General features: G+C 66.5%; 61 protein-coding genes, 2 tRNA genes and 2 pseudogenes (1 of these 65 only partly in view). 44 read left to right on the forward strand and 21 right to left on the reverse strand.

The annotated features are described in order from the left end of the window. Positions 1-420 precede the first annotated feature (420 nt). The 19 genes and pseudogenes from KBZ12_RS10675 to KBZ12_RS10760 all read left to right on the forward strand — a co-directional run bounded on the left by KBZ12_RS10675 (position 421) and on the right by KBZ12_RS10760 (position 13,921). The gene (locus tag KBZ12_RS10675; protein WP_254957945.1) at positions 421-552 is read left to right on the forward strand and encodes a hypothetical protein; all 132 of its coding nucleotides are present in this window, start codon (positions 421-423) and stop codon (positions 550-552) included. Next, positions 552-1,628 (forward strand): annotated as a pseudogene (locus tag KBZ12_RS10680) (transposase). Before KBZ12_RS10675 ends, KBZ12_RS10680 begins: the two are co-directional and overlap by 1 nt. A 481-nt stretch (positions 1,629-2,109) precedes the next feature. After that, positions 2,110-2,283, forward strand: coding sequence for a DUF4160 domain-containing protein (locus KBZ12_RS18680; RefSeq protein ID WP_396101037.1), 174 nt, complete (start codon positions 2,110-2,112; stop codon positions 2,281-2,283). Beyond that, entirely contained in the window at positions 2,255-2,551 is a 297-nt protein-coding gene (locus tag KBZ12_RS10685) for a DUF2442 domain-containing protein (RefSeq protein ID WP_254957946.1), read from the forward strand. The genes KBZ12_RS18680 and KBZ12_RS10685 overlap by 29 nt, the downstream gene beginning before the upstream one ends. A gap of 216 nt (positions 2,552-2,767) precedes the next feature. Further along, positions 2,768-4,570, forward strand: a complete 1,803-nt coding sequence (locus KBZ12_RS10690) for a type I restriction-modification system subunit M (protein WP_254957947.1) — start codon at positions 2,768-2,770, stop codon at positions 4,568-4,570. Then, the gene (locus KBZ12_RS10695; protein WP_254957948.1) at positions 4,567-5,697 is read left to right on the forward strand and encodes a restriction endonuclease subunit S; all 1,131 of its coding nucleotides are present in this window, start codon (positions 4,567-4,569) and stop codon (positions 5,695-5,697) included. The genes KBZ12_RS10690 and KBZ12_RS10695 overlap by 4 nt, the downstream gene beginning before the upstream one ends. Positions 5,698-5,760: 63 nt before the next feature. After that, positions 5,761-6,081, forward strand: a complete 321-nt coding sequence (locus tag KBZ12_RS10700) for a nucleotidyltransferase family protein (protein WP_254957949.1) — start codon at positions 5,761-5,763, stop codon at positions 6,079-6,081. Between the two features lie 109 nt (positions 6,082-6,190). Next, positions 6,191-6,412: a HepT-like ribonuclease domain-containing protein gene (locus KBZ12_RS10705; RefSeq protein WP_254957950.1), complete on the forward strand. Its 222-nt coding sequence runs from the start codon at positions 6,191-6,193 to the stop codon at positions 6,410-6,412. Positions 6,413-6,477: 65 nt separating this feature from the next. Next, positions 6,478-6,789: a DUF429 domain-containing protein gene (locus tag KBZ12_RS10710; RefSeq protein ID WP_254957951.1), complete on the forward strand. Its 312-nt coding sequence runs from the start codon at positions 6,478-6,480 to the stop codon at positions 6,787-6,789. Between the two features lie 79 nt (positions 6,790-6,868). Beyond that, entirely contained in the window at positions 6,869-9,208 is a 2,340-nt protein-coding gene (gene hsdR, locus KBZ12_RS10715; protein WP_254957953.1) for an EcoAI/FtnUII family type I restriction enzme subunit R, read from the forward strand. 190 nt (positions 9,209-9,398) lie between these two features. Continuing rightward, entirely contained in the window at positions 9,399-9,626 is a 228-nt protein-coding gene (locus tag KBZ12_RS10720) for an addiction module protein (RefSeq protein WP_254957954.1), read from the forward strand. A 137-nt stretch (positions 9,627-9,763) separates the two neighbouring features. Continuing rightward, positions 9,764-9,925: a hypothetical protein gene (locus tag KBZ12_RS18685; protein ID WP_396101041.1), complete on the forward strand. Its 162-nt coding sequence runs from the start codon at positions 9,764-9,766 to the stop codon at positions 9,923-9,925. Between the two features lie 767 nt (positions 9,926-10,692). Next, positions 10,693-11,678, forward strand: a pseudogene (locus KBZ12_RS10730) (DUF2817 domain-containing protein). A gap of 57 nt (positions 11,679-11,735) precedes the next feature. After that, entirely contained in the window at positions 11,736-11,978 is a 243-nt protein-coding gene (locus KBZ12_RS10735; protein WP_254957956.1) for a ribbon-helix-helix protein, CopG family, read from the forward strand. Then, positions 11,962-12,129, forward strand: coding sequence for a hypothetical protein (locus KBZ12_RS10740; protein ID WP_254957957.1), 168 nt, complete (start codon positions 11,962-11,964; stop codon positions 12,127-12,129). The genes KBZ12_RS10735 and KBZ12_RS10740 overlap by 17 nt, the downstream gene beginning before the upstream one ends. 78 nt (positions 12,130-12,207) lie before the next feature. Continuing rightward, entirely contained in the window at positions 12,208-12,564 is a 357-nt protein-coding gene (locus KBZ12_RS10745; protein WP_254957958.1) for a hypothetical protein, read from the forward strand. Positions 12,565-12,648: 84 nt separating this feature from the next. Beyond that, complete coding sequence (locus KBZ12_RS10750) at positions 12,649-12,882, forward strand: DUF4160 domain-containing protein (protein WP_254957959.1); 234 nt, start codon at positions 12,649-12,651, stop codon at positions 12,880-12,882. Then, a complete protein-coding gene (locus KBZ12_RS10755; protein ID WP_254957960.1) occupies positions 12,875-13,135 on the forward strand; it encodes a DUF2442 domain-containing protein in 261 nt (86 codons plus the stop codon). The genes KBZ12_RS10750 and KBZ12_RS10755 overlap by 8 nt, the downstream gene beginning before the upstream one ends. A gap of 126 nt (positions 13,136-13,261) precedes the next feature. Next, the gene (locus tag KBZ12_RS10760; protein WP_254957961.1) at positions 13,262-13,921 is read left to right on the forward strand and encodes a flavodoxin family protein; all 660 of its coding nucleotides are present in this window, start codon (positions 13,262-13,264) and stop codon (positions 13,919-13,921) included. A 42-nt stretch (positions 13,922-13,963) separates the two neighbouring features. Here KBZ12_RS10760 and KBZ12_RS10765 read toward each other — a convergent pair whose 3' ends face one another. Both KBZ12_RS10765 and KBZ12_RS10770 read right to left on the reverse strand, forming a co-directional pair. Beyond that, the gene (locus KBZ12_RS10765; protein ID WP_254957962.1) at positions 13,964-15,919 is read right to left on the reverse strand and encodes an ABC transporter ATP-binding protein/permease; all 1,956 of its coding nucleotides are present in this window, start codon (positions 15,917-15,919) and stop codon (positions 13,964-13,966) included. Then, complete coding sequence (locus KBZ12_RS10770; RefSeq protein WP_254957963.1) at positions 15,919-16,059, reverse strand: hypothetical protein; 141 nt, start codon at positions 16,057-16,059, stop codon at positions 15,919-15,921. The genes KBZ12_RS10765 and KBZ12_RS10770 overlap by 1 nt, the downstream gene beginning before the upstream one ends. Between KBZ12_RS10770 and KBZ12_RS10775 the strand changes: the two genes are divergently transcribed. Further along, positions 16,043-16,801: a hypothetical protein gene (locus KBZ12_RS10775; RefSeq protein WP_254957965.1), complete on the forward strand. Its 759-nt coding sequence runs from the start codon at positions 16,043-16,045 to the stop codon at positions 16,799-16,801. The genes KBZ12_RS10770 and KBZ12_RS10775 overlap by 17 nt on opposite strands. Here KBZ12_RS10775 and KBZ12_RS18690 read toward each other — a convergent pair. The 3 genes from KBZ12_RS18690 to KBZ12_RS10790 all read right to left on the reverse strand — a co-directional run bounded on the left by KBZ12_RS18690 (position 16,719) and on the right by KBZ12_RS10790 (position 21,272). Beyond that, positions 16,719-17,303 carry a hypothetical protein gene (locus tag KBZ12_RS18690; RefSeq protein WP_396101067.1) on the reverse strand — a complete coding sequence of 195 codons (585 nt, stop codon included), beginning with the start codon at positions 17,301-17,303 and terminating at the stop codon, positions 16,719-16,721. The two genes, KBZ12_RS10775 and KBZ12_RS18690, sit on opposite strands and share 83 nt — an antisense overlap. A 395-nt stretch (positions 17,304-17,698) precedes the next feature. Further along, positions 17,699-20,626 (reverse strand): isoleucine--tRNA ligase, encoded by a 2,928-nt coding sequence (gene ileS, locus KBZ12_RS10785; RefSeq protein WP_254957968.1) that lies wholly within the window; start codon positions 20,624-20,626, stop codon positions 17,699-17,701. A gap of 25 nt (positions 20,627-20,651) precedes the next feature. Further along, positions 20,652-21,272 carry a Ycf66 family protein gene (locus tag KBZ12_RS10790; RefSeq protein WP_254957969.1) on the reverse strand — a complete coding sequence of 207 codons (621 nt, stop codon included), beginning with the start codon at positions 21,270-21,272 and terminating at the stop codon, positions 20,652-20,654. Between the two features lie 91 nt (positions 21,273-21,363). Here KBZ12_RS10790 and KBZ12_RS10795 point away from each other — a divergent pair. The 3 genes from KBZ12_RS10795 to crtR all read left to right on the forward strand — a co-directional run bounded on the left by KBZ12_RS10795 (position 21,364) and on the right by crtR (position 24,198). Next, positions 21,364-21,445, forward strand: a tRNA-Leu gene (locus KBZ12_RS10795). Positions 21,446-21,524: 79 nt separating this feature from the next. Further along, positions 21,525-23,093, forward strand: coding sequence for an alpha/beta hydrolase (locus KBZ12_RS10800; protein ID WP_254957970.1), 1,569 nt, complete (start codon positions 21,525-21,527; stop codon positions 23,091-23,093). A gap of 85 nt (positions 23,094-23,178) precedes the next feature. Continuing rightward, on the forward strand, positions 23,179-24,198 hold the full coding sequence (crtR, locus tag KBZ12_RS10805; protein WP_254957971.1) for a beta-carotene hydroxylase: 1,020 nt from the start codon (positions 23,179-23,181) through the stop codon (positions 24,196-24,198). 9 nt (positions 24,199-24,207) lie between these two features. Here crtR and gatC read toward each other — a convergent pair whose 3' ends face one another. Beyond that, positions 24,208-24,501 (reverse strand): Asp-tRNA(Asn)/Glu-tRNA(Gln) amidotransferase subunit GatC, encoded by a 294-nt coding sequence (gene gatC, locus KBZ12_RS10810; RefSeq protein WP_254957972.1) that lies wholly within the window; start codon positions 24,499-24,501, stop codon positions 24,208-24,210. Positions 24,502-24,528: 27 nt separating this feature from the next. After that, on the reverse strand, positions 24,529-25,359 hold the full coding sequence (locus KBZ12_RS10815; RefSeq protein ID WP_254957973.1) for a creatininase family protein: 831 nt from the start codon (positions 25,357-25,359) through the stop codon (positions 24,529-24,531). A 58-nt stretch (positions 25,360-25,417) separates the two neighbouring features. On the opposite strand from KBZ12_RS10815, the gene KBZ12_RS10820 reads away from it, so the two are divergent. Beyond that, on the forward strand, positions 25,418-25,714 hold the full coding sequence (locus tag KBZ12_RS10820) for a DUF6679 family protein (RefSeq protein ID WP_254992719.1): 297 nt from the start codon (positions 25,418-25,420) through the stop codon (positions 25,712-25,714). Between the two features lie 43 nt (positions 25,715-25,757). On the opposite strand, the gene KBZ12_RS10825 is transcribed toward KBZ12_RS10820, so the two are convergent. Then, entirely contained in the window at positions 25,758-25,895 is a 138-nt protein-coding gene (locus tag KBZ12_RS10825; protein ID WP_015109478.1) for a hypothetical protein, read from the reverse strand. Positions 25,896-26,024: 129 nt separating this feature from the next. On the opposite strand from KBZ12_RS10825, the gene KBZ12_RS10830 reads away from it, so the two are divergent. Next, positions 26,025-26,693 carry a DNA-3-methyladenine glycosylase gene (locus tag KBZ12_RS10830; protein ID WP_254957974.1) on the forward strand — a complete coding sequence of 223 codons (669 nt, stop codon included), beginning with the start codon at positions 26,025-26,027 and terminating at the stop codon, positions 26,691-26,693. Further along, a complete protein-coding gene (locus KBZ12_RS10835) occupies positions 26,690-27,700 on the forward strand; it encodes an aspartate carbamoyltransferase catalytic subunit (protein ID WP_254957975.1) in 1,011 nt (336 codons plus the stop codon). The genes KBZ12_RS10830 and KBZ12_RS10835 overlap by 4 nt, the downstream gene beginning before the upstream one ends. Before the next feature lie 8 nt (positions 27,701-27,708). Here the strand turns inward: KBZ12_RS10835 and KBZ12_RS10840 are convergent, their stop codons facing one another. The 3 genes from KBZ12_RS10840 to KBZ12_RS10850 form a co-directional block, all read right to left on the reverse strand. After that, the gene (locus tag KBZ12_RS10840; RefSeq protein WP_254957976.1) at positions 27,709-28,047 is read right to left on the reverse strand and encodes a DUF565 domain-containing protein; all 339 of its coding nucleotides are present in this window, start codon (positions 28,045-28,047) and stop codon (positions 27,709-27,711) included. A 317-nt stretch (positions 28,048-28,364) separates the two neighbouring features. After that, on the reverse strand, positions 28,365-28,562 hold the full coding sequence (locus KBZ12_RS10845) for a hypothetical protein (protein ID WP_015109473.1): 198 nt from the start codon (positions 28,560-28,562) through the stop codon (positions 28,365-28,367). Between the two features lie 44 nt (positions 28,563-28,606). Then, positions 28,607-28,768 (reverse strand): PCP reductase family protein, encoded by a 162-nt coding sequence (locus KBZ12_RS10850; protein WP_254957977.1) that lies wholly within the window; start codon positions 28,766-28,768, stop codon positions 28,607-28,609. A 997-nt stretch (positions 28,769-29,765) separates the two neighbouring features. Here KBZ12_RS10850 and KBZ12_RS10855 point away from each other — a divergent pair. After that, a complete protein-coding gene (locus KBZ12_RS10855; RefSeq protein WP_254957978.1) occupies positions 29,766-30,212 on the forward strand; it encodes a hypothetical protein in 447 nt (148 codons plus the stop codon). 353 nt (positions 30,213-30,565) lie between these two features. Further along, positions 30,566-30,787: a hypothetical protein gene (locus tag KBZ12_RS10860; RefSeq protein ID WP_254957979.1), complete on the forward strand. Its 222-nt coding sequence runs from the start codon at positions 30,566-30,568 to the stop codon at positions 30,785-30,787. Positions 30,788-30,873: 86 nt separating this feature from the next. On the opposite strand, the gene KBZ12_RS10865 is transcribed toward KBZ12_RS10860, so the two are convergent. Beyond that, positions 30,874-31,044 (reverse strand): hypothetical protein, encoded by a 171-nt coding sequence (locus KBZ12_RS10865; RefSeq protein WP_254957980.1) that lies wholly within the window; start codon positions 31,042-31,044, stop codon positions 30,874-30,876. Here KBZ12_RS10865 and KBZ12_RS10870 point away from each other — a divergent pair. The 5 genes from KBZ12_RS10870 to KBZ12_RS10890 are packed head-to-tail and all read left to right on the forward strand — an operon-like array spanning position 31,034 to position 33,162. After that, the gene (locus KBZ12_RS10870) at positions 31,034-31,393 is read left to right on the forward strand and encodes a hypothetical protein (RefSeq protein WP_254957981.1); all 360 of its coding nucleotides are present in this window, start codon (positions 31,034-31,036) and stop codon (positions 31,391-31,393) included. The two genes, KBZ12_RS10865 and KBZ12_RS10870, sit on opposite strands and share 11 nt — an antisense overlap. Continuing rightward, positions 31,390-31,803 (forward strand): hypothetical protein, encoded by a 414-nt coding sequence (locus tag KBZ12_RS10875; protein WP_254957982.1) that lies wholly within the window; start codon positions 31,390-31,392, stop codon positions 31,801-31,803. Before KBZ12_RS10870 ends, KBZ12_RS10875 begins: the two co-directional genes overlap by 4 nt. After that, positions 31,800-32,039, forward strand: coding sequence for a hypothetical protein (locus KBZ12_RS10880; RefSeq protein ID WP_254957983.1), 240 nt, complete (start codon positions 31,800-31,802; stop codon positions 32,037-32,039). Before KBZ12_RS10875 ends, KBZ12_RS10880 begins: the two co-directional genes overlap by 4 nt. Continuing rightward, positions 32,036-32,752 carry a recombinase family protein gene (locus KBZ12_RS10885; protein ID WP_254957984.1) on the forward strand — a complete coding sequence of 239 codons (717 nt, stop codon included), beginning with the start codon at positions 32,036-32,038 and terminating at the stop codon, positions 32,750-32,752. The genes KBZ12_RS10880 and KBZ12_RS10885 overlap by 4 nt, the downstream gene beginning before the upstream one ends. Continuing rightward, the gene (locus KBZ12_RS10890; protein WP_254957985.1) at positions 32,752-33,162 is read left to right on the forward strand and encodes a hypothetical protein; all 411 of its coding nucleotides are present in this window, start codon (positions 32,752-32,754) and stop codon (positions 33,160-33,162) included. The genes KBZ12_RS10885 and KBZ12_RS10890 overlap by 1 nt, the downstream gene beginning before the upstream one ends. Positions 33,163-33,271: 109 nt before the next feature. Here the strand turns inward: KBZ12_RS10890 and KBZ12_RS10895 are convergent, their stop codons facing one another. The 3 genes from KBZ12_RS10895 to KBZ12_RS10905 all read right to left on the reverse strand — a co-directional run bounded on the left by KBZ12_RS10895 (position 33,272) and on the right by KBZ12_RS10905 (position 36,793). Continuing rightward, positions 33,272-33,847: a helix-turn-helix domain-containing protein gene (locus KBZ12_RS10895; protein WP_254957986.1), complete on the reverse strand. Its 576-nt coding sequence runs from the start codon at positions 33,845-33,847 to the stop codon at positions 33,272-33,274. 403 nt (positions 33,848-34,250) lie between these two features. Continuing rightward, a complete protein-coding gene (locus tag KBZ12_RS18520; protein WP_254957987.1) occupies positions 34,251-36,323 on the reverse strand; it encodes a virulence-associated E family protein in 2,073 nt (690 codons plus the stop codon). A gap of 167 nt (positions 36,324-36,490) precedes the next feature. Further along, positions 36,491-36,793, reverse strand: a complete 303-nt coding sequence (locus KBZ12_RS10905; protein WP_254957988.1) for a hypothetical protein — start codon at positions 36,791-36,793, stop codon at positions 36,491-36,493. 416 nt (positions 36,794-37,209) lie between these two features. On the opposite strand from KBZ12_RS10905, the gene KBZ12_RS10910 reads away from it, so the two are divergent. From KBZ12_RS10910 to KBZ12_RS10925, 4 genes are all read left to right on the forward strand, one after another. After that, positions 37,210-38,277 (forward strand): hypothetical protein, encoded by a 1,068-nt coding sequence (locus KBZ12_RS10910; RefSeq protein ID WP_254957989.1) that lies wholly within the window; start codon positions 37,210-37,212, stop codon positions 38,275-38,277. Between the two features lie 82 nt (positions 38,278-38,359). After that, positions 38,360-38,812 (forward strand): hypothetical protein, encoded by a 453-nt coding sequence (locus KBZ12_RS10915; protein ID WP_254957990.1) that lies wholly within the window; start codon positions 38,360-38,362, stop codon positions 38,810-38,812. A 341-nt stretch (positions 38,813-39,153) separates the two neighbouring features. Continuing rightward, entirely contained in the window at positions 39,154-39,432 is a 279-nt protein-coding gene (locus KBZ12_RS10920; RefSeq protein ID WP_254957991.1) for a type II toxin-antitoxin system RelE/ParE family toxin, read from the forward strand. Between the two features lie 28 nt (positions 39,433-39,460). After that, positions 39,461-39,760, forward strand: coding sequence for a HigA family addiction module antitoxin (locus tag KBZ12_RS10925; protein WP_254957992.1), 300 nt, complete (start codon positions 39,461-39,463; stop codon positions 39,758-39,760). A 9-nt stretch (positions 39,761-39,769) separates the two neighbouring features. Here KBZ12_RS10925 and KBZ12_RS10930 read toward each other — a convergent pair whose 3' ends face one another. Then, positions 39,770-41,473: a tyrosine-type recombinase/integrase gene (locus KBZ12_RS10930; RefSeq protein WP_254957993.1), complete on the reverse strand. Its 1,704-nt coding sequence runs from the start codon at positions 41,471-41,473 to the stop codon at positions 39,770-39,772. A 133-nt stretch (positions 41,474-41,606) separates the two neighbouring features. Then, a tRNA-Ala gene (locus KBZ12_RS10935) sits at positions 41,607-41,679 on the reverse strand. A 46-nt stretch (positions 41,680-41,725) separates the two neighbouring features. Here KBZ12_RS10935 and KBZ12_RS10940 point away from each other — a divergent pair. Further along, positions 41,726-41,944, forward strand: coding sequence for a DUF2555 domain-containing protein (locus tag KBZ12_RS10940; protein ID WP_254957994.1), 219 nt, complete (start codon positions 41,726-41,728; stop codon positions 41,942-41,944). Next, entirely contained in the window at positions 41,934-43,265 is a 1,332-nt protein-coding gene (gene coaBC, locus KBZ12_RS10945; protein WP_254957995.1) for a bifunctional phosphopantothenoylcysteine decarboxylase/phosphopantothenate--cysteine ligase CoaBC, read from the forward strand. Before KBZ12_RS10940 ends, coaBC begins: the two co-directional genes overlap by 11 nt. On the opposite strand, the gene KBZ12_RS10950 is transcribed toward coaBC, so the two are convergent. Then, positions 43,231-43,569, reverse strand: a complete 339-nt coding sequence (locus tag KBZ12_RS10950) for a hypothetical protein (protein ID WP_254957996.1) — start codon at positions 43,567-43,569, stop codon at positions 43,231-43,233. The genes coaBC and KBZ12_RS10950 overlap by 35 nt on opposite strands. Positions 43,570-43,681: 112 nt before the next feature. Here KBZ12_RS10950 and psbO point away from each other — a divergent pair, with 112 nt between their 5' ends. From psbO to KBZ12_RS10970, 4 genes are all read left to right on the forward strand, one after another. Beyond that, positions 43,682-44,494 (forward strand): photosystem II manganese-stabilizing polypeptide, encoded by an 813-nt coding sequence (psbO, locus tag KBZ12_RS10955; protein ID WP_254957997.1) that lies wholly within the window; start codon positions 43,682-43,684, stop codon positions 44,492-44,494. A gap of 127 nt (positions 44,495-44,621) precedes the next feature. Continuing rightward, positions 44,622-45,791, forward strand: a complete 1,170-nt coding sequence (gene sat, locus KBZ12_RS10960) for a sulfate adenylyltransferase (protein WP_254957998.1) — start codon at positions 44,622-44,624, stop codon at positions 45,789-45,791. A gap of 66 nt (positions 45,792-45,857) precedes the next feature. Continuing rightward, positions 45,858-47,702: an ATP-dependent zinc metalloprotease FtsH3 gene (gene ftsH3 / locus KBZ12_RS10965; RefSeq protein ID WP_254957999.1), complete on the forward strand. Its 1,845-nt coding sequence runs from the start codon at positions 45,858-45,860 to the stop codon at positions 47,700-47,702. Beyond that, on the forward strand, positions 47,641-48,321 hold the full coding sequence (locus tag KBZ12_RS10970; protein ID WP_254958000.1) for a bifunctional 4-hydroxy-2-oxoglutarate aldolase/2-dehydro-3-deoxy-phosphogluconate aldolase: 681 nt from the start codon (positions 47,641-47,643) through the stop codon (positions 48,319-48,321). Before ftsH3 ends, KBZ12_RS10970 begins: the two co-directional genes overlap by 62 nt. Before the next feature lie 8 nt (positions 48,322-48,329). Here the strand turns inward: KBZ12_RS10970 and aroC are convergent, their stop codons facing one another. The 3 genes from aroC to psbA form a co-directional block, all read right to left on the reverse strand. After that, positions 48,330-49,418: a chorismate synthase gene (gene aroC, locus KBZ12_RS10975; protein WP_254958001.1), complete on the reverse strand. Its 1,089-nt coding sequence runs from the start codon at positions 49,416-49,418 to the stop codon at positions 48,330-48,332. Positions 49,419-49,466: 48 nt separating this feature from the next. Further along, positions 49,467-50,372 carry a methyltransferase domain-containing protein gene (locus tag KBZ12_RS10980; RefSeq protein ID WP_254958002.1) on the reverse strand — a complete coding sequence of 302 codons (906 nt, stop codon included), beginning with the start codon at positions 50,370-50,372 and terminating at the stop codon, positions 49,467-49,469. A gap of 97 nt (positions 50,373-50,469) precedes the next feature. Continuing rightward, the gene (gene psbA, locus KBZ12_RS10985) at positions 50,470-51,549 is read right to left on the reverse strand and encodes a photosystem II q(b) protein (protein WP_254958003.1); all 1,080 of its coding nucleotides are present in this window, start codon (positions 51,547-51,549) and stop codon (positions 50,470-50,472) included. A gap of 223 nt (positions 51,550-51,772) precedes the next feature. On the opposite strand from psbA, the gene KBZ12_RS10990 reads away from it, so the two are divergent. After that, positions 51,773-53,310 carry the 5' portion of a photosystem II high light acclimation radical SAM protein gene (locus KBZ12_RS10990; RefSeq protein WP_254958004.1) on the forward strand. 34 nt of this gene lie beyond the right edge of the window, so 1,538 of the gene's 1,572 nt are visible here — the first part of the coding sequence; its start codon is at positions 51,773-51,775; its stop codon lies off the right edge, out of view.

Raw genomic sequence — 53,310 nt, forward strand, 5'->3', positions numbered from 1 at the left:
ACGGCTTGGCGACATGAGTGCCGAGAAGCTCATTGAGGGTCTTGCGGTGGCGTTTGGCAAAACGCTCCATGCCCATCAGTGAACCCTGGCCGCTCAAGATCGAAAGGATCGCCACCAGCAGCATCCAACACTGCGGAAAGCGGATCCCCCGGCGCATCCGGCAATGCCTTGAGGAAGCTGATCAGATCGCTTGCAGCAGCAGGGTTCTGGAGCGGCGAGGCCAACGGACGGGAGCGAGTCCTGCGCACCAAACCGGAGCTGGCAGCGGCGCGCCAGCGCTACTGGGACAGACTACTAATGGGCCCTGGTGGGCAACATGGAAGGGGTGGTGCGCCCCCGTCAGCCCAAGCGGTTGCCGGTGGTGTTCACGGTGGGGGAGACGAGGGAGGTGCTGCAACGGCTCTGCGCCTGATCCAGTCGTTGCTTGGCCACAGCAACAGCAACACCACCAGCCGCTACGCCCACATCACCCAGGTGGTGCGGGATCAGAGCGGTGATCGCATCGAGATGCTGCTCAACGGATTCCAGCTGCGCTGGGAGGAGGAAGGCTGATGATCCTCCTCTTTGATGTGGTGGAGCGCCACCAGGGTGAGATCGAGCGGCGCCACGGCGATCAGTTGCTGCCCAGTCATCGCCAGGCCCTGCAGGCGATGCGGCGTTATCGCCGCCAGGGCAGCGACCTGATGGTGCTGCAGTGCAGCAACTGCCTGCATCGTGTCAAGGTTCCCCATTCCTGTGGTCATCGGAGTTGCCCCCACTGCCAGCATCACGAAAGCCAGCGCTGGATTGAACGGCAACAGGCCAAGCTGTTGCCAGTAGAGTATTTCCTGATCACGTTTACGGTACCGGCTCAGTTGCGGGCACTGTTCTGGAGCCGGCAACGAACAACCCATGACCTGTTGCTGAAAACAGCTTGGCAAACGGTTGATTCATTTGCCCGCCGGGATCCAAAGCTGAAAGGGGTGAGCGGAGCCCATGCGATCCTGCATACACATCATCGCCGGCTTGACTACCATCCCCATGTGCACCTGATTGTGCCTGCTGGTGTCATCCATCAACAGAGACAAGGGCAAGCAAACGGAAAAGAGTGGCGCTAGAAGGCCAGGGGATATCTCTTTCCAGAGGCCAATCTTGCCAAGGTGTTCCGTGCTAAGTGGTTGGAGGGAATGCGGAGAGCGGGCTTGAGCGTAAACGCACCAATCCCAAGGGAATGGATTGTGCACTGCAAGTCTGTCGGCCATGGTGAGAAGGGACTGGTTTGTCTGGGGAGTTATCTCTACCGTGGCGTGCTGCCGGAGAAGAACATCCTTTCCGATCGCGATGGCATGGTGACGTTTCGGACGCAGGACAACACGGGGCAGGAGATGATCCAGAGCGCCACCGGGGCAGAGTTCCTGTGGATGCTGCTGCGGCATGTGCTGCCCAAGCGGTTTCGTCGTGCCCGTGACTACGGCCTTCTGCATGGCAACAGCAAGGGCCTGCTACAGGTGGTGCAACTGCTGTTGAGAGTGGTGCTGCCAGAACCATGGCGGCCAAAACCCAAGCCTCCGATCTGCTGTCCGCAGTGCGGAGGGGTGATGGAGGTTGTTGCCGTGAGGGTGAGTGAGGTCGGACCAGAGTTGAGTTGAATCAGGCACACAAGCTAAGGAGATACAGCGTACTGATCAGAAAGTGGAAATGATGATGGTTACTTCTAAGTGAGAACTGTCCTGCTGAGCTGTCTGCGCCGCTAAGCTGCTGTGGTCAAAAGACAGATGGGGCCATGACCTCAGCGGTAAGTCATTTCACCTAGGGCAGAAGCTAAAGCAACCATAAAATGCGGCCTGATGTTTCTGCAGGAAGACTGGAGCTCCAGATCTGCCGGCTTGTTCAACTTCGGATAGATCGTGCGCAGCCACGATCTATCCATAATCGTTGGAAAGATGCAAAATGCAGTCTTGCCAAGCTATCTTCCTTGGCATGTGAGGGTTGATTTTGAACCTGTTTGCTCTCCCAAGGTGGGAACCAAGGCTATGCTGAACATCAAATAGAAGGGGGTGCCGCTTGTCACTAACCGTCTTCCGGGAAGGCGAGTTTCGTTTTTTCTTCTTCTCACGATAGGAAAGCCGTATGCACATCCATGTGAGTCACCCAGATGGTGAGGCTAAATTCTGGCTGGAACCAACCATTGAGCTCGCCCGCAATATTGGGCTAAGCTCAACAAAGATGAAAGAGGCAGAACGCCTCGTGGAGTCCCGCAAAAAGGAGATCTCGGATGCCTGGAACAACCACTTTGGGGGCTGAAGTCACGAATGTTTCCGGCCATTGCGTCTGGATGCTTATCGACGATGAGGAGCTTGCACTTCCATATTCCGAATTTCCCTGGTTCAAGGCAGCCACAATTCAGCAAATCCTCAACGTCTTGCGACCTAGCCCCGACCACCTGTATTGGCCTGATCTAGATATTGACTTGTCTGTTGAGTCGATACGCCATCCTGAAAGGTTTCCACTGAGGGCGAAGAGCACTTTCCAACCATGCCATTCACCTGATCCGCCACCGTTCATTCACTGATGCCAATGAGCAGCTACCGGCCATGCTCTCTGCGGCCAGGTGATGGCAAGCGTTGGGAACATATCAAAGCCCACTGCACTATTACTACCTTTCTCTTCGAGAGGCTCAACCCTGCATGGATCACCCTGCCCTTCCATGGGAAGAGGCGATCGCCGACCGTCCTTGCTCCGATGGGATGTCTGCTGGCATCCTGAGGGCAATGAACTGCCCGCCCCGTTGACCTACGCCGCTGAGAACCCACTGAGCGACGCCGGCAGCAACGACGACCTTGCCGACGAGTTGCTCGGTGCGCTGACTGCCCTGGGTGGATCAGCGGGCAACGGCCGCCTGCGGGAAACCCTGGAGTGGGACGAAGCCAGTTACGAAGCGGTAAAGGCGGACCTGCTCAGCCGCCGGCTGATCGTGTCCGGCCGTGGCCGCGGTGGTTCGGTGGCCCTAGCGGATGGGTCGGAGCGGGAAGCCTCCGGCAACGGCCAGGCCCCAAGCCCTGCCCCCCGCAGCCGCGCCCCCAACGGCTCCCGCGCCGCCACCTCCAGCAGCACCACCCCCAGCTCCTTCGAGCAGGCGTTCCGCGCCATCGACGATTGCCTGCGCAAGGAGGCCGGCTGCGGCACCGAACTCGACTACACCGAGCAGACCTCCTGGCTGCTGTTCCTCAAGTACCTCGACGGGCTCGAAGACGACCGGGCCGCCGTGGCCGCCCTGGAGGGCCGCAGCTATAGCCCCATCCTGGAGGAGCCCTACCGCTGGAGCCGCTGGGCGGCACCAAAGAACGCCAGCGGCCAGCTGGATCACCACGCCGCTCTCACCGGCGACGACCTGCGCGACTTCGTGAATGCGAAGTTGTTCCCCTACCTGGAGCGCTTCAAACAGAGCGCCAGCGGGCCGAACACGATCGAGTACAAGATCGGCGAGATCTTCGGCGAACTGCGCAACAAGATCAGCAGCGGCTACAACCTGCGCGAAATCATCGATGGGCTCGATGGCCTGCGCCTGCGCTCCCAGGCGGAGAAGCACGAGCTCTCGATGCTCTATGAGGAAAAGATCAAGCGCATGGGCAATGCCGGCCGCAACGGCGGTGAGTACTACACGCCCCGGCCCCTGATCCGCGCCATCGTGCAGGTGGTGAACCCGCAGATCGGTGAGTCGGTCTACGACCCGGCCGTGGGTTCCGCTGGCTTCCTGTGCGAAGCCTTCGAATTCATGCGCAAAGGCGGATCCACCGGGGCAGAACTCAGCACCGCCGATCTCGACACCCTCCATACCCGCACCTTCACCGGCAAGGAGAAGAAGAGCCTCGCCTATGTGATCGCGATCATGAACATGATCCTCCATGGCATCGAGGCGCCCAAGGTGTTGCACACCAACACCCTCACTGAAAACCTCAGCGATGTGCAGGAGCGCGACCGCTTCGATGTGATCCTCGCCAACCCGCCGTTCGGTGGCAGCGAACGCAAAGAGGTGCAGCAGAACTTCGAGATCCGCACCGGTGAAACCGCCTTTTTGTTTCTGCAGCACTTCATCCGCCTGTTGCGGGCCGGCGGCCGCGCCGGCGTGGTGATCAAGAACACGTTTCTATCCAACACCGACAACGCCTCGGTGGCCCTGCGCCAGAAGTTGCTGACGGATTGCAACCTGCACACGGTGCTCGACTGCCCCGGCGGCACCTTCCAGGGGGCGGGGGTGAAAACGGTGGTCTTGTTTTTCGAAAAAGGAGCCCCGACCCGGAGGGTCTGGTTCTACCAGCTCGAGCCCGGCCGCAACCTGGGCAAGACCAACCCGCTCAACGACCGCGACCTGGCCGAGTTCGTGGCGCTGCAGAAAACCTTTTCGGATTCGCCCAAGAGTTGGAGTGTGGCGGTGGACTCGATTGATCCAGTGAGCTGGGATCTCTCGGTGAAGAACCCCCATGGGGGTGAGGCCGCTGTGCTGCGGAGCCCACAGGAGATCATGGCGGAGATTGCGGCGTTGGATGCGGAGAGTGCGGAGGTGCTGGGGAGGATAGGGGTGTTGGTATGAGAGAGGGCTGGCAAATAAAGAAGCTAGGCGATGTTGCTGATGTCTATGACGGGCCTCATGCAACGCCGACTACTGTTGACTCTGGACCTATTTTTCTAGGCATAGGTGCACTTCAAGATGGAGAAATCAATCTTGGCGAGACGCGCCATGTCACGCATCAGGATTTCATCCAATGGACACGACGAGTCCGCCCTCAGGCAAACGATGTCGTGTTTTCATATGAAACAAGGCTTGGCCAGGCTGCCATCATTCCAGATGGGCTAGTATGCTGTTTAGGTCGCCGAATGGGTCTTATCCGTTTTAACAACGGAACTGTTTTCCCACGCTACTTCCTCTACCAGTATCTTTCTCCGCAGTTTCGCGAGTTTCTCGAATCAAAGACGATAAGAGGCGCAACTGTTGACCGTCTATCGATTAAAGACATTCCATCATTTCCAATCTTACTTCCACCACTCTCTGAGCAGGAGCGAATCGTCGCCCTGCTCGATGAAGCGTTTGCGGGCCTCGCCACCGCCAAAGCCAACGCCGAACGGAACCTCCAGAACGCCCGTGCGCTCTTTGAGAGTCATCTTCAATCCGTCTTCAGTCAGCGGGGGGAGGGGTGGTTGATTAAGTCTTTGGTGGATCTTTGTATTGTCGATTGGGGCAACACAGACTTGACTAAGCGGGCCTACGTTGAGGATGGAAAGTTTCTCGCAGTATCTGCAGCTGGTTGCGATGGCAGAATCGGGCATAGGGAGCACGAGAGGAACACTCCTGTGCTTTCAGCCATTGGTGCGCAGTGCGGGCGTATGTTCCTGCCAGAAGAGGATTTTACCGCCATTAAGAACACAATTACTCTCACTTCCCGGCAAGGGCAGTGTACTGGCGGGTTCTTGTATCGCCTCCTTACCCATGTTGATCTGCCCAAGCGTGGTGCAGCTCAGCCGTTCATTTCGAAGGGGGACATTCAGGAGTTTCAAGTCGTCGTACCCGAATCTCTGTCCGTACAGCAGGAGATTGAAGAGTCGCTTGCTTGTCTTGAGGCAGAAACCCACCGCCTCACCCACCTCTACGAACGCAAACTCGCCGCCCTGGAGGAACTGAAGAAGTCCCTCCTGCACCAGGCGTTCAACGGCGAGCTCTGAGGGCGCAGGCCTTGGGGCTCACCGTCGGCCCGCCTACACTGAAACCCTCAGCCCAGCGAACCCATGTCCGCCCCTGCGGTCACCCCCTGCGCCAGCCGCTCTGAGGTGCTGGCGAGGCTGCGTCAACACTATCCGGATCTGGCCTCCCAGTTCAAGGTCAGCAACCTGGCCCTGTTTGGATCCTTCGCGCGCGAGGAGCAAACTCCTGCCAGTGATGTGGATCTGCTGGTGAGTTTCGCCGAGCCCATTGGCTTCGGTTTCATGCACTTGGGCGATCGCCTGGAAGATCTCCTCGGCCGCAGGGTCGACCTGGTGGCCTCCGATGGGATCAAGGAGAACCGTCGCCCCTCCATCATGAGCAGCCTTATTCATGTCGCGCCGTGACTGGGCCCTATTTGTCGCCGACATTCAGCAGGCATGCGACAAGATCAGTGGCTATGTCAGTGGGATGAGTTTTGAAGACTTCTGCGCAGATTCGTGAACTGTCGATGCCGTGGTTCGCAACCTTGAAATCATTGGTGAAGCCTCCAGGGGCATTCCTGATGACAAGAAGCTCCTGAAGCCTGAGATCGACTGGGCAGCCATCAGAGGGCTGCGCAACCGCATCGTTCACGAGTATTTCGGCCTCAGCCTCTCCGTGATCTGGACCATCGTGCAGACCGATTTGCCGGTTCTTGCTCAGCAGCTCAGCTCCTGGTCGAACGAATCTCGATAGGGAACCAGAGGCCTTGGCCATGCACGCCTGTCCCGGACCGCGCGCGTCCCTGCGAACGAGAGTTGATGCAGCAGGGAATCTGCTGCTTCGAAACCTTCCCCCATGCCATCACCCGCCATCTGCGGAATGGGGAGGCGAAGGCTCGCCAGAAGCGGCCGCAGCGCACGGCCCTGCTTGCCCAGGCCAGCATCACCACCGCACCGCTCACCAGCATCGACCTGATCGATGCTGCGCTCTGCGCTCTCACCGCCCACCAATTTGCCAGTGGCGCTGCCTGCCGTGCCTACGGCGAGCCGGAGTCCGGGCTGATCGTGGTGCCCGAGCATGCAAGCCCCTCGGGCGAGTGGGGCCTGGATCGGCCAAACTTATCCGTATGACTGCCTCGGTCCGCCCATCCAGCTATCACTACGTGGTGGGTAAGCAGCTGTTGCACACCATCCCGGCCGAGCTGATCCCATGAACGAGGCCGAAACCCGCGCTGAGTTGATCGATCCGCTGCTGGTGGCGGCCGGTTGGGGCGTGGTGGAGGGCAGCCGCATCCGCCGCGAGTTTCCGATTGCCCCCGGGCGCATTGAAGGGGGCGGTCGCCGCGGCAAGTCCCTCAGCGCCGACTACGTGCTCAGCTACCGCAACACCGCCCTGGCGGTGGTGGAGGCCAAGGCCGATTCCCTGCCGCTCACCGAGGGGGTGGGCCAAGCCAAGGACTACGCCGCCAAGCTCCAGCTGCGCTTCATCTACGCCAGCAACGGCAAGGGCATCTACGCCATTGACAGGGAAACGGGCGAGGAGGGGGAGGCCGAAGCCTTCCCTAGCCCCCAGGAGCTGTGGCAGCGCACCTTCGCCGAAGAGAACGCCTGGCGCGATCGCTTCGCCGCCATCCCCTACCCCGACAAGGGCGGCAGCTGGCAGATCCGCTTTTACCAGGAGATCGCCGTGACCCGCGTTCTCGAGGCCATCGCCTCCGGCCAGAACCGCATCCTGTTGACGCTGGCCACCGGCACCGGCAAAACCTCGATCGCCTTCCAGATCCTCTGGAAGCTGTTTGCCGCCCGCTGGAACCTCAGTGGCGAGCCCACGCGCCGGCCTCGCATCCTGTTTCTGGCCGACCGCAACAACCTCGCCGATCAGGCCTTCAACGACTTCACCGCCTTTGCCGCCTTCGAGGAGAACGCCCTGGCGCGGATCGAACCCGTTGACCTGCGCAAAAAGGGTCGGGTGCCCACCAACGCCAGCGTCTTCCTCACCATCTTCCAGACCTTCATGAGCGGCCCGCCGGTGGACGGCAAGCCCTCCCCCTGGTTTGGCCAGTACCCGGCCGATTTCTTCGACTTCATCGTGATCGATGAATGCCATCGGGGCGGAGCCAACAACGAATCCACTTGGCGCGGCATCCTCGAGTACTTCGCCCCTGCCGTGCAGCTGGGCCTCACCGCCACCCCCCGCCGCGCCGGCAACACCGACACCTACGCCTACTTCGGCGATCCGGTGTTCACTTACTCCCTCAAAGAGGGCATCAACGACGGCTTCCTCACCCCCTTCCGCGTCAAGCAGATCACCACCACTCTCGATGAATACGTCTACACGCCCGACGACACGGTGGTGGAAGGGGAGATCGAAGCCGGCAAGCTCTACAAGGAAGCCGACTTCAACAAAATCATCGAGATCAAACAGCGCGAACAGCAGCGGGTGGAGATCTTTCTGGGCCAGATCGATCAACGCCAGAAAACCCTGGTGTTCTGTGCCACCCAGGACCATGCCCTGGCGATCCGTGACCTAATCAACCAGCTCAAGACCAGCACCGATCCCAACTACTGCCAGCGGGTCACCGCTAACGACGGTGAACTGGGCAACACCTGGCTGCGGGCCTTCCAGGACAATGAAAAGACGATCCCCACCATCCTCACCACGTCGCAAAAACTCTCCACGGGGGTGGATGCCCGCAACGTGCGCAACATCGTGCTGCTGCGGCCGGTGAACTCGATGATCGAGTTCAAGCAGATCATCGGCCGTGGCACCCGCCTGTTCGACGGCAAGGAGTACTTCACCATCTACGACTTCGTGAAGGCCCACCATCACTTCAGTGATCCTGAGTGGGATGGCGAACCCCAGGAACCCGAACCCGTTGGCCCCGGGCAAGCTCTGCCCCCACCTGAACCCCCGGAACCCAAGGGCCCCGACGATGACGACACCAGCGGCCAGCCCCAACGCCAAAAGGCTCGCATCAAGCTGGGCGACGGCAAGGAACGCTCCATCCAGCACATGATGGTGACCAGCTTCTGGCACCCAGACGGCACACCGATGAGTTCCCAGCAGTTCCTGGAACTGCTCTATGGAAAACTGCCGGAGTTCGTGACAGACGAAGCCGAGCTGCGGGAACTCTGGAGTTCCCCAGACACCCGCCGCAAGCTGCTGCAGGGCCTTGAGGAGAGGGGGCTTGGTGCAGCCCAGCTGGCCGAGATGCAAATGATCATCAATGCCGCGAACAGTGATCTTTTCGACGTGCTGGCCCATGTGGCCTATGCCCTGCAGCCCATCCCCCGTGAGGAGCGCGCTGCGCATGCACGCCTTTACATCCATTCAAAATGCACGAGCAAGCAGCAGCTCTTCCTGAATTTTGTTCTCCAGCACTACGTGACGCTGGGTGTGCAGGAGCTGGCTCTGGAAAAGCTCACGCCATTGCTACAACTCCGCTACCAGAACTCCATCGCTGATGCCGTCGCCGATCTGGGCAGACCAGAAGACATCGGCCAGCTCTTTTCAGGCTTCCAGCGGTATCTCTATGAGTCATCTGCCTGACTCCTGCTTCGTTCATTAAGGCCTGTAACCGCGAAAAGACAGTGACTCACAATCCAGTACACCTGACCCGACCGCCTAAGACTTGCTGGCACACCCACCAGCTCATGGCGGGCAGGTGATTGGAAGCGTTCCGCACTCCCCAAGGCTGAATTGCAGTAGAGTCGCATTGAAGACATCTGATCTCAGGTTCATGTCATCATCACTTCACCAAATCGAAGAGCAGGCTCGGTCACTCTCAGCAGAAGATCGGGCAAAGCTTGCGCAATTCATGCTTGAATCAATCCATAGTTCGATCGAAGAAATAGAAGCTGAATGGTCTGAGGAGATTGCCCTGCGGATTGACGCATTTGAAAATGGAGATATTTCTTCGTATTCGGCGGCGCAAGTATTTGCAGAAGCCCGTCAGATCTTGCAGTGAATCGTGCTCGGTTTGTTGAGCCTGCAAGGCTTGAGGTTCTTGCTGAAGTCAGCTACTACCATCGAGTTGAAGCAGGGCTTTGAACTAAATTTCTTGAAGCTGTTGAGGATGCTACCGCTCGTGCTCTCGCATATCCATTGGCAGGCTCACCAGCTGAACATAGAACGCGGCGTGTTTTCCTCAGGGATTTTCCATTCGCACTGGTCTATCGCTCGGACGAACAGGGAATCACAATCTATGCACTGGCTCATCATGCACGCAGACCAGGTTATTGGCGGATTCGCACAGATGACCGCTAACATCAAGATACAGAAGACGGGTGCGGAGGTTGCCTCCTATGCCGAAGCCGTGGCCCGCTTCTGATCTGGTGCGTCAGGTGATCGGAGGTCTTTGAAAGTGGAGCGCGATTTCGACCCACTTCTGCGGCGTTCTCAGTGGGTCCTGCTGATGGTCCACGAGCTGCACAAGCTCGGCTATCAAAGGCTGTGGTTCGTCCCAGGCATGTCACCGTCTGGGATGCACTGGCGGTGCTCAGTCACCCACGTCGGAAACATCAAGCGTACGCACGGGGCAATGATGTGCGACTTCGACGATGCGGCCCACTACGCAACGGGGTAGGACAACAACTATTTCGGGTGGGAAGATGCGCAGAAGGACACGGCAAGACAGCTCGCTTCAAAGTTCTTCGACAGCTTCCCCGCCATCACCAAACTGGGCCAAGGTGCGGACTGGCCGTATGCCGGCTGGTACATCCAGATGCTCGGCTTGGCCGAGCGTGGGGTACTACCTGTCGCCTATTCCGACTGGTGCGGCGAGCCAGACCCAGGATGGCTGCCGACTACAGCCGGCTTGAATAGCGGGCTTCCTATGCCGCCCCGCGTGGTGGGCACTCAAGACGCCGGACCTGGCACATCGGATGACGGCTGAGGTGGATCAACCGGTCAAAGGATGTGATGGCGAGCATCGAAGCGCTTGCTCAGATCTTCAACCGCGAAACCGACATCCCACGTTGATCCGCCACGACGACCACCCCTTCTGATCGCCCCCGGCCCCACCCCCTCCCCCCATGGCCACCAGCGACTTCTTCCGCCCCGATGACCGCTCGGCCCGTGAGGCGTTCCTGGCCGCCGCCCGTGTTGCCGGCGCCCGGCTCAGCAGCCAAGTCTTGCCCGACCACCGCGGCCCCGCCGGCGAGTCGCTCGCCATCGATGCGGCGGCCCTGGGCCCCGCCGAGCCCGAGTCCCTGCTGCTGCTGATCTCCGGCACCCACGGCGTGGAGGGCCTGGCCGGATCCGGTTGCGAGGTGGGCGTTCTGCTGGACGAACTCCACGGCGCCCTGCCGGCCGGCGGCGGGGCGCTGCTGATCCAGGCCCTCAACCCCCATGGCTTCGCCTGGCTGCGCCGCGGCAATGAACACAACATTGATCTCAACCGCAACGGCCTCGACTTCTGCGGCCCCCTGCCCGAGAACCCGGCCTACGACGCCCTCCACGACGCCCTGCTGCCGCCCATTACACCCATCCCACCGGCCTCTTCTACGGCGGCAGCCGCCCCAGCTGGTCGCTGTCTACCCTGGAGAAGATCCTCTCCGAGCACCTAGGCCCGGCCTGCCGCCGCCTGGCGGTGATCGACCTGCACACCGGCCTGGGCCCCTGGGGCTACGGGGAGCTGATCGGCAGCGGCAGCACCGACGACGACTGGGAGCGGCTGCAACGCTGGTATGGCCCGGAGGTCACCCGGCCCGGCCAGGGCCCCTCCAGCTCGTCGGTGGTGTCGGGCTCGGTGCCGGTGTTTCTGCGCCGGATGTTTTCTGCGGTGGAGCTCACCTATCTGGCCCTGGAGTTCGGCACCCGGCCGATCGATCAGGTGCTGGCGGCCCTGCGCGCCGATGCCTGGCTGCACGCCGTGCCCGATCGCCCCACCCCCCACCGGGAGGCGATCCGCCGCCAGGTGCGCGACGCCTTCCTGGTCGACAGCCCCGCCTGGCGGACCGCTGTGTACGGGCGCTGCGCCGATGTGGTGTTGCGGGCATTCCGGGGGCTGGCGGGGTGAGCCGCAAGTCCGCTTGGCAGCTGGTAAGACAGGGATGCCGATGACGGGGTGCTTGCCATGGCGGTGATCTCTCTCAAGTTGAGCGAGGCCCTTGATGCGCAACTCACCGAGCAGGCTCAACGGCGCCGTCTCAGCAAGTCTGAATTGGTTCGACGTGCGTTGACGGCGTTTCTCCAATCCCCAGAGCAAGGCGTGGAAGACGCAGCACAACCCTCCGCGGCTGATCTGTTGGCCGATCTTGTGGGCTGCTGCGAAGGCGGGCCTGCCGATCTGTCATCCAACCATGGGTTCCTTTCTTAAGCGCTATGAGAATGAGCCTGCTTCTCTGGCGGATGCCGCATTGATTCGCCTGGCGGAGATCAACGACTCGCCGTTGCTTCTCACGACGGATAGTGATTTCCAGATCTACCGCCGTCATGGAAGGCAAATGATTCCTCTGGTGCAGCCGTAGGCGTTGTCTGTTCGCCATCGCAGGGGCAGCCCTGGGCACCGCGGGGGCCAGAGTGTCCCTCCCCGGCGCCCACCCCCGATGCGTTTCCCCCTGGTGGCCCTGTGCGCCGTTGCTGCTCTGGTGATCCCGTCCCCCCCCCCGGCGGCCCACGCCCAGACCACCTGGCAGACCTGCAGCTTCAACGGACGCGCTGAAGCCTGCCTGGTCGCAGGCGGCTCCACCTCGTTCACGCTCACCTTTCGCTCCGACGGTAAGCAGATTGAGATGGAGAAGGTGGGCGAGCCCTGGACCTGCGGCCAGCGCGATCAGGAGGAATGCGGCAAGTTGCTGATCAACGAGCCCGGCACCCGCCGCACCACCCTGGCCGCCTACCGGCAGACCTCCGCCGCCTTCCTGGTGCGCAGCGAGCGGGGGAACACCTACACGATTCCCTAATGAAGGCGGTGGCCATAGGGCATTGGTTGAGTTGGCTTGCGCAGGCCTGAGGCGGCTACCTTTGCGTTGATGATGTGATGACGGATGCCGACAATCCTCAGAAGCGGCCCGTACAGGTTCTACTTCTACAGTCACGAGCCAAACGAACCGCCTCGTGTTCATGTGGATAGAGATCAGGCATCATGCAAAGTCTGTCTCTCTCCTGTCGAACTTTCCTCCAGCCTTGGTTTTAAGGCCAACGAGCTTCGTGAGATTGAGCGGCTGGTCAGCATGAACAGAGCTATCCTGCTGAAAGCATGGGAGGAGCTTCATGGCTAACCCTGGCGAGCGGGTCATCGAGGTTGCCTGCACAGAGGACAAGCTGATCGTCGACCTCGCAGATGGACGCTCTATCTCAGTGCCTATGGCTTGGTACCCGCGCCTGCTGCATGCCACCCCCTTGGAGCGTGGCAATTGGCAGATTGCCAGCGCTGGCTTTGGAATCCACTGGCCGGATATTGACGAGGATGTGAGCGTGGAGGGTTTGCTGCGTGGAGCGCCAGCGCCTCGGACGACGGTGCTGCACAGCTAATTCAGTCATGCTCCAGAGCTGCAGCCGAATGGACGTTGGCTCCATTCTTGTCTCTTTGCTGTCTGGTAATGGCAAGCGTCATCTGCATCCTCCCGATATCTCATTCGCGAAGCCTATCTTTTCGCCATGAACAACCCCCATTCCCTCCTGGTCCTCGTCGGCAGTCCCCGCCGCTCCGGTAACTCAGCCGCGCTTGCCGCTGCTGTTCAGCGCGGCGCCGAGGAGGCCGGGACGCGAGTGACCTTGCGATTCCTCGACGACCACATCGCCAGTTTCCTGCGGGACTGCCGCACCTGCCGGCGCGCCGACGGGGAGTGCGCCATCGACGATGGTTATCGCGCCCTGTTCTTTGACGACTTCCTACCCGCCGATGGGGTCGTCTTCTGTTCGCCGGTGTACTGGTATGGCCTGTCGGCGCAGACGAAGGCCTTTTTTGATCGCACCTTCTGCTACTACGCGGCGTCTTATCCGCAGTCCGCCGCTGTCATCGAGCGGATGTCGCGTAAGCGGATCGCCCTTGTGCTGGCCTCGGAGGAAACCTATCCGGGAGCCTCGCTGGGCATCGTGCATCAGATCCAGGAGTATTCCCGCTACACCCACTCGGAGTTCGTCGGCGTCGTCCGCGGTGTGGGCAACAGCCGCAGCGAGGTGGTTCGCGATCCAGCCGAACCGCTCCTGGCGGCCGAACAGCTCGGCCGGGAGATCTTCACCCGCCGCTATTCCGATTTCCGGCTCGATACGCAGCGGAGCGGGAGCGTCTGGCCCCGTGAGGATGGCCGGCCATGAAGCGGCGTGGCCGTGATGGCCGTGGGACGGATCAGGACGCCCTCAGCAGGCCTCCAGGCTCCAGCCGCCCCGGCCGTCGAGCCGCAGCACCCGCTCGTGGAAGGCCGTCAGGCTGGGCCGGTGCCCCACGCTGATCACCGCCATCCGGGCCTGGCGCAGCAGCCCGTAGAGATGGGCTTCGGTGGCCAGATCCAGGGCGCTGGTGGCCTCATCCAGCATCACGAAGGCCGGCCGCCGCAGCAGCAACCTGGCGAAGCCCAGCCGTTGCTGCTCGCCGCCGGAGAGCACCTGCTCCCAGTCGGTTTCGGCCTCCAGATCGGGGTAGCGGCGCAGCAGCGGCTCCAGGCGGGCCTGGATCAGGGCCCGCCGCAGCTCCTCGTCCCCGACGGCTCCCGCCCCCGGCGGCAGGGTGTACAGCAACTGGTCGCGCAGGCTGCCCAGGGCCAGGTAGGGCTTCTGGGGCAGCACCAGCCACTCCGCTGCCCCCGGGGCCACCATCCGCCCGCCGGCGGCGGGCACCAGGCCGCAGAGCACCCGCAGCAGGGAGGTCTTGCCGCAGCCGCTGGGCCCGCTGATCAGCAGCCGCTCCCCGGCGCCCAGCTGCAGATCCAGGTCGCGCACCAGCAGGCCGTCGCCCCCCGGGTTGGCCACGGTGAGCCCCTGCAGTTGCAGCGCCGGGCCCACGGGGGTGGCCGGGGTGCCGGCGGGGCGGGCGCCGGTGGCGGTGCGCAGTTCGCCGATGCGGTGCAGGCTGGCGAACAGGCCGGAGAAGTCGTCGGCCCGATCGACAAGGAACGACAGCGCCGCCTGCACCTGGCTGAAGGCGATGCTGGCCACCGTCAGCTGTCCCAGCGATACCCGGCCGCTGAAGTAGGCCCCGGACAGCACCAGATAGGGCACGAACTGCATCAGGAAGCCGTAGAGGCCGCTGCCCTGGCCCACGAACGCCCGCCACCGGATCACCCGCTCCAGGTTCACCAGCACCTTCCCGAAGCGGCGCCCCAGGCCGTTGCGCTCCCAGGGTTCCCCCCGCAGGAAGGCGATGCTCTCGGCGTGGCGGCGCAGGTGCATCAGGGCGAAGCGGAAATCGGCCTCCAGGGCCTGCTGGCGGAAGGTGAGCGAGGCCAGCCGACGCACCAGCCGCAGGATCACCGCGTTGCCCGCAACAGTGGCGATCACCAGCGTGAGCACCAGCGTGCCGCTGATGCCGAACAACACCAGCACGTAGGCCGCCAGCGCCAGCAGCGAGGCGCAGAACCCGAAGAACAGGCTGGTGGAGCTCACCACCGCCCGCTGCACGTCGTCGGCGATGCGCTGGTCGGGGTTGTCGATCGCACCGCTGGCCTCCAGCCGCAGGTAGGCGTGGCCCGTCAGGTAGGCCTCCGACAGGACGTTGGTGGTGCGATCCCGCCAGGCCAGCGAGAAGCGCTCCTGGCCGTAGGTGTTGAGGAACTGCACCGGCAGGGTGACCAGGTAGATGGCGATCAGGCCGACGGCCGTGCCCCAGAAGCGGGGGGCGCTGCGCACGTTGAGCGCCTCCATCACCGCCCCGTTGCCCTCGGTGAAGGCCACGTCCACCGCCGTGGCCAGCACCAGCAGGGCCAGCAGCAGCGTCAGGGCCAGCCAGCGGCGGCGCAGGCCGGCGGCCATTCCTTGCGCCAGCGCCAGCCAGGCCGCCAGGGCAACCCCGGCCACCGCCAGGGCGATCGTCCCCTGGTGCTGGATTTCGTAGTTGTGCAGGGCGTCGCGCAGGTAGGGGAAGGCCTGATCCAGCCGGGTCGGGCCCAGCAGAGCGGTGAGCAACTGGCAGGCGCTGCCGGTCAGCAGCACCGCCCCCCCCAGGGCCAGGGCCGCCGAGGCCGCCAGCAGGGTGGCGCCCCGCAGCAGCGGCCGGCGACCATGGGCACCCTCCGAAGCGGGGGGCAGCAGCACGTCGGCGGCGAGGGAGCGGAAGGCGCCCGGCAGATGGGCGAAGCCCGCGTTCAGGGTGGGGGCCATCAGCGCCCCAGCTGGCGGTCAAACACCGAGCTCACCATGTCGAAGATGTCCATGTTGCCGACGTTGGCGAAGCTGCGCCGGAGGGGGCATCGTTGGGCTCTGATCAGAGCGTTGTGGCGTGCGATGGAGGAGAAACTCATCTTCGTGAGTGTGGGTGCCACCGCCACAGCGGAGCAGGAATCCTTCGTGCGATCGATCGAGGATCGCTTGCGCAGTGAGTCCCTGATTCCTAAAACCGTCGGCCGCAACACCTTCAGCGCCGATGCACCGCTGAAGGCCATCACCGAGCTGATGGACAAGTGTTCCGGGATCGTTGTGATTGCCCTGGAGCGCAGCTTTTTCCCTGCCGGCGTCGAAAAGCGCGGCGGTCCGCGTCAGGGGAATCTGGCGGACACACGGCTGCCGACACCGTGGAACCACATCGAAGCGGCGATGGCCTACACCAAGCACTTGCCGCTGCTTGTTATCGTCGAAGACGGACTGAAAGCAGAGGGATTGCTGGAGCCGGGTTACGACTGGTACGTGCAGATCCTTCCCCTGGCCGAGGCGGCATTGGGCTCCAACGAATTCAACGGCGTGCTCGCCGACTGGAAGGAGAAGGTGCTGGCCCGAGTGCCGCGTGGGCCCCAGGCCCTCAATCCGGCCGAGCTGTCCATCGCCGACCTGCTCGGGGCCCTGCGGCCGGTCCAGCTGTGGAGCGTGGCGATCGCCCTGGCCGGTCTGCTGGCGGGGGCCTTCAGCCTCGGAGCCCGCCTGGTTCCCCCCTTCGGCGAACGGCCCAAGCCTGTCCAGGGCGCCCTCAGGCCGGCGCTGGCTCCGGGCGCGGTTGAATGTCCGTGCCGAAGCTTTCCTCCTGGTAAACCAGGCCGCAGTTCCGCTTGATCCAGTGGGGATTGCTGCCGCGTTCCTCCATAAGGGCGGGGAGGCGATGGCCGTTCCAGGCATACCAGCGCAGCGGGAACGCCGAGACATGGGATCGCCCGGCCATGGCGTCGTGAATCATGCAATCCGGGATATAGAGGCCCCCACTCTGGGTGGTCAGAAACTTCAGCAACTCCTGGCAGCCCTTGCGCGTGATGATGAAGGCATGGGTGCAATAAAGCGGCCCCTGCACCACATCGCCCAGCCGATGGGACGGCCAGGGCCAGATGGTCTGGCTCAGGCGTGTGAGGGTTCGGGAGCGATTCAGCCGTCTGGCCGGATGCAGGCGGGGCAGGACGTCGTACTGAATCTGGGAGCCCAGGAAGAGCAGGTCGCAGCTGCGGGGCGTTCGGCTCAGGAACGCCGGAGCCCGCTGGTGCCACCAGCGGGAGAAGCGGATGTCATCCTCGAAGATGCAGGTCTGGGAATAGCCCTGGTCGATGATGTGCTGGAGCAGATTCAGTCGCGAAACGGCGCTGCCCTAGGCGCCGTGCTGGTTCAGAAAGTGTTCGCGATCCGTCAGTTGATCGATGCCGAAACGTTGCAGACTCTCCCTGACGTTTCCCGTCGCACCGTCAAAGGCCGACCAGCGACGCACGTCCGTGAATCCGGCCGATTCCAGTTGCCTGCGGCTGCTCTCCAATCGCTCCGGCCGGCGATCGAGATTGATCAAAAAGGCAGGTGCGTTCAGTAAGTCTTGCCAGGAAAGTTTGGCCATGCATCAAGGCGGCGCGGAACCGGACGCGGGATTCGTCAGGCGCGGATGGATGATTGGTCAAGAGTATCTGTTTTTCCATGCTCCAGCCTCTCGAATCGTTGGCTCCCTCCAGAGCCTGATCTCCTGGCTCAAGGGCCAGATCAGCGGCCTGGAGGAACTGCACCCACCCCCTGGCGCTCCAGCACCCCCACGCAGCGCCCGCACAGGCTGGGATGGCTGGCGTGCTCACCGATGTCGTCCTCGTGGTGCCAGCAGCGCTCGCACTTGCGGCCCGCCGCCCGGGCGATCCGCACCCCAACGCCCTCCTCCTCGAGTTCCGCCAACGGGGCTTCCAGCGGCGGGCCGCCGAGGCGCAGGGCTGACACCAGCAGCCAGTCGGCCAGGTTGTCGACCTCGGGGTGGGGGCTGGTGGCCACCAGGGCCAGGGCCTCCTGCAGGGGGCCCGCCTCCGACGCCAGCTCCAGCTGCACCTGGGCCTCGAGGGAGGCGCCCAGTTCCCCCCGTGCCCGGCAGCCCTCCAGTACCCGGTTCACCTGGGCGCGCAGCTCCAGGATCCGCTGCATCGGCGCCACCAGCTCCGGCGCCGCCCAGGCCGCCGCCACCGTGGGCCAGCCCCGCTCGAACACCGAGGCCTCGGCCACCGGATAGGGCAGGTTCTGCCAGATGTCCTCGGCCATGTGGCACAGCACCGGCGCGATCAGCCCCGCCAGCCGCTCCACCACCAGGTGCAGCACGGTCTGGTTGCTGCGGCGCCGGAAGTCGCTGGCCGCATTCACATAGAGGCGATCCTTGGCGATGTCGAGGTAGACGTTGGAGAGATCCACCACGCAGAAGTTCTGCAGGGCCTGGAAGAAGCGGTAGAACTCGAAGCGCTCGAAATCGGCGCTCACCTCCTCGATCAGGCTGGCGGTGCGCTGCAGCATCCAGCGATCCAGCAGGGGGAGATCCGCGATCGGCACGGCATGCTCGGCGGGCACGAAATCGTGCAGGTTGCCCAGCAGGTAGCGGGCCGTGTTGCGCACCTTGCGGTACACGTCCGCCAGCTGTTTCACGATCCCAGGCCCCAGGGGAACGTCGGCGGAGTAATCCACCGAGCTCACCCACAGCCGCAGCACGTCAGCGCCGTAGGGCGGCTCCTGCTTCTCGTTCTTGCCGCCCTCCACCAAAACAACGGGATCCACCACGTTGCCCAGCGACTTGCTCATCTTGCGGCCCTTCTCATCGAGGGTGAAGCCGTGGGTGAGCACCCGGCGGTAGGGGGCCTTTCCGTTCACCGCCACCGAGGTGAGCAGGCTGCTCTGGAACCAGCCGCGGTGCTGGTCGGAGCCCTCTAGATACAGATCGGCGGGATAGCCCAGCCCCCGGCCCTCCAGCACGGCGGCCCAGGAGGAGCCCGAGTCGAACCAGACATCCATGGTGTCGGTGCCCTTGCGCCACTGGTCGGCCTGGTCGGCCCAGGCCGGCGGCAGCAGGCCCGCCTCGTCCCGCTCCCACCAGACATCGGCGCCGTGCTCGGCGATCAACGCTTCGGCGTGGGCCAGGGTGTCGGCGTTGAGCAGCACCTCGCCGGTTTCGCGGTGATAGAAGACCGGGATCGGCACCCCCCAGGAACGCTGGCGGGAGATGCACCAGTCGCCCCGGTCCCGCACCATGGCCTCGATGCGGTTGCGGCCGCTGGCCGGCAGCCACTCCACCGCCGCGATCGCCTCCAGGGCCTGGGCGCGGAAGCCGTCGACGGAGGCGAACCACTGTTCGGTGGCCCGGAAGATGGTCGGTTTCTTGGTGCGCCAGTCGTAGGGGTAGCGGTGCTCGTAGCGCTGCTCCGCCAGCAGCAGGCCGGCGTCCCGCAGGGCGGTGATGATCGCCGGATTGGCGTCCTTGAGCACGTTGAGCCCCGCGAAGGGGCCCGCCTCGGCGGTGAGGGTGCCGGCCTCGTCCACCGGACAGAGCACCGGCAGGCCGTACTTGTTGCCGGTGTGGAAGTCGTCGACGCCGTGGCCCGGGGCCGTGTGCACCAGGCCGGTGCCGGTTTCGGTGGTGATGTAGTCGCCGCCGATCACCACGGGGCTGGTGCGATCCAGCAGCGGATGGCGGTACAGGATCCCCTCCAGCTGGGCCCCCTTGAGGGTGAGCAGGGGTTCGAGCGGGCGCATCAGGCTGGTGCGCAGCTGCTCCACCAGCTGGGCGGCCACCACCAGGTAGCGGGGGGTGCCGCCGTTGGTGGTGCCGTCGCGGCAGATGGCGTAATCGAGCTGGCCATTCACCGACACCGCCAGGTTGGCCGGCAGGGTCCAGGGGGTGGTGGTCCAGATGGCGACGAACAGCTGCTCCCGGTGGGCCGCATCGGTGGGGCCGGCGATGCCCGCGGCCGCCAGCAGCCCGGCCACCGGTTCCGGCAGTTCCACCACCGGGAAGGCCACGTAGACGCTGGGGGAGGTGTGGCCGTCGGGGTACTCCAGTTCGGCCTCGGCCAGGGCGGTGCGGGAGCTGGGGCTCCAGTGCACCGGCTTGAGGCCCCGGTAGATGTGGCCGGCCAGCACCATGCGGCCAAAAACCCCGATCTGCGCGGCCTCGTAAGGCTTCTGAAGCGTGAGGTAGGGCGCGTCCCAGTCGGCCCAGATGCCCCAGCGCCGGAAGCCGCCCATCTGGCCCTCCACCTGCTCGAGGGCGTAGGCGTGGGCCCGGCGCCGCAGGTCGATGGGGGTGAGCTGCCGCCGCTCCTCGCTGCCCAGGCCCTGCAGCACCTTCAGTTCGATCGGCAGGCCGTGGCAATCCCACCCCGGCACGAACCGGGCCCGCCGCCCCTGCAGCAGGGCGTGCTTGTTGATGATGTCCTTGAGGATCTTGTTGAGGGCGTGGCCCACGTGCAGGGCGCCGTTGGCGTAGGGCGGTCCGTCGTGGAGGGTGAAGGGTTCGCCCGGGTTGCCGCGGCTCAGCCGCCCATAGAGATCGTGCGCCTTCCAGAACGCCTGCAGTTCCGGCTCCCGCACCCTGGCGTTCGCCCGCATGGCGAAGGGCGTCTGCAGCAGGTTGAGCGTGTCCTTGTAGGACGCCGGGCTTGCCGTCACGTCGCCGGGGCGCGAGAAGGCTGGATTATCCCGCCTCGCCGAGACCCTCCCCCGGCTCCGGCGCCGCCGGCTCGGGCGCGGCTTCCGGCACCGCCTGCTCCAGCAGGGCGTCGATCTCCCCGAAGCTGCTGACCACGGGGGGATCCGCTTCCGGCACGACCACATCGGCCACGGCTGCGGTTGCCTCGGCTGCCTCGGCTGTGGTCGCCTCGGCCTCGGGCCGCACCCACTTCTTCGTGCTGGCGGGCCGCGCCGCGCGCCGTTCCACCAGCCACGACCCCAGCCCGCCCACCACGCCGCTGGCCAGTTGCAGCAGGCGGCCGAGGGAGGCGCCGATCTGGCTCAGGCTGGTCTGCCAGCGCTCCTTCGACCACAGCCGCTGGCGTTCCTCCTCCGTCAGCAGGCGCCAGCGGCCCTGGCCCACTTCCACCCCCAGCCGGCCGATCAGCAGACCGCCGCAGAGCACCGCCAGCATCGGCGCGCCCGTGAGCCGGTCGGCGCTGGTGACCAGCACCAGGCCCAGCAGCAGCACCACCGCCCCCCAGACCGAGTCCCGGGCCCGACTCAGTTCAGAGGCCAGCAGCGGCAGCAGCAACAGCAGCAGCCCCAACAGCAGGGCCAGGGAGCCTCCGAGGGTGGCAAGCATGGCCGGGGCGACGTCTGGCCCCATTCTGGGCGGTGACGACGGGGCGGCTTCGTCCGGATGGCGCCGGCGAACCCACTTAGAGTCGCTCAGCGCCCACCTGGCGGAATTGGTAGACGCGCTGGATTTAGGTTCCAGTGGCTCAGGTCGTGGGGGTTCAAGTCCCCCGGTGGGCATTCCTCCCCGTGATCCAGGCCAGCCCAGGGGTGTCGCCTGGGCGGCACACCTACGCTGCCCACCATCTGGAACCGAAGCATGAAGAGCCCTCTCCGCCAGCTCACGGCGCTGCTCCTGGGAGCTGGGTCGCTGCTGGCGGGGGCTCCCGGCCAGGCGCTGGAGCAGATCCAGCTCAGCCTTCCGTTGCTCGAGATGCCGTTTACGATTCAGCTCAGTGAGCTGCGCGACCAGCGCAGTCTCCTGTCTGGTGACAGCGATCTCGCCGAACTCGACCGGGCCATGGATGGGGCGATCGGCCGCAAGCTGGTGCAGGCCTTCCAGTCCCCTCTCCCCCTGCCGGTGAAGGCCATTGCCGAGCAGTCGGTGGGCTCCCCCCTGGTCAGCCAGGTGCTGCTGCTGCTCTCGTCGGTGGTGCTGGTGGAGGGGGTTCGCCAGCCGATGGACACCAAGCAGCTGGCTGCCACCCTGGCCACCACTCAGGCCAAGGGCAGCCTGAACCTGCTGGAGGTGCTCGAAGCCATGCCCGGCAAGAGCGCGTCGGTCGATCTGCAGCGGGTGATCCTCGCCATCGATCGGATCACCAACCAGCAACGCCTGGGCCAGTCCCTGGTGACGTCCCAGTCTCCGGCCGCCATCAACCCGGCCCTCAGCCAGACGGGGTCACGGGCCGTGAAGCGCCAGGAGTTGGCGATCCCCGTCACGCACCGCCCCAACCCCCTGCAGGTGGTCACGATCCAGCCGGAAACGGGCGCCAACGGCCGTCTGGTGCTGATCTCCCATGGCCTCTGGGACGACCCGGAGAGCTTCGAGGGCTGGGGCCGGCACCTGGCCAGCCATGGCTACACCGTGCTGCTGCCCCGCCACCCCGGCAGCGACAAATCGCAGCAGCAGGCCATGCTCTCCGGCGAGACGCCGCCCCCCAAGCCGGAGGACCTGAAGCTGCGGCCCATGGACATGGGCGCGGTCATCAATGCGGCCGCGGCGGGCAGCCTGGCGTTGCCGGCGGGCCTGCGCACCGACAACGTCGTGGCGATGGGCCAGTCCTATGGCGCCACCACGGTGTTGCAGCTGGCAGGAGCCCGACCCAGTGCGGGCCTGCTCAACCGCTTCTGCAAGGACGTCACCAACCCCGCCCGCAACATCAGCTGGGTGCTGCAGTGCAGCTTCCTCACCTCCGCCGACCAGGCCGGCCTGGCCGACCCCCGCGTCAAGGCGGTGGTGGCGGTCAGCCCGCCGATGTCGCTGCTGTTCGACCAGGGCTCGGCCCGAGCCATGGGCGCCCGGGTGCTGCTGGTGAGCGGCAGTCGCGACTGGGTGGTGCCCTCGGGGCCCGAGGCTCTGACGCCCATGGCCCTGGAAGCCCGCAACGCAGGCGGCGGCCACCGGCTGGTGCTGGCCAAAGACGGCGACCACTTCAACCTGCGCTCCTCCTATGAGCAGGGGGGCGGTGCCCTGCGGGGACTGCTGCTGGCCTGGACCGACGGCGCCTTTGCCGCCGCCGCCGCCGCGGCCCCCGGACCGAGCGCCCCGTCGTTTCTGCCCCCCGATGGCTGGGGCGACACGGAGTTCCCCCTGGTGGATGTCACCGCCAACCTGCCCACCCTGCCGATCGGTTTCCCCCTGCCGACCGGCCCCAACCAACCGTGACGGCCCCGGCCCGGCCCCTGTCGCACCGACGGGCCGTCTTCCGTAATCTGGGTCCTCCCTCGGGGATCCGGACCTGGCCCAGGCCATGACAGACACGCTGGCACCCGCGTCTTCCCCCGTGGCCACCACCACGGCCGTGCCGAGGCTGAGCGTTCCAAGGGAGTTCCTGGATCCTCCTGCCGCCTGGAACCCCACGGTGGGCCTGTTTCTGGCCGGCTATGGCCTGGCGGCCCTGACGATCTGGGGCTGGTTCGTGGGTGGCTGGCCCCTGCCGCCCCTGCTGGCCCTGGGCTTCCTGGCCCTGCACCTGGAGGGCACCGTGATCCACGACGCCTGCCACAACGCCGCCCATCCCCACCGCTTCTGGAACGCGGTGATGGGCCATGGCGCCGCCCTGCTGCTGGGCTTCAGCTTCCCGGTGTTCACGCGGGTGCACCTGCAACACCACGCCCACGTCAACGATCCCAAGCTCGATCCCGACCACATCGTCAGCACCTTCGGGCCCCTGTGGTTGATCGCGCCGCGATTTTTCTATCACGAAGTCTTCTTCTTCCGGCATCGCCTCTGGCGCCACAACGAGCTGTTCGAGTGGGTGCTGGCCCGCACCGTCTTCGTGCTGATTGTGGTGGCGGCGGCCCAGCACAACTTCCTGCCGTTCGTGTTCAACTGCTGGTTCGCCCCGGCCCTGATGGTGGGGGTCACCCTGGGCCTGTTCTTCGACTATCTGCCCCACCGGCCGTTCCAGTCCCGCAACCGCTGGCACAACGCCCGGGTGTACCCCAGCAGGCTGATGAACTGGCTGATCATGGGCCAGAACTATCACCTGATTCACCACCTCTGGCCGTCGATCCCATGGTTTGAATACCAGCCGGCGTATCACGCCACCAAGCCGATTCTGGATGCCAAGGGTTCACCCCAGCGGCTGGGATTGTTCGAGAGCCGCACCGACAGCCTCAACTTCCTTTACGACATCTTCCTTGGCGTGCGCTCCCACAAGAAGCGTCGCAGCCGCCTGCGGCCCATCGTCCGGCTGATGCCCACCCGCCATGCCCGTCGGCGGGTGCTGGAGCTGTTGCACCGCACCGCCGTCTCACCGGTGCGCTGAGGCCAGGCCTCAGTCGCCAAGGATCCGGGGCACGCGGAAGAAATCCCCCTCGCGCTGGGGGGCCAGGGAGAGCAGTTCCTCCCGCACAGGCGTGGGGTCCACCGCGTCGGGGCGGGTCACGTTGACCACCTCCACCGCCCGGGTGGTGGGGGGCACCCCTTCGGTGTCCACCTGCTCCAGATGGGCGACGTAGTCGAGGATCCGCTCGAGCTGGCCGGTGTAGGTGGCGATGCGCTCTTCCGGCAGGGCCAGGCGGGCCAGCTGGGCCACCTTGCGCACGTCCTCTTCCGAGATCCGGCTCATCGTCCGTCCATCCAACCGACCCCGAACCTAACCGGCCTCCCCTTCCGGCCCCAGGAAGGCGGCCAGATCCTCGGCCAGGGCCGCGGCCGCCAGCTCCAGGAAGCGGGCGCCGTCGTCGGCCCTGGCCAGGTAGGGGTCGGAGCCCATGCGGCCATCGGGATGGCGGCGGCGGAAGTCCTCGGGGCCATGGATCGGCCCGGCCGGCGCCGCCTCGGGCAGGGGCCGCTGCTTGGCGCTGAGGCTCGGCTCCAGGTGCAGGGTGAGGGCGATCTCGCTGGGGGTCGCATGGTGCCCCTCCCGGTCGCCGTAGCGGTCGCGGGCTTCCCGCATCACCGGGCCGGCGGTGAACCAGTTGGCCAGACGGCAGCGCAGCCGCTCGGCCCCCGGCAGGCCCCGGGCCGCGGCGGTGCCGTAGGCCTGGGCGAAGGCGGCCCGGGCCGTGGCGATGTTGCCGCCGTGGCCGTTGATGACGTAGATGCGCTCGAAGCCGTGGCGCGCCAAGGAGAGCACCACGTCGTGGAGCACGGCCAGCAGGGTGGAGGGCTGCAGGCTGATGGTGCCGGCGAAGCCCAGATGGTGCTCGGCCATGCCGAAGGCCTGGGCGGGCGTCACCAGCACGCCCGTGCGCCGTCCCACCTCCAGGGCCACCGCTTCGGCGGTGAGGGCGTCGGTGCCGATGGCGCCGGTGGGTCCGTGCTGCTCGGTGGAGCCCAGCGGCACGATCACCCCGCGGCAGCGGCTCAGGTACTCCTCCACCTCGGGCCAGCTGCGCAGCTGCAGCCGGATCTCCTCGGTGCCGGCCACCGGGCCCGGCACCGTGCTGGGGCCAGGGACGGTGCTGGGGATCGATCGGGTCATGGTGAACATGGCGGCCAGCGCCATGCTGCCTAGGATCGACCCCATCCGCGGCGTCACGATGCTGCATCGCAAGCTCGACCGATTTCGCCTGGAGCAGCGGCCGGTCTGGGTCTACTTGCTCGACCAGCAGCGCTGGATTGAGAGGGCCCTGGTGACGGAGATCGAGGGCGATCTGGTCACCCTCCGCTTCGACGAGGAAGACGGCGACGAGCGCCACAGCTGGGAGGAGAGCGTGCGCCTCGCCTCAATCGGGGCCGTCAGCACCCGGCTGGCCTCGGTGAGCCTCTCCGCCGCTGCCGACGACCTGCCCACCACCGGCGACTGCCCCGAGGCGGAGCGGCTCGGGAGTTCCTGAGGCGCGGCCGCCAGCCTGCGGGCGCAGACTCCATCAACCCGGCTCAGTGGGCGGTGCCGTTGCCGTCGTAGTCGTCGGTGTCGTAGTAGCCGCCCTTGGTGCCGAAAAAGAGGGTGGTGAGCACGAACAGGCCGCTGACGGCCAGCAGGACGGTGCCGAGGTTGAAGCTGGCGGTTTCCATGCAGGAGGCGGTGATCGGCGGAAGCCTGACGGTTCAGGACTACCGCCAGTGTGGCCCCGCCACAGCGCAGTGGTCCCCCCAGGGTCCCCCCGGTTCGCTTCCCCGCACCATGTCCCAGCGCCGCCGCCCGTGAACGCCCGAGAGGACACCCCCCTCCCCCTGCGATTTTTCGCCCGTCCCGCCGAGGTGGTGGCCCCGGAGCTGCTCGGCTGCCTGCTGCTGAAGCGCCAGGCCGATGGGGCGCTGCTGGCGGGTGTGATCGTCGAGACCGAGGCCTACTGCCAATCGGAGCCGGCCTGCCATGGCCACCGCCGCCGCAGCCCGAGCAACGAGACGCTCTTCGGCGAGCCCGGCCGCTTCTACGTGTCTCTCACCTACGGCGTGTATCACTGCGTCAACATCGTCACCGGCCGGCCCGACTGGGCCAATGGCGTGCTGCTGCGGGCGGCCGCCCTGCCGGGGGAGCCGGAGCGGACGGCCGCCGGGCCGGGCCTGCTGGCCCGCCGCTTCGGCCTCGACCGCAGCCACGACGGCACGCTGGCCTCTCCGGCCTCTGGCCTCTGGCTGGCGCCCCGGCCGGCCGCGGTGGCGGCGCTGCTGGAGCGACCACCGGCGGGGCTGCTGCAGACCCGGCGCATCGGCATCTCCCAGGGGCAGGAGCTGCCCTGGCGCTGGTACCTGCGCGCCAGCCGCAGCGTCAGCCGGCGGGCCCGCGGCGATCGGACGCCCCGCCAGGATGGTCTCGCCGCCCTTCTGGCCTCTACGGTTGGGGCGTTCGACGGGAGCAGGACGCCTTGAGCGGCTGGAGTCACCGCCACGTGCTCGACCTGGCGTCCTTCACGGTCGCAGACTTCGCCACCGTTCTCGAACTGGCCCAGCGCTTCCGGGCCCTGCCCGTGGCCGGTGCGCGCCGGTTGCCCGCCCTGCAGGGCCGGCTGATGACCAGCCTGTTCTTCGAGCCCAGCACCCGCACCCGCACGAGCTTCGAGCTGGCGGCCAAGCGGCTGTCGGCCGAGGTGCAGAGCTTTTCCCCCTCCTCGAGTTCCCTCAGCAAGGGGGAAAGCCTGCTGGACACCGCCCGCACCTACGTGGCGATGGGGGCCGACATCCTGGTGGTGCGCCACAGCTGCACCGGTGTGCCCCACAGCCTGGCCCGCGACCTGGATCGCTGTGGCGAGCGGGTGTCCGTGCTCAACGCCGGTGATGGCCTGCACAGCCACCCCAGCCAGGGCCTGCTCGACCTGTTCACCCTGGCGCGCCACTTCGCCCCCGAGGCCCCCACCCCCGAGAGCCTGCGGGGCCGGCGCATCGTCATCGTCGGCGACGTGCTCCATTCCCGGGTGGCCCGCTCCAACCTCTGGGCCCTCACCGCCTGCGGCGCCGATGTGGTGCTCTGCGGTCCGCCAACGTTGCTGCCCGACTGCTTCGCCGATTTCGTCCTGGCGCCGCCGCCGGGGCAGGCCGCCGATCCGGTGGCCGCCCGGGGCCGGGTGCAGGTGGAGCGCCGGCTGGAGGAGGCCCTGCCCGGGGCCGATGCGGTGATGACCCTGCGCCTGCAGAAGGAGCGGATGCAGCAGCACCTGCTCACCAGCCTGGACACCTATCACCGCCACTACGGCCTCAGCCACAGGCGCCTGGCCCTCTGCGGTGATGGGGTGCCGGTGCTGCACCCAGGCCCGGTGAACCGGGGGGTGGAGATCGCCGGCGAGCTGCTCGATGATGCCGGACGCTGCCTGGTGGAGGAGCAGGTCCGCAACGGCATCCCGATCCGCATGGCCCTGCTCTATCTGCTCGCCGCCACCTGAGGCACACCTCAGAGCAGCTTGAAGCCATCCAGCAGCAGGCCGTAGAGCAGCCCCATGCGGGCCATGTCGAGCACCTGCAGCCGCAGCTTCAGCGGCTGGGCCAGCAGCCTGCCCCGCACACGGGCCGCCAGCTCGATGCCCAGCACACAGACCAGGGCCCCGAGCGGATCAAACAGGGACAGGGCGCCGGTGATCGAGCCGATGCTGCCGCCGACCACGAAGGTGCTCAGCAGAACAAGGAGCAGCAGGGAGAGCCGGCGCCATGGATTCTGCGCCCACGCTTCGAGCAGGTTGCCCGACTGGGTGATGCGCTGCTGGAATCGGGTCTGTTGGAAGCGGGGAGGCAACGGTGGAAACCTGCCGTTGTTAGGAAAGGGAGCAGGGGGCTCAACACCCGAGGGTGGAAAGCCACTGGCGGTGATCCCCATCACCCGGCCCAAACCCTGCGACCTCTTGTCTACACCATCTCTGGCGTCTTGACAGCACTTTCCCCCCACCGATAGGGGATACCAATAAAAAAGCCCGAAGCCAAAGCCCGGGCCAGGTGATGGGGACGACACCAGCAAACCAAGCTATTCAGGCTTGGGCAAGGGGGGGCGGCCGCTGACCGGAGCGTCCCTGCAGGGGCTTGACGCCTGCGGTGGTCGGTCTCAGACGTCGTGACTCAGCCGTCCCCGTCCTTCTTGCGGGAGCCCTTGCCCTCCAGCAGTTCCAGCAGCGCCTCCATCTGGGCCATCACACCCCGGACCTCGCCGGCCTCGGGCAGCAGGCCATCTTCCATCACGCCCTGGTGCATCTCACGCAGCTCCTGGCGGATGTAGCGCAGATGACTGACAACCTGTTCTCGTTTGGACTGCGACATCGAACGGGCCCCTGATCAACCCCCTCTTTTACCCCATCGCCGTTTCACTTCCGTCCGAAGCGCTCCTTGGCCTGCTCGTAGAAGGCCAGATCCACACCATCCAGGCCGGCTTCGCGGGCCATGGATTCGATCCTCCGGCGAATGATCGGCCGCACCACAAAGGGAATCTCCCTGAGGCTGGTTTCCGCGTCGCTGCTCCAGTTCATCGCTGCGGAAATGGGGGTGTGGTGCTGGCTCTGGCGGCTGGCTGTCCAATCGCCGCCACCGGCCAGAATGGTGGATGGAGAATAGGGGAAACGAGGGATAGGGGCGAGAATCGCTGAGACTCGTTGCTATCACTAGGCTGGGTTTTGGGTGTTCCTGGGGTTCTGCACCCACTGCTGCACCCAAGCCTGCACCCATCGGCCGGTCATGTTCTCCACATTCCGTCACGGTGTGGGTCCCCACCGACACCGTCGCTGGAAGCGGGTGATGCTGGCGGCGCCATGAGCCCCTAGGGGTCTCCCAGGAGCCCCACGACAGCCCTCCAGCCATGCAGCGATCCCTGGCCCACGCCGCCGTGGCCCTCGCCCTCCTGGCCCCGGCTGTTGGCTGGGCCGCCCCCTTCAGGTTCACCCCGGCCAGCTTCCAGCAGTGGCTCAACGCCAACCCGGAGGGCTGGCCGTTTGACAGCCGAATCACCTTCACCAGTCTCGGGAGCTGCCGGGAGTACAAGAATGCTTGGCCAGATTCCTACAGCTGTAGAGAGGGGTTCGCGAGGGTTTCAGATGCGATGGGAATCCGAATCTGCCAGGTTGAATTTCTGTGGGGCAACGGCTCTGTGGGGCACTTCCAAGATAAATACCCTCGGAAAATAAGCAGGATTCGCATTGTCAAACCGACCACTCCAGGGAATTTCTCTCAAGTCGGCGAATACGCACAGCTGGGGGAGTGCCGTTGGCAGTAGCCCTACCTGGAACCAGTGGCGCCGTTCGTGCCGCTGCCCTCCCTCCTGATGCCGCCCCCGCCCACCATGGCCGCGCAGGGCCCAGCGGCGCAGCAGGTGGCCTCAGGATCGGGACCAGCCTCCTTGAGGGGGCCAGCCACTCCATGGCGCCCATCGGCAAAGTTCAGTCCCTGGCGAGCAGCGGAAAGGGGAACCCGCTGGCAGGGTGATCGTGAGGCCTGTCGCACCACTGCAGCAGACGGGCCACCACCAGCACCATGAAGCTCGCCGCACTGCTGGCCGTCTCGTCCGCCATTCTCATCGCTGCGCCCACCCATGGCCAGGTGCGGACCGGCAACAAGCCTGAGGCGCCTGTGCGGGTCGACTTCGTTCGGTGTTCGGTGACCTTGGCAGAAGAGCGGACTCCCAAGATCATCGCAACGCTCCCTTGCACGAATCTGGAGGTCTCGAATACTGACAGGACAATCAACGTCCATTACACATCCGAAGAAGGCACTACCACTTTCTTCGTCGACAACAACGAAGCTCCTGATCAAGATGGCGACTATGCCATTTCTGGCACGATCTTCGTCCCTCGTGGCAAGAAAACCTACCGAAGGCTTCCAACTGACGAAGGGGGTTACTGCTCCTTCACCAAGGTCCAGATGTTGTGCTACCTCATAATTGAGGGAAAGATTCTGTTTGCCGACGCTGCTCTTGAGTGAGTGACCTCGGAACTGCTGCAGGACACATCAGGTGATTTAGGGGTCCCGGTTTCGTGCAGGGATCCCCAGCAGCGCGAGGCGCGACTTCCCCCCATGTCGGGGGTGGCCGTTGCCCATGGTGTCCGCCCTGCTGCATCGGCACAGGGGCAACATCGGGGCGGCTGAATCAGCAGCAGAGGAGACGATTGTTTCAGTTTGTTACAACTCTCCCCTCCGTAACGGAGCCCGGCGTTATGGTGCGGTCAGGCAACAGCACCCCGGCCGCATCGGACGCCGGGCGCATCGCCCACCAGCACTGCAACCTGCACCGCCGCCCGCCTGGGGCTGCTGCCTGTTCCATCGCATCTCCGTTCATGACCTGCACCATCACCTCCACCGGCTTCTCCCTGCCGGTGCTGTTCGGCCACCAGCTGGCCCTGCACCTCGACCACGCCACCGCCTCCCTGGGCCGTGGCCGCTGGTCTGACCACGACGGCCCCACCACCACCTGGGGAATCGACCAGGGCCACCACCGGGTGCGCCTGGTGATCGACCGGGTTGAGGGGCGCCACAGCACCGGCTGGGGGCTGATCTGACCCGCTGAGGGATGCCGGCTGGCCCAGCTGGCCGGTGCCCCTCCCATCGATCACCACCACCACCACCAGCCAGCCGGCGACAGGCTCTAAACCGCGCCGAACCGCCCCCAGCCGTCCGGGGGCACCACCACCACCACCACCACCGCACCACCACCACCAGCCAGCCCGTAGAGGCGGCGCCCAGGTTCGAGCCCTGGAGCTGGTCTTGCCCCCCGGACGCCGAATTCCCGGTGGGGCGCCAAAACGATGAACACCACCGACACCACCGACCGGGCCCTGCTGCGGGCCCTGGTCGCCGCGGCCGCCGCCGTCGAGGCCCTGGCCCTGCTGCTCCGGCCCCTGGTGGCCCACAGCCTGGCCCTGATGCTCACCTGTGCCGGGTGGAGGCCGAAACCATCCAGGCCCGCCCCTGTGGGCCTGCAGCTGGCTCCAGCGCTGCCGGCTGCCCCATCCATCCCCGCGGTCCCCGTTGCTGCCACAGCGGCGCCCATGCCCCAGCTGGAGGCCCTGCCGGTGCGCGAGCTGAGGGTGCTGGCCCGTGCTGCTGGCCACCGTGCCCTGGCCCGCTGTGGCCGTAGGGCCCAGCTGCTGGAGGTGCTCGCGTGAAGCTGCGCTACTGGGTCGGCGGGGGCCTGGGTCTGAGCCTTGCCCTGTTCGGTCCTGGCCACACCTACCGACTCGCCCTGCTGGCCGTGTCGCTGGCGCTGCCCGTGCGCCTGATCTACGTCGCCGCCACAAAGGGCCCGACGCTGCCAGACAACCAGGAGCGATACCTGCTGCAGATGCAGGGGATCGACCCGGACCAACTGCCCGACAACTGGCGCGAGCTGGTCCAGTGCCAGTGGGAGCTGGTGCAGGCCGCCTTTGAGCAGGCCGCCCGGCTGCGGTTCCCCGGCCAGCAGGGGCGCCAGGCGCGGTTCGTTGGCAGCTGCTGGATGCGGTGGGACCTGCGCCGGCTCGACATCAACCGGGCACAGGCCGCCGAGAACAACATCCGCCAGCTGGAGATCCGATGAGCACGAAACACGGCCGCCAGATCCGGCGGCGAGTCGATCAGCCAGCACCAGACCGCCCCACTCGCTACCGGCTGGAGGCCCTGCCGATCGAGGGGGCCACCGCCAGGGAGTGGGATCCCCCGGCGCTGCGGCTGGCCGACACGGCACGGCAGGGGGTCCTCCCCTTCTCCGATGGCAGCCACCTGGGCCCCCTGTTCGACATCGCCACCACCACCACCACTGAGGCCACGCCGTGACCGCCACCACCACACGCCCAGACGCTGTCCCGCAAACGACCGATTCCGGCACACCGGATCGGGGGCGAGACCGACCACGCAAGGGCAGGGGATCTGCTGTCCCGCAACCCTGTTCCGTTTCGGTTGGGCATGCTCCGCCGTTTGCGGAACGGCAGGGGGCCCGCATCGGCTACGGGCGGGTCAGCACCACCGACCAGGACGCCCAGGCCCAGGTGCTCCGGCTGGAGGCGGCCGGCTGCACCCGCACCTTCGCCGAGACGATCAGCAGCAGGATCAAGGACCGTCCCCAGCTGGCCGCCTGCCTCGACTACCTGCGCCCCGGCGACGCCCTGGTGGCCGTGCGGTTGGATCGGCTGGCACGGAGTACCCGGGAGCTGCTGGAGCTGGCCCAGGGCCTGGAGCAGCGCGGCATCGACCTGGTGGTGCTTGACCAACAGATCGACACCCGCACCCCTGCCGGCCGGCTGCTGTTCACGATGCTGGCCGCCATCGGTGAGTTTGAACGCGACCTAATCAGGGAACGCACCATGGACGGCCTGGCCCGCGCCAGGGCTGAGGGGAAGGTGGGCGGCCGGCGGGCATCCATCACCGGCGCCAGGGCACAGCTGGTGCGTCGGCTTGCTGCCGATGGTCAGAGCATCCGATCGATCGCCGCGGCCATCGAGGCGTCCCCGTCAGCGGTCCACCGGCTCATCAAGGACGGCGAGGGCTGATGGCCACCACCACCGAGCAGCAGGGCCCCGGCCCCGTGGCGACCGTCACGAAACCCGGCGACAATCAGGCGATGCCGTTGACCGCAGCCGAACGCCAGGCCCGCCTCAGGGCCCGCCGCAGGGCCGGCGAGATCCTGCCCACCTGCTCCAGCTGCGGGGCCAAGCTGCAGCCCGCCTTGCGCGAGCGCCCCGACCGGGTTGCCAGCGGGCTCTGTTGGTCTTGCTGGATCGCGAGCCCGCAGGGTTTGTCTGCTGAGAGAGCACGGGGCCAGCGCAACAGGGAAGCCGATCTGGAGCGGGCGCGAGAACTGGGGCGGGAGAGGGCCAGGCGGTTCCGGCAGCGGGCTTCCCAGGCCTCCCAGGGCGAGCGGGGCACCAAGGCCACCCAGGACGGCCCTGAAGCCGGCTGAGGGTTGGCCAGGCTGCTGGTGGGCCCATGGCTGCGGCCGGCGTCTTCACGGAGGTGCTGGTGCTGGCCCAGCGGCTGGCCCCCAGCCCTCCAGCTGGCCGGGGCGGTGCTCAGACCGCGGCCGGGGTTCCCATGCCTGCGGGGGTGGCCTGGCCCCCGGTCTCCTGCCGGATGTACTGGGCCAGCTCCTGGGCCTCGTCCTCGGCCTTGATGGCGGCGATCACCTCCTCAAACCGCAGCACCCTGTCCCCGATCGCCTGGCGAAACTCACCCAGGGCCCTGTCCCGCTTCGAGCGACCGCCCACCGACACCAGCAGCGGGTGGAGCTGCATGAACAGGCGGCCGCTGTGGGGGCCCCTGGTGGCGGGGTCGGGAAGAAAACGGCGCTCCCAGGGGTCCAACTTCCCCGGCTTCTGCTCCTTGCGACGGACCAGTAGCCCCAGCCTCTTGAGCGGGCCCAGATGCCTGCTCATGTGGTCTGGCTCCATGCCGTGGCTGGCCGCCAGCTCAACGGTGGTGACCCACGCCCTGCCCGTGAGGGGGTGCATCCGGGCCGCAATCGACATCAGGACGAACAGGGCCCTGGGGCTGAGCTCCTTGGCCAGCACCAGCCGGTCCACCGCCCGCAGGCCGAGGTGGTGAAACATCACGAATCCTGAGACCCGCTCATGTCTTGGGATCTTCATCGGGCGAAATCGCGGTGGGAATGGTTATTGATGAAGGGTTGCAAGTACACCTCGCCACCCCATCGACCCGCCGCACCGATGCAGTGGGTAGCGGAGGAGCGGGTACACATCCCTCGCCTCAGGAGTCGGTGCACGGATGCACCAACAGGCGCTGAGCACACCGCTGAGCACACCGAAAAACAGGGCAGATCCATTGGAACCACTGGTTGAGGACACCGAGCACACCAAAAGGGCCAGATAGCTCCCCGCAGTTGCTCCTCCGGCTCCTCCTGCTCCCTCCAGTTCCTTTCGTGGGGAGGTTCGGGAACATAGGTGTGCTCGGTGTGCTCAGTGGCTGAGATCCGTTGCCCCCACTGGTCCGGACGGGCTGAGCACCCCTGCTCAGCCGGTGTGCTCGGTGTTCTCACTTGCGGTCCCTCGGCCACAGGCCCAGACGCTGGGGGAGGCCAGGCGCAGGGCGGAGCTTTCCCTTGAACCAGCCCAGCGATCCCGCCAGCTCGGTCAGCCGGGCGGCGGTGTTGTTGTTGCGCTGGCCGCTGTCGAGGTTCATCTGATCCATCAAGTCGGGGATGGTGACCGGGAGGTCCTGGCCCTGCTGGCGGGAGGCGAGGTACTCGGCCACCTGGTCAGCCCAGGGGTCGGTGACGGTGTGGTCCACGTTGCGCTCGCGGAGCGCAGCCTTGAACTCATCGGTGACCGTGTGCCAGCAGGTCCGACCGCGGTATTCGGCCACGGCGCGGGCCCAGATGGCATCCCTAGCCGCCTCCACGGCAGCGAAGGGCAGCATCCGATCCGGCAGTGGGATGCACACGAACCGGGGGTCGGCTTCATTCATAGGCGGGCCGTTGCTGGTGCCCCAGAAAACGAATCGACGCGGATGGGAGGCGGGGGCGCGGGAGTAGGGAGCGCGGAAGGTGTCGGTGCGCTCGGAGAGGAAGGCCTTCAGGTGCTCCTTGTCTGCCCGTCGGGAGATGCCGTTCAGCTCCGCCAGCTCCACGCACCAGCTGCGGTGGGCCTTCATCAGGCCATCGCGTTGCAGGTCGCCGGGGTTGTCGACGAACCCCTCCGGCAGGCCGGGGACGTTGAAGAGCAGCTTGGGGAGATCGGACTTCCCGATGCTTTTCTCCCCGATCAGCACAGGCCACTGGCGGCCGATGCAGCCGGGTTGGAAGGTGCGGGCGACGGCCGTGATGAAGAAGCGGGGCAGGAAGGCCGCTGCTACCGGGTCGTCGATGTTGAACAGCAGCAGGTCAAGGCGGTGCCACTCCTCCATCGGCAGCGGTTCGGTGGTGGCATCCAGCCCGTTGAGGTACTCGATCACCGGGTCGAAGCTGGCCGCGGTGGCGAGGTGCTGCACCGCGTCGAACGTGGCCTCCTTGGGCCACTTCTCCACCTCGTTGCAGAGCCGCAGGTAGAGGCGGGCTGCTGCATCGCCGGTGAGGATCCCGTCCGGCAGGTGCACGTCCCGTGTTCGGATGTTGAGGCGGGGCTGGCCGCCGAGACGATCGGGAAGCCTCCGCACAATCTCGTGGGGGTGGAGTCGTGCCGGACTTATGCCACCCCTTTGAGCAGCAGCTGACGCTTGTACCCCCTGGTGCTGCACCGCTCCGTCCTTGGCACCGTCGGGCTGCTGCTGCTGAAGATGTCGCTGCAGGGCCACCTCGATCGCGGCAACCTGGTCTGCGGGGGTGCCAGGCGCATCGTCAATGGACCCCTTTATCAAGATGCCCGGCCACACATCCGCGGCTCGTAGATGGATGAAGGGCAGACCAGTAGCTGCCGCCGCTGCAGCGCACCTCTGGGCCTTCTTGAGGCCCTCTGCATCGTGGTCACTGATGTAGACGATGCCGCCCTGCCCGTCGGCCGCCAGCGCCCGGTAACGGGCCTCAATGCCGGCGAGAGTGTGGTCGTGACCCGGCTGGCTGATCGCCACCAATCCGGCCGCCATGGCGATGGCCACACAGCGTTCCCCCTCAAACTCCAGCACGAACTCGCCGGTCCTGACCGCAGCTATGGCGAGAGGCTGCTGGAACAGCGGCCAGGGTTCATCCCCGCCATCACTGATCCAGGTACTGCAGTCCGGCTCTTTCCATTCCCTCTCCTTGGCTTTCTTCCTGACCCGCTCACAGCCTTCTGGGTGGGCTGGCCCCCAGACAGCTGGGCGAATCCTCTTCCCCCCTTTGCCATCCGGGGCGCGTCGCGTCTGCTGCGTCGACCCGTAGGTGTAGGTGGCCCTCTCCCGGTTCAGGTCGGGCAGAGCGGCCCCCTCTGGCAGCCGTGCCAGGCGGATCGGGCCACCAGGTAGTGGTGCCGGTGGAGCCTGTGCCACGGCGTCCCCGAATACCTCCGCCCGTGCGGGGCGGCGGCCGCGGCCATTGCCATTGGAGGCGGGCAGGGGGGAATCCAGGCGGAACATGGCCTTGCCCAGGTCGCTGTCGCCCAGGTAGGCCCACTGCTGGCCATCGGCCCCTGTCACAACGTCGCCAGGCCGCTGGGCCTCTGGTGGCGGTGAGCAAGTCGAGCCGAGATGACAGAACACCATTCCGTCTATCCGCATCTCACAGTCCTCGTCCTTGGTCCTCCCGCAGACCGGGCACGGGTTCCGCAGGCTGGAACGCTGGCTCCTGCTGCTGATCGCAGAAGTCATGGCCGGCCCTCGCACTTCGCCAGATCCATGGCGACGATGAGCCGGTCAACCAGACGCGAGGCCCGAATGGGGCAGTCCGGGTGGGCATCGATGATGCGGCCGGCGGCGGCCTGCAGCCCGGCAACGCCCAGGGACCGGGGGGTGCGGAGCTGGCCGATGCGACGGGCAAGCAGCTGGGACTCTCTCCTGGTTGGGAATGGCAGAATGGGGCCGTAGGCGTCCAATCCAACCCTGTTCTTCGGAGCTGGGGCATTGCCCTGAGGGTCGCCATCCCTCGGGGCTTTGTTGTAGGCGGCCATCGCTCAGCCCTCCCCTGCGGGGGTGGACTTGGTGGGGATCACACTCGCCGGACTTGGGTGGCCCCAAGCGACCGTATCCGCCACGTCTGCCTGGATCTCAATAACCAGCTCAGGCGGCAGTTCGATACGGCCGACGTAATCCGCCAATGCGCGGCGAACGAAGCCGCTAACGCTGATGTTGCTGTGGGCCGCGGCCCGGTGAATGAGCGAGAAGAGCCTGGGTGAGGCGGCTGCCTGGATCGGTTTCCGATGGCCACCAACTCCCGGCCCTCCCTTTGCGTTCGATCGCATGGGAGTAGGGGGTTAGTGCGGCGATCCATTGCACCGGCCCCCGCGATTCGGGCCTGGAGGTGCTGACAGTGGTCTCAGCGTAGGACTTGCCCTAGCCTTTGTCCACTACGAGCCACCCCCCACCGATGGCGTCACGCACCGCCGCCAGCGCCACGACCACCAGGGGTGGTGGACACCGCTTACCGCTCCCGACCGTCTCACTGCCGTCCAGCCTGCACCTTCACCCGAAGGGCTTACTGGAGGTGCTGCTGGAGACCGGCGTAGAGCCTGTGCAGGCTTGGCCCGCCGCGAGCGCGGGCCTCCAGGCCCTCCTCTACGAGCCCGAACTACTTCGGGATGCAGAAGATGACGCCGAGGCGGCACGGGCTGCACATGCGGGCACGCGCCGGAAGATCCCCAGCCGGTTTGATACCCAACTCCCGAGCCTCAACCGGGCGGCCAAGCTCACGCAGGAGGCCCTGCGCCTGCACCGCGAGGACTTGCTCAAAGCTCCGCTGTCGGCCATCCGGGTGCATCCCCGCCTCGCTGATCTGATCGCCGCGGCCCAGCGCCTGCTCTGCGACCCCGGCTGGTTCCTCGATCCCTCCCGGGCTGTGTTCGTCGCGGTCGATGAGGAGGAGCGAACTCTGATATTGGCCCTGCTGCGGCGGCCAATGGTGGGCCAGGCCACCAATGAGGATCCCCTGGCGGCTGCGCAGTGGGTGGCCGAGGAGTTGATGCCCCTCCACCCCGGCTTGAGGCACAATAAGTCGCGTCCAGTGCGTCTGGCCTCCGAGATCAGCCCCGAAGATTCCTTCCGAGAGGTGATTCTTTCGCCCCGCTGCTGGGAGCAGCTCGCGGCCAAGGAGCTGCTTCGAGTGATCTATGCCGCCCGGGTCGGCATCCACACCCTGCGGAAGGGTGGAGACGACCAAGTGCCAGACAGGTTGTGGCCAGAACGGCCTTGGGACTGGACCGGGTGGGACTGGGACGACTGGGATTGGGAGGAGCAGGATCGGAAGCAGGCCTGCAGGCTGGAGGGGATGACCTGCTTCAGGTTCCCCGGCACATCGGAAGCGGAGATCCACCAAGCTCTCGCCGATGCTGAGAAATACCGCGCGAACCTCAGGGCCGCTGAGGAGGTCAGTAGGGCCAGGCAGGCGCGGCTCGAACAGATGGAGGCTAAGCACCGGGCCAGGGTGAAGTTCCAGTGATTGGCTGCCCACCTAAGCCTTGTGACTATCACCCAGCTACCTCTGCAGACCTGACGAAAGGCTCCAACTACCGATAGCTGCCATGGCGGAAGAATCCGAATCACGGAAAACCATCGTGACCAGTGGCTCTGGGCCTTCGTCTGGATGTTTATGGGTGGTCGCCATTGCAGGTCTTGTGATTGCCGTGTTCTTTGGAGTGCAGACTGGAGTCTACAGGGCCAATCTTGAAAAGGCCCGATTTGAGCGTATCCGAAGCGACAAGAACGAAGCGCAAGAAAATGCCACGCGTCGAGCTGAAACAAGGAAAGCACTCAAAGAGATTGAATCAATGCTCAACGGCGACCTTAAGCAGCGGTGGTCTCAATACGATCTCTGTATCAAGCTAGGATCAGCGCGAGTTCATTCGTCCATGAAAACTCTCGTTGGCCGCGATCACAGTGAGCTTATTGTTCCTCAAGTGATTCCGGAGTGGCTGGGATACTGCTTGACAGGTAAGTTCACGCCGAGGAATCCGACAGCGAAGGAGGACAAGTAACTACTTGATCGGAGCTGCGGTTTGGGGGTGGGCGCCGCGGCCGTCATCCCCTTCCAGACGGCTCCCACGGGTGCGCCTGCCGCAGCGCCAAGGCCTCGGCTGGACCAAGCACCCGCCCCTGGTGGACGGCGCCGGTGACGCCCCGCTCGGGTCCTGCAGCACCAGGAGGAAGTCAGCGCCGGGGTGCCGATCCAGCGGCCGCCTCAGCATCGTGGCCTGCTCGTTCGCACGACGTGGCGGCGGCGTTCGAGGTGCAGGCATCAGGCCGCAACGATCGGCACCACCAACCTGCCGAACCCCCGCAACGCTCCACTAGTTACGTCTCGCGTTACCATACCTGCATGATCCGATCGTTCCGCTGTGCGGACACCCAGGCCCTCGCCAACGGTGCCCGCGTCCGGCGGTTCATCGCCTTTGAGCGGGTGGCCCAGCGCAAGCTGCGCCAGCTGCAGGTGTCCGAGACCCTGAACGATCTGCAAGTCCCACCCGGGAACCGCCTCGAACCCCTCTCTGGGGATCGCCGCGGCCAGCACAGCATCCGGATCAACGATCAGTTCCGCCTCTGCTTCATCTGGAGCGACGGCGGCGCCGATGACGTCGAGATCGTCGACTACCACTGAACCTGCCACCACCACCACGGAGGGCACCATGGCCCAGCTATCTCCCATCACCCCCGGCGAGCTCCTGCGCGAGGAGTTCCTGGAGCCTATGGGTCTCACCAGCTACCGCCTGGCCAAAGAGATTGGCGTCCCCCTCACCCGGGTCGTGGCGATCCTCAGAGGCGACCGCGCCATCACCCCCGATACCGACCTGCGGCTGTGCCGTTTCTTCGGGCTCAGCGAGGGCTACTGGCTCCGGGTCCAGGCCCTCCATGACCTGGAGGTGCAGCGCCGCGAGATCGCCGACCAACTGGAAGGGATCCATCCTTACCAGCCGGCGCCGGCCTGAGCCTGCCGTTCATCCTGTCGGCCCCGGCACCCACCCCCAGCTGCGCCGCTCCATGGCCTCCTTCAGCAACGCCATCGGCACCCCGCCACGGCTGTACCGGGCCGTCATCGACCTGGAGGTGTGACCCAGGATCTGCTCGATCATCCTCTGCTCAGCTCCGGCGTCCACCAACTGCTGGGCTACGTAATGTCGGGAGGAATGGAACACCGCTGAGCGGTCCTCGATGCCGGCCTGGCCTCGGAGCAGCTTCCCCAGCCGGACGGACGCGTAATGGCTCAGCCGTGGATCCGTAGCCGGCGGCGGTGGCTCAGGGAATAGCAGGCCAGGCCCCTGCTGCAGCACCCAATCGGCGAACCCCTCGGTGATCAGCACTTCCGGCATCGGCAGCAGGCGGGCGCTGCTGTCGTTCTTCAGCCGCCGGTCAGTGGTCGGCTGGATCGCCACCACCCAGAACCCTTCGGCCTGCTGAACGTCCTCCCGCCGTAGCCCCGCCAGCTCCTCGAGACGTGCGCCGAGGGCCAGGCCAAGGGGGAATGCCCAGCGATCCAGGGGGCGACCGCCACCCTGCTGCCGGCTGACCCGCCACAGCGTCCCCGCCTCGGCCTCGGTGAAGGGTCGCCGCTCACGCCGAACGCCGGTGGCATCCCTCAGGCCGCGGCCAGCCAGGCGCTCAAGCACCCCACCCTGCAGTGGCACCCCATCCCCGGCGGCGGCGGCCAACACCGCCCGCACCAGGGCCAGCTTCCGCTTCGCCGTGCTCGCCGTGCCCCCCTCCAGCAGGGCATCCCGCCAACCGGCGACCTCTGCAGCTGTCAGCTGCTCCAGCAGGTTGTGGCCGGAGTGCTGGGCCAGCTCCTGCAGCCGGGCCGCGGCATCCAGCTGGGATTTCTGCGCCGGCTGCCGCAGCCTCACCCACCGCTCCAGGGCCGTCTCGAAGGTGAGCCGCCCCCCGCCACCATGCGATCCATTCCCCACCGGCGGGGGTGGGAAGGCGGGCAGGGGATCGGGCAACCGGCCGGCCTCGATCTCGGCCACTTGTCGGCTCAGGTGCACCGCCGTGGTCACCAGCCGCAGGGCCACCGCCTGCACTTCGGCCGCGGCCACCGTCAGCCCCAGGGCCTTCAGCTGCTGGCGGGCCTCCTTGATCCAGCTGCTGATCCCCTGCCGGCACCGGGCCACAGTCTCCGCCAGGTGGGCCAGCGCCGCCTCGGGGGTCATCTCGCCGTAGAGCACTTCCGCGTCCTGGTGCCAGAAGCTGGGGTGCGGGATGGTCTCGATCCTCTGCGTCATGCGCCGCACCACCTCCACCACGTCGGAATCCCTGGCCACCACCGGGGGCGCTTGCCACTCCTCACCCAGGGGGAAGGGCAGCACGATCTGGAGCTCGTCGAGGGCCAGCAGCACGGCCTGGGCCTCCATGGCGTCGAAGCCCGTTTCCCGGGTTTGCGGTGGGGCCAGCGCAGCCCACCGGCCGGCCACCCCCAACTGCTCCTGGGCCGAGAGCTTGGGCAGGGCCTCAGCGCCAGCCAGGGCGGCTTCTGCCTGGCCGTGGATCAGGTCATAGGCCCGCCTGAACTCCCTGCTCCCAGGGGCCCCGCTGAGCCGAGCGGTGAAGGTCGAGCGGCCGATGGAGGCCCGCAGCTCCGGCGGCACCCGGCGCTTGTAGTAGGCCAGCTTGGCCGCCCCGCGCAGCACCAGGTAGGGCAGGCTCAAGGCAGCCGCCGGAGGGCTATGTGGAGAACTGCTCTGCACCCAACGCTGCACCCAAAGCTGCACCCAGCCTATGCCTGACTACCCTTGAGACGACTGGGATCTCAGTGCTGGCAAGCGAACTAATGTGAGACCATGGAGAATAGGGGACTCGAACCCCTGACCTCTGCGGTGCGATCGCAGCGCTCTACCAGCTGAGCTAATTCCCCTTCGATCGCCATTATCGCCATCCCGTCCCCCTTCCCGGCCGCCACCTTGGTTGATTCCAGCCTGTCCATCACCCCCGAACGGCTCGCGGCCTTCGACGACGCGTCCATCGCCGAACTCGCCCGTCGCCTCGAGGACGACGACTACCCCACACCGTTCGCTGGCCTCGCCGATTGGCACCTGCTGCGGGCCCTGGCCATCCACCGCCCCGACCTGATCCAGCCCTACGTCCATCTGGTGGATCAGGAACCCTTCGATGAGGAGTGAGGAGGGCGCTGAGGAGCGGCGTGTGGATCTGACGGGGGCCTCCAAAGTCCCAGCCGCCCCCGCCGACCCCCTCGCCGGGCGCCGGGTGCTGGTGCTGATCAGCGGCAGCATCGCCGCCGTCAAGCTGCCGCAGCTGGTCAGTGCGCTCGTGCAGCGGGGGGCCCAGGTGCGCTGCGTGCTCAGCCCCAGCGCCGAGCGTCTGGTGAGCGCGGTCGCCCTGGCCAGCCTCAGCCGTGCCCCCTGCCACGTCGAGTCCGACCAGTGGAGCCACCGGGCGGCCCGGCCCCTGCACATCGAGCTGGCCGAGTGGGCCGAGGTGGTGCTGCTGGCCCCCCTCAGCGCCACCAGCCTGGCCCGCTGGGTGCATGGCCTGGCCGACACCCTGCTGGCCAGCACCCTGATCGCCTGCGAGGCCCCCGTGCTGGCCGCCCCCGCCATGAACAGCGCCATGTGGGCCGCCCCGGCGGTGCGCCGCAACTGGCGGGAGCTGCAGGGCTGGGAGCGGGTGCTGCCCCTGGAGCCGGGCAGCGGCCTGCTGGCCTGTGACCGGGTCGGTGATGGGCGCATGGCCGCCCTGGAGCTGCTGCTGCTGGCCCTGGAGTCGCTGCTGCTGGCCGGTTGCCGCCGCGACTGGCGGGGGCGCCGCCTGCTGGTGAGCGCGGGCCCCACCCGGGAGCCCCTGGATCCGGCCCGCTGCCTCACCAACCCCAGCACCGGCCGCATGGGCGTGCTGCTGGCCCAGGCCGCCCGCCTGCGCGGCGCCAGCGTTGACCTGGTGCATGGTCCCCTCGCGGTCACGCCGGAGTGGCTGGAGGGGCTGCACTGCCATCCCGTCGCCACGGCTGCGGCGATGCAGGCGGCCCTGGAGCGGCTGCAGGGCGGCGCCGATGCCATCGCCATGGCCGCCGCCGTTGCCGACCACCGGCGCCGAGCCCCGGAGCCCACCAAGCTCCCCAAGCAGGCCCTGGCGGACGCGCTGCGCAGCGAATGGGAGCCGGTGCCCGATCTGCTGGCGGGCCTGGTGCAACGCCGTCCGCCGGCTCAGGCGATCCTGGGGTTCGCGGCCCAGAGCGGTGAGCTGCTGGAGCAGGCACGGGTCAAGTTCGCCCGCAAGGGCTGCGACCTTCTGTTCGCCAATCCGATCGACCGCGCTGGCGCGGGGTTTGGGGCGGCCAGCAACGAGGGCTGGCTGCTCGGCCCGGGGGAGCGGCAACGCCACGTTGGCCCCATGGGGAAACTGGCCCTTGCCCACGACCTGCTCACGGCGCTGGCCGAGGCGATGGCGCTCAGGGCTCCGGTTCGGGCGCCAGCAGATCCATGAACGTGCGCAACTGCAGCCGCGGGATGTAGGGCCAGCCGCCGCTGCTTTCCATCTCGGAGAGCAGGGTGAACAGGCCGTTGCGGTCGCTGGGCAGGCTGTTGCGGAAGGGGCCGTCCTGGATGCTGCGGTGCAGATGTTCGATGCGACGCAGCAGGTCGAGCAGGGCTTCGGGCTCCTGGGCGCGCTGTTCGGCGATCCGGAGCAGGGCGTCGAGGGGCTCCTGCAGGTCGGGGGCGGCCGGTGCTGGGGGCGGCGGCGCCAAGGGCGTGGAGTCGTCGATCGGGTGGGTGCGGCTCAGGGACATCGTCCTCTCATACAGGTTGTTGAGAGCCCACGCAAGCCGCCTGGAATGGGCGTTTTGCACCGGTAGGATCCCGGCCAGCCCAGTTCCCGTTTCGTCTCTGCGGCTTCTCCCCATGCGTTTCCGTCCCCTGCTGGCCCTCGTGCTGGCTCTGTGCCTGACCCTGGTGTCCGCATGCAGCGGCGGGGCCAAGGCCGTTGATCGGGCCAACCTCACCTACGAAGACATCCACAACACCGGTCTGGCCAACGATTGCCCGACCCTGCCCGACTCCGCCCGCGGCACGATCTCCCTGGATCCCTCGGCCCGCTACCAGTTGAAGGAGATCTGCATGCACCCCTCCGAGGTGTTCGTGAAGGGGGAGCCGGCCAACAAGCGCCAGGAAGCCCAGTTCGTCGCCGGCAAGATCCTCACCCGCTTCACCTCCAGCCTTGATCAGGTCTATGGCGACCTCGCCGTGACAGCGGATGGCCTCAGCTTCAAGGAGCTCGGTGGCATCGACTTCCAGCCGATCACCGTGCTGCTGCCCGGTGGAGAGGAAGTTCCCTTCACCTTCTCCAGCAAGGAGCTGTTGGCCTCCTCCGATGGCACGTCGTTCTCCACCAGCACCGATCTGAAGGGCAAGTACCGCGCCCCCAGCTACCGCACCAGCAACTTCCTCGATCCCAAGGGCCGGGGCCTGACCACCGGCTACAGCAGTGCTGTGGGCCTGGTCCCCGCCGGTGATGAGTTCACCGGTGAAACCGTCAAGCGCTACGTGGATGGCACCGGCACCATGGACCTCTCGATCACCAAGGTGGATCCAAGCACCGGGGAATTCGCCGGGGTGTTCACCGCCATTCAGCCCTCGGATACCGACATGGGCACCAAGGACGTCGTCGACGTCAAGATCACCGGCGAGATCTTCGGTCGTCTCGAGCAGATCTGATCGCGCCGGCCTGGGGCTCTCCCTGCCATCAGCCGTTCAGCGAAGGGGCCTCAGGGCCCCTTTTTCAGGGCCGAACGCCGGTCTGGGAGGATGGCACCGATCCCCCGTAACGCCCCGGCCCGTCGCCATGACGCTCGCCCATAACGCCCCTCACTCCGACCTGATCGCCCCCCATGGCGGCACTCTCGTCGATCTGATGGTGCCCACCGACCAGCAGGAGGGGATGCGGGCCGCTGTGGACCGGGTGGTCGACTGCAGCCATCGCAACGCCTGCGACGTGGAGCTGCTGATCGTGGGTGGCTTCTCGCCCCTGCGCGGCTTCATGCACCAGGAGGACTACGAGGCGGTGGTGGCGGGCCACCGCACCACCAGCGGTCTGCTGTTCGGCCTGCCGATCGTCTTCGACACCGACGACGCCTCCATCGCCGTGGGCGAGCGGCTGCTGCTCACCTACCAGGGGCAGGACCTGGCCGTGCTCACCGTGGAAAGCCGCTGGGAGCCGGACAAGGTGGTCGAGGCCAAGGGCTGCTACGGCACCACCTCCCTGGAGCACCCGGCGGTGCGCATGATCGCCACCGAGCGGGGCCGCTTCTACCTGGGCGGACGCCTCCAAGGTCTGGCTCTGCCGCAGCGGGTGTTCCCCTGCAGCACACCCGCCGAGGTGCGCGCCACCCTGCCGGCGGGCGAGGACGTGGTGGCTTTCCAGTGCCGCAACCCCATCCACCGGGCCCACTACGAACTGTTCACCCGGGCGCTTGAGGCGCCCAACGTGAGCAAGGGCGCGGTGGTGCTGGTGCACCCCACCTGCGGCCCCACCCAGGAGGACGACATCGCCGGCGAGGTGCGCTTCGCCACCTATGAGCGCCTGGCGGCCGAGGTGGCCAACCCCCGCATCCGCTGGGCCTACCTTCCCTACGCGATGCACATGGCCGGCCCGCGCGAGGCCCTGCAGCACATGATCATCCGCAAGAACTACGGCTGCACCCACTTCATCATCGGCCGCGACATGGCGGGCTGCAAATCGTCCCTGAGCGGGGACGACTTCTACGGCCCCTACGAGGCCCAGGACTTCGCCCGCGACCAGGCCACCGAGCTGGGCATGGAAACGGTGCCGTCCCTCAACCTCGTTTACACCGAGGAGGAGGGCTACGTCACCGCCGAGCATGCCCAGGCCCGGGGGCTGCACATCCGCAAGCTGAGCGGCACCCAGTTCCGCCAGATGCTGCGCGGCGGTGAGGAGATCCCGGAATGGTTCGCCTTCCGTAGCGTGGTGGAGGTGCTCAGGGCCGCGGCCTGAGCCCCGTCCGACCGCGGACGCCGATTAACATTCTGTTACTTTCATTCTCACACAGGAGACAGGGTCGTGAAGAAACGCTGGCGCAATGCGGGGCTCTACGTGCTCCTGGTGATCGTGATGATCGCGGTGGGCACCGCCTTCCTGGAGCGCCCTGACCCGGCACGGGCCCCCCGCACCCTGCGATACAGCGATTTCGTCGAGGCCGTGCAGTCCAACGAGATCTCCCGGGTGCTGATCTCCCCCGACCGGGGTACTGCCCAGGTGGTGGAGAACGACGGCCAGCGCGCCGTGGTGAACCTGGCCCCCGACAAGGACCTGCTCAAGCTGCTCACCGACCACAACGTCGACATCGCCGTGCAGCCCAACCGGGAGCCGGCGGCCTGGCAGCAGGCGATCGGCAGCCTGATCTTCCCGCTGCTGTTGCTTGGCGGCCTGTTCTTTCTGTTGCGCCGCGCCCAGGGCGGCGGCGGTAACCAGGCCATGAACTTCGGCAAGAGCAAGGCTCGGGTCCAGATGGAGCCCCAGACCCAGGTCACCTTCGGCGATGTGGCCGGCATCGAGGGCGCCAAGCTCGAACTCACCGAGGTGGTCGACTTCCTCAAGAACCCTGACCGCTTCACGGCGGTGGGGGCCAAGATCCCCAAGGGTGTGCTGCTGGTGGGCCCCCCCGGCACCGGCAAGACCCTGCTGGCCAAGGCGGTGGCCGGTGAGGCGGGTGTGCCGTTCTTCTCGATCTCCGGTTCGGAGTTCGTCGAGATGTTCGTGGGTGTCGGCGCCAGCCGGGTCCGCGACCTGTTCGAGCAGGCCAAGAAGAACGCCCCCTGCATCGTCTTCATCGATGAGATCGACGCCGTGGGCCGCCAGCGCGGCGCCGGCCTCGGTGGCGGCAACGACGAACGGGAGCAGACCCTCAACCAGCTGCTCACCGAGATGGACGGCTTCGAGGGCAACACCGGCATCATCATCGTGGCCGCCACCAACCGTCCCGACGTGCTCGATTCGGCCCTGATGCGTCCCGGCCGCTTCGATCGCCAGGTGGTGGTCGATCGTCCCGACTACGCCGGCCGGCTCCAGATCCTCGGCGTCCATGCCCGCGGCAAGACCCTCGCCAAGGACGTGGACCTCGACAAGGTGGCCCGCCGCACCCCTGGCTTCACCGGTGCCGACCTGGCCAACCTGCTCAATGAGGCGGCGATTCTGGCGGCCCGCCATCAGCTCACCGAAATTTCGATGGATGAGGTCAACGACGCCATCGAGCGGGTGATGGCCGGCCCTGAGAAGAAGGACCGGGTGATGAGCGAGCGCCGCAAGCGGTTGGTGGCCTACCACGAGTCCGGCCACGCCCTGGTGGGGGCCCTGATGCCCGATTACGACCCTGTCCAGAAGATCAGCATCATTCCCCGCGGCCAGGCCGGCGGTCTCACCTTCTTCACCCCCAGCGAAGAGCGGATGGAGTCGGGCCTGTACTCCCGCTCCTACCTGCAGAACCAGATGGCGGTCGCCCTCGGCGGCCGCGTCGCCGAGGAGATCGTCTACGGCGAGGACGAAGTCACCACCGGGGCCTCCAACGACCTCCAGCAGGTGGCCCGTGTGGCCCGCCAGATGGTGACCCGCTTCGGCATGAGCGACCGCCTCGGCCCGGTGGCCCTCGGCCGTGCCCAGGGCGGCATGTTCCTCGGCCGCGACATCGCCGCCGAGCGGGATTTCTCCGAAGACACCGCCGCCGCCATCGATGAGGAGGTCTCCCAGCTGGTGGCGGACGCCTACCGCCGGGCCACCGACGTGCTGCTCGCCAACCGGGCCGTGCTCGATGAGCTGGCCGAGATCCTGGTGGAGAAGGAGACGGTGGATGCCGAGGAGCTCCAGGAGTTGCTCATCTCCCGCAACGTCACGGTGGCGGCCTACGTCTAGGTCTCCTTCCGCGTCCCTGATCCAGTCGCTGCACCACCAGCCCCTGCTGGTGGTGCTTCGCCATCGGCAGCCCTCCCTGCTGGTGCCCCAGCTCGAGCAGCTGCGTGATCTGGGGGTGCGGCACATTGAGATCGCCTGGGGCCCCGGCGCCGACTGGATCGCCCAGTGCCAGCAGCTGATCGCCAGCTTTCCGGATCTGCGTCTGGGGGCCGCCTCGATCTGCGGCGAAGCCGCCCTGGAGGCGGCGCTGGAGGCCGGTTTTTCCTATGGCGTCTCCCCCATCCTCGACGGGGCCCTGCTGGCGAGGTCGGCCGCGGCCGGCTTCACCCTGGTGCCTGGCGTGATGACACCCACGGAGGTGAACCGGGCCCGCTCCCTGGGCTGCGCCATCGTCAAGCTGTTCCCGGCCGCCACGCTGGGGATCGGCTACTGGCGGCGCCTGATGGATCCCCTGGGGGCTCCACTGCCCTTCTGCATTGCCGCCGGCGGACTGAGCCCGGGCGATGTTCTCCCCTGGCTGCAGGCCGGGGTCGATGCCGTCGCCCTGGGGGCCTCCCTGGCCCCCCTGGATGCGGAACCCCTGCGCCAGCTGCTGGCCGCGCTGCCAGAGCGGCCCTGATCAGCCGATCACCAGAGGCTGCACTGGCCCTGTTGGCGCAGCAGGTGATCGGCCAGCACCAGGGCCACCATCGCTTCCACCATCGGCACGGCCCGCGGCAGCACGCAGGGATCGTGTCGTCCCTTCGCCGCCAGGGTGGTGGCGGCGCCGGAGGCGTCGATGGTCTGCTGCTCCTTGCGGATCGTGGCGGTGGGCTTGAAGGCCACCCGCAGCCGGATCTCCTCGCCGTTGCTGATGCCCCCCTGGATGCCGCCCGAGTTGTTGGTGGCGGTGCGCAGGCGGCCGTCCTCGCTGGGCAGGAAGGCATCGTTGTGCTCGCTGCCCCGCAGCAGCGTGCCGCCGAAGCCGGAACCGATCTCGAAGCCCTTGGTGGCCGGCAGGGACATCAGCGCCTTGGCCAGATCCGCCTCCAGCTTGTCGAACACGGGCATGCCCAGACCCACCGGTGGCCGCCGCACCAGGCATTCGATCACGCCACCGCAGGAATCGCCATCCCGGCCGATCGCCTCGATCCGCTCGATCATCCGCTCCGCCGTGGCGCCATCGGGGCAGCGCACGATGTTGGCCTCCACCGCCTCCAGGCTCACGGTGGCCGGATCGATGCTGGCCTCGATCGTGTGGATGCGCTTCACCCAGGCGATCACCTCGGTGCCGTGGGCCTTCGCCAGTAGCTGCTTGGCGATGGCGCCGGCCGCCACCCGCCCGATCGTTTCCCGGGCCGAGGCCCGGCCGCCGCCGCTGCGGGCCTGGATGCCGTACTTGGCCTGATAGGTGGCGTCGGCGTGGGAGGGACGGAAGGCCACCTCCATCTCCCGGTAGTCATGGGGGCGCTGGTCCCTGTTGCGCACCACCATGGCGATCGGCGTGCCGAGGGTGACACCATCGAGGACGCCGCTGAGCACCTCGACCCGGTCGTCTTCCTTGCGGGGGGTGGTGATCTTGCTCTGGCCGGGTTTGCGGCGGTCGAGCTCCGCCTGGATGGCCTCCAGATCGAGCGACAGCCGCGGCGGGCAGCCATCGACGATCACCCCCACGCCACCGCCGTGGGATTCACCGAAGGTGCTGATGCGGAAGAGGTGGCCGAAGCTGCTGCCCATGGCGTCCTTTGACTGGCGCGAGACTACGAAGCGGTGGTGGTGAAGTGATCAGGCCTTTCGGGCCCTGACCTCCAGGATGGTGGGGCCCATCCAGAAACTGCCGGGATCGGCCCGGCTCGCTTTGATCTCGAGCCTGGCCGCCTCGGCATCATCCGGGCTCCAGAGCCCCAGGGCCTGGAGCTTGGGGCCGTACAGCGTCACGAACATCTCCAGCCAGCGGGCCGGCCATTCGCCCGCCCGCCCCAGCACCGGCAGCGGCTGCAGATCCTCGATCACGAACCCCCTGGCTGCGAGCAGGGAGGGCAGCCGGCGGCTGATGTCCGGGTCGCCGCAGGCCTGCCGGAAGCTGCCTTGCACGGCCCGGCTGAAGCGGGCGATGGCCTTGCCGTGGGGATGGAGGCCAAAGGTGTCCCAGTGGACGTATTCGTGGAACAGCACCCGGCCGCCCGCGGCCAGGCAGCGCCGCAACGGATCGAGCAGGGGTTCGACCTCCGGCAGGAACATCGCCACCCAGCGGCACCAGACGAGGTCGAAGGCGCCGGCGGGCAGGGGATCGCGCAGCAGGTCATGGCAACGCATCTCCAGCTGGCCCAGGCCAGCCTCCAGGGCCAGGCGCTGGCCATGCTCCACATAGGCCGGGTTCTGCTCCAGAGCCAGCACCTGGCCGGTGGGGCCCACGATCCTGGCGAGATCCTGGGCCACGAAGCCCGGGCCGGCGCCCAGGTCGATCACCCGCTCCCCCGGGCTGAGCGCGGTCCGCCCCAGGGCCGCCAGCAGGATGGGGCGCCAGAGGTCGTGCTGCAGCCGGAGCCGGTCCAGTTCCACGGCATCGTTTCCCAGCACGTAGGTGTCGTTGCTGGTGGCTGGGGCCTGGGGATCCGGCGCAGTCAGGCGGGCTGGCGATTGCTGCCATCGAGCTTGCCAGACGCCATCGGGGCCGAAGCCTGGAGCCAACAAAAAACCCCCTGCGCAGGCAGGGGGTTCGGAGGCGATCAAGGTAGGACCAGGATCAGGACATCAGGGGGATTCCAGAGAACCGGGGTGAACCGGATCAGCCGATGGCCGGGGCGGTCAGGGCCACGGGAGTGGCGCTGGCGGCCGCCAGGTCGAGCGGGAAGTTGTGCGCATTGCGCTCGTGCATCACTTCCATGCCGAGGCCGGCACGGTTGAGCACGTCGGCCCAAGTGTTGATCACCCGGCCCTGGCCATCCAGGATGGACTGGTTGAAGTTGAAGCCGTTCAGGTTGAAGGCCATCGTGCTCACGCCCAGGGCGGTGAACCAGATGCCGACCACCGGCCAGGCCGCCAGGAAGAAGTGGAGGCTGCGGCTGTTGTTGAACGAGGCGTATTGGAAGATCAGGCGACCGAAGTAACCGTGGGCAGCCACGATGTTGTAGGTCTCTTCCTCTTGGCCGAACTTGTAGCCGTAGTTCTGGGACTCGCTCTCGGTGGTTTCACGCACTAGGGAGGAGGTCACCAGCGAACCGTGCATGGCGGAGAACAGGGAGCCGCCGAACACACCCGCCACACCCAGCATGTGGAAGGGGTGCATCAGGATGTTGTGCTCAGCCTGGAACACCAGCATGTAGTTGAAGGTGCCGCTGATGCCGAGGGGCATGCCGTCGGAGAAAGAACCCTGGCCAAAGGGGTAGATCAGGAACACGGCGCTGGCGGCCGCCACGGGAGCGGAGTAGGCGACGCAGATCCAGGGGCGCATGCCCAGGCGGTAGGAGAGTTCCCACTCGCGGCCCATGTAGGCGAAGACGCCGATCAGGAAGTGGAAGACCACAAGCTGGTAGGGGCCACCGTTGTACAGCCACTCGTCGAGGCTGGCGGCTTCCCAGATGGGGTAGAAGTGCAGGCCGATGGCGTTGCTGGAAGGAACAACGGCGCCGGAGATGATGTTGTTGCCGTACATCAGGGAGCCGGCGACGGGCTCACGGATGCCGTCGATGTCGACGGGGGGCGCCGCGATGAAAGCGACGATGAAGCAGATGGTGGCAGCCAGCAGGGTGGGGATCATCAGCACACCGAACCAACCGACATAAAGACGGTTGTTGGTGGAGGTGACCCACTCACAGAACTGGTTCCACACTGAAGCGCCGGAGCGCTGCTGGAGAGTGGCGGTCATGAGTGCGAAAGAAGGTAACACCAGGCAGACGCGATAACGCCGATCCGGTGAGAGAGGTAGAGGCGGAATCCCACCTGCGGTGACTGTAACAGAGTGTTGCGGAGTGTGAGTGGCGCCTTCATGAAGAAAATCTGTGCTTCTGCCCGGCGTGGGGCGGGACCCGGCCGCCAGCGGCCAGGACAAGCTTGTTAGCGTCCGGAAACCCCCTCGAGCTGCGCCAGCCGTGAGCGACCAACGGGTGCTGCTGGTGCGGCTGCCCTGCAATCCGATCTTTCCGATCGGCCCGATCTACCTGGCCGATCACCTGCACAAGTGTTTCCCCGGCCTGCCCCAGCGCATCCTGGATCTGGCGGCCGTGCCCCTGCTCGATGTCCAGCGGGTGCTGATGGAGGTGGTGGACCAGTTCCGCCCCACCCTGCTGGTGTTCTCCTGGCGGGACATTCAGATCTATGCGCCGGTGGATGGCCGGGGCGGCAATCCGCTGCAGAACTCCTTTGAGGTGTTCTATTCCTCCAGTCCCCTCAAGCGCCTGCGCGGGGCGCTGGGCGGACTGCGGCTGATGGGCTCCTATTACGGAGAGCTGTGGCGCAACCTGCGACTGGTGCGCCGCGGTCTGCGGCGCGCCAGTCGGCACAGCCCCGGGGCCCGGGTGGTGATCGGTGGCGGGGCCGTGAGCGTCTTTTATGAGCAGCTGGGCCGCGGCCTGCCCACCGGTTCCGTTGTGTCGGTGGGGGAGGGGGAAGGGCTGCTGGAGAAGCTGATCCGCGGCCAGTCGCTGCAGGCGGAGCGTTGTTATGTGGTGGGGGAGGTTCCCCGTCCAGGCCTGATCCACGAGCAGCCGGCGGGCCTGGAGAAAACCGCCTGCGACTACGACTACATCGCTTCGATCTGGCCCCAGCTGAACTGGTACCTCGACGGCGGCGACTTCTACGTCGGGGTCCAGACCAAACGCGGCTGCCCCCACAACTGCTGCTACTGCGTTTACACGGTGGTGGAGGGCAAGGCCGTGCGCGTCAACCCCATCGACGAGGTGGTGCGAGAGATGCGCCAGTTGTACGACCGCGGCGTGCGGGGCTTCTGGTTCACCGATGCCCAGTTCATCCCGGCCAGGCGCTACATCGACGATGCCAAGCAGTTGCTGCGGGCCATTCAGGCCGAGGGACTGAGGGACATCCGTTGGGCCGCCTACATCCGTGCCGACAACCTGGACGCCGAGCTGGCCGAACTGATGGTGGCCACAGGGATGAGTTACTTCGAGATCGGCATCACCTCGGGGTCCCAGGAGCTCGTCCGCAAGATGCGCATGGGCTACAACCTGCGCACGGTGCTGGAGAACTGCCGCCTGCTGGCGGCGGCCGGCTTCCACGAGCATGTCTCCGTCAACTATTCGTTCAATGTGATCGATGAGCGGCCCGAGACCATCCGCCAGACGATCGCCTACCACCGGGAACTGGAGCGCATCTTCGGCGCCGACAAGGTGGAGCCGGCCATTTTCTTCATCGGCCTCCAGCCCCACACCCACCTGGAGCAGTACGCCTTCGACCAGGGGATGCTCAAGCCCGGCTACGACCCGATGAGCCTGATGCCCTGGACCGCCCGCCAGCTGCTCTGGAACCCCGAGCCGATGGGTCGGGTGTTCGGCCGGATCTGCCTTGAGGCCTTTGAGCGCAACCCGGCCGACTTCGGCCGCACCGTGATGGACCTGCTGGAGCGGGACTTCGGCAGCGCTCCCCTTGAGGAGGCCTTGCGGGCTCCGGTGGA

It is taken from the genome of Cyanobium sp. Cruz CV13-4-11 (genome assembly GCF_024346055.1).
Classification (GTDB): Bacteria; Cyanobacteriota; Cyanobacteriia; order PCC-6307; family Cyanobiaceae; genus Cyanobium.

Excerpts from the sequence above, each read along its gene's own strand:
- sat (WP_254957998.1), top strand. The coding sequence starts at position 44,622 with ATGACGCTCGCCCATAACGCCCCTCACTCCGACCTGATCGCCCCCCAT.
- KBZ12_RS10765 (WP_254957962.1), bottom strand. The coding sequence starts at position 15,919 with ATGGCCCCCACCCTGAACGCGGGCTTCGCCCATCTGCCGGGCGCCTTC.
- KBZ12_RS10735 (WP_254957956.1), top strand. The coding sequence starts at position 11,736 with ATGGCGGTGATCTCTCTCAAGTTGAGCGAGGCCCTTGATGCGCAACTC.
- gatC (WP_254957972.1), bottom strand. The coding sequence starts at position 24,501 with ATGAGCCGGATCTCGGAAGAGGACGTGCGCAAGGTGGCCCAGCTGGCC.
- KBZ12_RS10775 (WP_254957965.1), top strand. The coding sequence starts at position 16,043 with ATGGAGGAGAAACTCATCTTCGTGAGTGTGGGTGCCACCGCCACAGCG.
- KBZ12_RS10815 (WP_254957973.1), bottom strand. The coding sequence starts at position 25,359 with ATGACCCGATCGATCCCCAGCACCGTCCCTGGCCCCAGCACGGTGCCG.
- coaBC (WP_254957995.1), top strand. The coding sequence starts at position 41,934 with ATGAGGAGTGAGGAGGGCGCTGAGGAGCGGCGTGTGGATCTGACGGGG.
- psbO (WP_254957997.1), top strand. The coding sequence starts at position 43,682 with ATGCGTTTCCGTCCCCTGCTGGCCCTCGTGCTGGCTCTGTGCCTGACC.
- aroC (WP_254958001.1), bottom strand. The coding sequence starts at position 49,418 with ATGGGCAGCAGCTTCGGCCACCTCTTCCGCATCAGCACCTTCGGTGAA.
- KBZ12_RS10845 (WP_015109473.1), bottom strand. The coding sequence starts at position 28,562 with ATGTCGCAGTCCAAACGAGAACAGGTTGTCAGTCATCTGCGCTACATC.
- KBZ12_RS10800 (WP_254957970.1), top strand. The coding sequence starts at position 21,525 with ATGAAGAGCCCTCTCCGCCAGCTCACGGCGCTGCTCCTGGGAGCTGGG.
- KBZ12_RS10950 (WP_254957996.1), bottom strand. The coding sequence starts at position 43,569 with ATGTCCCTGAGCCGCACCCACCCGATCGACGACTCCACGCCCTTGGCG.
- KBZ12_RS10760 (WP_254957961.1), top strand. The coding sequence starts at position 13,262 with ATGAACAACCCCCATTCCCTCCTGGTCCTCGTCGGCAGTCCCCGCCGC.
- KBZ12_RS10850 (WP_254957977.1), bottom strand. The coding sequence starts at position 28,768 with ATGAACTGGAGCAGCGACGCGGAAACCAGCCTCAGGGAGATTCCCTTT.
- KBZ12_RS10910 (WP_254957989.1), top strand. The coding sequence starts at position 37,210 with ATGGCGTCACGCACCGCCGCCAGCGCCACGACCACCAGGGGTGGTGGA.
- KBZ12_RS10855 (WP_254957978.1), top strand. The coding sequence starts at position 29,766 with ATGAAGCTCGCCGCACTGCTGGCCGTCTCGTCCGCCATTCTCATCGCT.
- KBZ12_RS10860 (WP_254957979.1), top strand. The coding sequence starts at position 30,566 with ATGACCTGCACCATCACCTCCACCGGCTTCTCCCTGCCGGTGCTGTTC.
- hsdR (WP_254957953.1), top strand. The coding sequence starts at position 6,869 with ATGAACGAGGCCGAAACCCGCGCTGAGTTGATCGATCCGCTGCTGGTG.
- KBZ12_RS10915 (WP_254957990.1), top strand. The coding sequence starts at position 38,360 with ATGGCGGAAGAATCCGAATCACGGAAAACCATCGTGACCAGTGGCTCT.
- KBZ12_RS10895 (WP_254957986.1), bottom strand. The coding sequence starts at position 33,847 with ATGAAGATCCCAAGACATGAGCGGGTCTCAGGATTCGTGATGTTTCAC.
- KBZ12_RS10790 (WP_254957969.1), bottom strand. The coding sequence starts at position 21,272 with ATGCTTGCCACCCTCGGAGGCTCCCTGGCCCTGCTGTTGGGGCTGCTG.
- KBZ12_RS10685 (WP_254957946.1), top strand. The coding sequence starts at position 2,255 with ATGCCTGGAACAACCACTTTGGGGGCTGAAGTCACGAATGTTTCCGGC.
- KBZ12_RS10720 (WP_254957954.1), top strand. The coding sequence starts at position 9,399 with ATGTCATCATCACTTCACCAAATCGAAGAGCAGGCTCGGTCACTCTCA.
- KBZ12_RS10700 (WP_254957949.1), top strand. The coding sequence starts at position 5,761 with ATGTCCGCCCCTGCGGTCACCCCCTGCGCCAGCCGCTCTGAGGTGCTG.
- KBZ12_RS10750 (WP_254957959.1), top strand. The coding sequence starts at position 12,649 with ATGCCGACAATCCTCAGAAGCGGCCCGTACAGGTTCTACTTCTACAGT.
- KBZ12_RS10970 (WP_254958000.1), top strand. The coding sequence starts at position 47,641 with ATGCCGAGGAGCTCCAGGAGTTGCTCATCTCCCGCAACGTCACGGTGG.
- KBZ12_RS10925 (WP_254957992.1), top strand. The coding sequence starts at position 39,461 with ATGGCCCAGCTATCTCCCATCACCCCCGGCGAGCTCCTGCGCGAGGAG.
- psbA (WP_254958003.1), bottom strand. The coding sequence starts at position 51,549 with ATGACCGCCACTCTCCAGCAGCGCTCCGGCGCTTCAGTGTGGAACCAG.
- crtR (WP_254957971.1), top strand. The coding sequence starts at position 23,179 with ATGACAGACACGCTGGCACCCGCGTCTTCCCCCGTGGCCACCACCACG.
- KBZ12_RS10890 (WP_254957985.1), top strand. The coding sequence starts at position 32,752 with ATGGCCACCACCACCGAGCAGCAGGGCCCCGGCCCCGTGGCGACCGTC.
- KBZ12_RS10755 (WP_254957960.1), top strand. The coding sequence starts at position 12,875 with ATGGCTAACCCTGGCGAGCGGGTCATCGAGGTTGCCTGCACAGAGGAC.
- KBZ12_RS10920 (WP_254957991.1), top strand. The coding sequence starts at position 39,154 with ATGATCCGATCGTTCCGCTGTGCGGACACCCAGGCCCTCGCCAACGGT.
- KBZ12_RS10870 (WP_254957981.1), top strand. The coding sequence starts at position 31,034 with ATGAACACCACCGACACCACCGACCGGGCCCTGCTGCGGGCCCTGGTC.
- KBZ12_RS10820 (WP_254992719.1), top strand. The coding sequence starts at position 25,418 with ATGCTGCATCGCAAGCTCGACCGATTTCGCCTGGAGCAGCGGCCGGTC.
- KBZ12_RS18680 (WP_396101037.1), top strand. The coding sequence starts at position 2,110 with ATGCACATCCATGTGAGTCACCCAGATGGTGAGGCTAAATTCTGGCTG.
- KBZ12_RS10880 (WP_254957983.1), top strand. The coding sequence starts at position 31,800 with ATGAGCACGAAACACGGCCGCCAGATCCGGCGGCGAGTCGATCAGCCA.
- KBZ12_RS10770 (WP_254957963.1), bottom strand. The coding sequence starts at position 16,059 with ATGAGTTTCTCCTCCATCGCACGCCACAACGCTCTGATCAGAGCCCAA.
- KBZ12_RS10710 (WP_254957951.1), top strand. The coding sequence starts at position 6,478 with ATGCAGCAGGGAATCTGCTGCTTCGAAACCTTCCCCCATGCCATCACC.
- KBZ12_RS10825 (WP_015109478.1), bottom strand. The coding sequence starts at position 25,895 with ATGGAAACCGCCAGCTTCAACCTCGGCACCGTCCTGCTGGCCGTCAGC.
- KBZ12_RS10745 (WP_254957958.1), top strand. The coding sequence starts at position 12,208 with ATGCGTTTCCCCCTGGTGGCCCTGTGCGCCGTTGCTGCTCTGGTGATC.
- KBZ12_RS10695 (WP_254957948.1), top strand. The coding sequence starts at position 4,567 with ATGAGAGAGGGCTGGCAAATAAAGAAGCTAGGCGATGTTGCTGATGTC.
- KBZ12_RS10740 (WP_254957957.1), top strand. The coding sequence starts at position 11,962 with ATGGGTTCCTTTCTTAAGCGCTATGAGAATGAGCCTGCTTCTCTGGCG.
- KBZ12_RS10905 (WP_254957988.1), bottom strand. The coding sequence starts at position 36,793 with ATGGCCGCCTACAACAAAGCCCCGAGGGATGGCGACCCTCAGGGCAAT.